A 57,671-nucleotide genomic window follows, 5' to 3' on the forward strand; every position below is an offset into this window, starting at 1 on the left:
TTAATGAAAGACGATAACTTTCTTGGAAATATTTGTAATGAAATTTACTCAAAAAATCAAAGAACGTTTATTTTATGAAAGCTAATAAGTCCCTCTCTAGTGATTATAAACAGAATTGTTAAGGTCTTGTTTGTTTTCTCTTTTTAAGGAACATTATATAAAACACAAACTTTTCCTATTAGGGGGTGACTTAAGTCACCCCCTAATAGGAAAAGTTCGATAAGGGATTGATAATTATATTAAACCCTTTAAAATCACTCAATTAGTCTTTAAAACGAAAAGGGTTACAACTAAGTTGCAACCCTTTTTCTATTGTAAAATATCAGTTAATTACTTAACTTCAACTTCAGCACCAGCTTCTTCTAAAGATTTTTTCAAACCTTCAGCTTCGTCTTTAGATACACCTTCTTTAACAGCTTTTGGAGCTCCGTCAACTAAATCTTTAGCTTCTTTCAAGCCAAGACCTGTTAAGTCTTTCACCAATTTAACTACTGCTAATTTGCTAGCACCAGCAGATTTCAAGATAACATCAAATGATGTTTGTTCAGCAGGAGCTTCAGCAGCGTCACCACCACCAGCGTTACCAGCTACAACTACTGCAGCAGCAGCAGCAGGCTCGATACCATACTCATCTTTCAAAATTGCTGCTAATTCATTAACTTCTTTTACAGTTAAGTTCACTAATTGCTCAGCGAATGCTTTTAAATCTGCCATTGTATTAAGATTTTTTATTGTTTACGATTTTATTAATTTACTATATGTTTTTGTACTTGGAAGCCTATTTCAATTTGAAAATAAGCTAATTTGGAAATTTGAAAATGATTTTAAGCAACTTATGTAAAATAAACGATGTTATTGTATGAATTAAAGTGCTGTATATCAGTATTTTAAAATCATCACTCATCACTCACAACTCATCACTTATGAATCATCGCCAAGTTTAAAAATTAACCTTCTCTTTCTGAAAGGGTTTTGATGATACCAGCTAATTTGCCACCGCTGCTTTGAAGAGCAGAAACAACATTTTTCGCAGGAGATTGTAACAATCCAACGATTTCGCCAATCATCTCTTGTTTAGACTTAACATTTTCAAGAGCAGCTAATTGATCTTCTCCGATGTATAAACCTCCTTCAATAGAAGCACCTTTGAATTTAATTTTATCTTTACCTGCTTCTTTTTTGAAGTCTTTGATCAATTTCGCTGGAGTCTTAGGATTTTCTGGTGAGAAAATGATTCCTGATAAACCTTTGAAAACTGTATCGTTAAATGAAGTATAGTCTACTCCAGTTGTTTCCAATGCTTTTGCAATAAGCGTGTTTTTAACGACACGGTACTCAAAACCACGTTGGAAACACATTCTTCTAAATGCGTTTACTTCTGCAACAGTTAAACCACCGGTATCTGTAATATAGAAGTAAGGAGTAGCTGCGAACTTTTCGCCCAACTCTTGGATAATTATACCTTTTTCTTCCTTTGTCATGATTACAAACCTTTAACTGTTCCTTGGTCAATTTTAACACCCGGAGACATTGTAGAAGACAAATTAACTGACTTCACGTATGTTCCTTTGGCTGAAGATGGCTTCAATTTCAACAAAGTGTTGATAAGTTCCTGAGCATTTTCAGCTAATTTCTCAGGAGTGAATGAAACCTTACCGATAGAAGTGTGGATGATACCAGTTTTGTCAACTTTGAAGTCGATTTTACCAGCTTTCACTTCTGTAACAGCTTGTCCAACGTTCAAGGTAACAGTACCTGATTTTGGATTTGGCATTAAGCCACGAGGTCCTAGAACACGACCTAAACGACCTAACTTAGCCATTACGGTTGGCATTGTGATAATTACATCAATGTCAGTCCAACCTTTTTCAATTTTTTGGATATATTCATCCAAACCAACAAAGTCAGCACCTGCCGCTTTTGCTTCTTCCTCTTTATCAGGTGTACAAAGTACAAGCACTCGTACTTCTTTTCCTGTTCCATGAGGCAAAGCAACCACGCCACGAACCATTTGGTCAGCTTTACGAGGGTCAACCCCCAAACGAACGTCGATATCTACTGAAGAGTCGAACTTCGTATATGAAATCTCTTTCAAAATTTCAGCAGCTTTCGTAAGTGAATACGATTGCGTTGCATCAAATTTTGATTGAGCTTCTTTTTGCTTTTTTGTTAACTTAGCCATTATTCTTTTCAATTTGAAAATTTGAAAATGAGCTAATTTGAAAATGACATTGAAATTAAAGTTGATTAAAATCAATCTTCAAATTTTCAAATTATCTAATCTTCAAATTAGAAAGGTTTTTCTCCTGTTACGTTCAAGCCCATTGAGCGAGCTGTACCTGCTACCATGCTCATTGCTGACTCGATGGTGAAACAGTTTAAATCAGGCATTTTTGTTTCTGCGATTGTACGTACTTGATCCCAAGATACTGAACCAACTTTTTTCAAGTTTGGCTGAGCAGAACCCAATTTTACTTTCGCTGCTTCCAACAACAAAATCGGTGCAGGAGGAGTCTTTACTACGAAATCAAAAGATTTATCTTTGTAGTAAGTAATCAAAACTGGAAGAATAACACCTGGTTTATCTTGTGTTCTAGCATTGAACTGCTTACAGAACTCCATGATATTCAAACCCTTAGAACCCAAGGCTGGACCAATTGGGGGTGATGGGTTAGCGGCACCACCTTTGCATTGCAACTTTACGTAGCCTGCTATTTCTTTTGCCATTATGGTAAAAATTTAAAATCGTTTGAGTTATTGAAAATTTTCTGCCAATAAGGGTGGAAGCTTCCTTACCTGAAAATCCTCGGGTGTTTCATGTCGATTATTTTGTAACTAAACAATCTGATTCACAGTCATTTGAAAGTACTTATAGACAATTTTACCTGACTGCGCTATGAAACGGACTGCAAAATTACGGCTTTCTTGTTAATATACAAATAGTTATGAAAGAATTTGAAGAGTTTTTTTTAATCAGAGGCTTTAATAGACAATATCGCTTAGAATAATTCGTAAAAAGAATAAGGACAATTAATTGATTAAAGATTATTCAAAGAATATCAATAAATTATGTTGATATTATTGAGCAAACAATATTTCTATTTAATGCTAGAATAATGCTATATGACATAACAATGTGCAAAGGAGGTGACTGCCCGAGGAAACACCTTTGCTACCGATATACTGCTGATATCGAAGGAAGACAGGATTTTTTCCCTAATCCTCCTTTCGATTTCGAGCAAAATACTTGTGAATTTTATTGGCAAGATGTTCAACGATTTGAACAAATTAAAGCGCGTGCCTATGATTTATGGCTTGATGAACGCCGTCCGAGGGGTAGAGCCCTCGACCATTGGTTAAAAGCTGAAAATGAATGCATTTATCAATGGAGTCAATGGGATAAATTGAGCTAAACGATTATTTACGGTACACACAACTCTTATTATCTGACTTTTTGTAGTACGATTTATAGTTGATTGCTTTTGGGTCTGTACAGCCTTTTAAGTTTAACAATTCAATATTACGGAAATCAATTGCATGGCTTTCGGCTTGCATCGCTATATAGCCTTCTTTTAGTGGTTGTCCATCTTTTTTAATCCACTCAGCACCATTATCAATTTTGGCTTGCTTCCAGTCATATTCAGGACTGACAAAACCTCCGCCAATATGTAGTTTTTCAAATGTCAAGACGGTATCGCCTTCAATAATATGGTGAATGAGTGAATCGCCAAATACAATGGCTTCAGCTTTTACCCATTGGTCACCATTATAGGTTTTTGAGTTTGAATCAGTACAATGGTCTGTTACAATTTTACCATTCATATATACTTCTGTCCCTGGCGTACACAGATTACCCGTATGACGCTCGCCTTTACCTAAGCCACCCAATAACTGTAATTCTAAAGACACAGGAAAGCTTTGACCTTTTGATAAACTCTTAGCTGATTGAGAATGCAACATTACCCCACTGTTTCTTACATTCCATGATGCCCCACCAGCCAATTGTTCGCCTTGAAAACGGTATTCAAAGCGAATGATATAATATGAATAAGGAGTTTTGTAATAAATATGTCCAAACTTATCGTCAAAGGTTTTGTATTGGTCATAAGCTACTCGCATCATGCCATCTTCTACACGAAATGTATTTTTATAATTTACATTGAGGTCTTCACCAGCAATCTTGATGTCCCATCCATCTAAGTTTTTTCCATTGAATAGTTTAATCCATTCTTGTTTATCAGCCTTTTTTTGAGCTAACATAGAAAATAAACAACCGTTTAATAAACAGATTAAAATAAGGTATTTTTTCATCGTTATTGATTTAAGATAGATTTTAAAATGAATTTAATCTTATAAGGTAATAATCGTCCAATTTACTCAAATGTTAACGATTGTTAATGAAAATAAATGGACTAAACTATTGAAAATATCCGCAATCTAACCGACATAAAATTAAAAACAATACTATTATGAAAGCAATGCATATTCAACCTAACACTTCGATAGAAGTTGGTTCTAAAAGTAAAATCAAATTAGCTACTATTATTTTAATGGCAAGCATTAGTCTTAACTCTTTTGTAGGTGTTGCTCAACATGGTGACAGAGGCAGAGGAGACGATAAAGGAAGAAATGAAAGACATGATAACGGAAGAGGAAATGACAGAGGACGAGGCGATAACCGTGGCAATGATAATCGTGGTAACGATAGATACGACAATAACCGTGGTAATGATAGATATGATAACAATCGTAAGGTAGTAATAAACAGACGACCAGTAGTGAACCAAACAACAGTTGTGTATAGAAACAATACTCCCAACTGGCGTTATGCATCTTTACCTAGAAGAAACACTGTAGTAAATGTAGCACCAAGTACGTCTATCTCTGTTTCTTTCGGCGGTATCAACTTCCGTTATGACAATGGTGTGTATTACAGACCTTATCAAAATACTTATGTGGTTGCTCCTGCTCCTATAGGTATCAGAGTAAAGTATTTACCACGTGAACACAGAGTATTCAATCTTTATAATCGCCCTTATCATTACTATAATGGTGCGTATTATGAATATCAAAACAATGATTATGTAGTTGTTCCTCCTCCAATCGGGGCATTAGTAGAAAGTATTCCTGATGGTTATGAGAAACTACAAATTAATGGCGACACATATTATATTGTTGACGGTATTCAATATAGAGCCGTTTTACAAAATGGAGAAATTTGGTATGAGGTGATAAAAATAATCAGTTAGGTGTTTAGGTTTTAGAAAGGTATCGAGCCATTGGTCGATACCTTTTTTATGAATAAGCTAAGCGATACAAGGAAGTAATAACCTGAATTCACAACCTTCGCCTAATTTGCTTTTTAGTAGGATAGTACCTTTATGACCTTCTACCATTTCTTTGACGTAATAAAGTCCTAGTCCAAAGCCCTTTACATTATGTACGTCGCCAGTATGTACCCTAAAAAACTTATTAAAAACTTGTTTCTGGTCTCTTTCTGAAATCCCGATACCATTATCTTTTACTGATACCATTAAATTATTACCAATATTTTCAGACGTGATAATGATTACTGGCGGACGTTCGCAATATTTAACGCCATTATCGATTAAGTTGTGAATAATATTGGTAAAATGCAGTCTATCAGCTTTGATTATGCTATGCGTAGCCTTTAAATCAATAATCAACTCTCCATTTTTTTCTTTAAACAATGGTTCACAGTTGATGGATAATTCGTTGATTAATTCATGAATATCTACTTCTTCAAAATTAAGCTTATCAATTTTCTGAGCGATGTTGGCGGTTTGTAAAACCGTATCGACATTCTTTTTTAAACGTGCGGCTTCTTTCCTGATAATAGCAGCATAGCTCAATAATCGTTCTGGAGTATTGACTATCTCTGGTTTCATCAGCACTTCGCTGGAAATAGAAATAGTAGATATTGGCGTTTTGAATTCATGCGTCATATTATTAATAAAGTCGTTCTGAATCTCAGAAAGTCTTTTTTGCTTAAAAATCAGCATTAAAGCATATACAAAAAAGGCCATTACTACCAGTAAAATAGCTGACGAAACAAACCAATTGTCTAAGTCGCTTAAAAGGAATAGTTTTTTATCAGGGAAATGAACCCCAAAATAATAATTATGAATATCTAAGTCAGGGAAATGATAAGAACTGGTAGAATCTGAACGGTCACAGTTTTCGGAATGACATACAAAAGAAGTATATCTGATATTATCCTTCAAGCAATCGTAAATACCAAATTCAAAATTGATGCGAATATCATTATGCGCAAACTCCTGTTTTAAAAACTCCTCCAAAATCATGTGATTAATGGTATCGTTTACTTGCACTGTATAATAGTTTGAAGTAACTCGCTCTACAGGGTCAATGATTTTGTTGTTAGGATTTTTGTTGAATGCTAATATTCTTTTGCAAACTACTCTCAAAGCGGCCGTAGTTCGTTGGTCAAAATCACGGTCTTGGATATTATAGGCTTGATTAAACCAATAATATTGCACAACAATTACTCCTCCTAAAAGAAGGATAGACAAAGCAACAAATATTCTGAGTGTTTTTGCATTCATGGGTAGTAGCCTTTAGGCAATGATTTAATGACTAAAAGACAAAAGATAGTAATCCTTTAGTCATTAAGTCTTTTAGTCATCAAATCCAATAATAAGTCTAATAACGACAACGTTTTTTGCTATAACATTAGTTTTTTACTTAACAATCATTAACAATCGAGCTACGAGTTGGAAACTCGTGTTACTGAGTTTTTTTTATAAATCCCCTAAGATACCCAATACCAAACTTGCCGAATTATAAGCCGCTACATATTCAAAGGTTTTCATATCTAAATGCGCCTTTGAATTAGCATTATCGCTAATACTTCTAATCACCAAACAAGGAATTTTTTGTTGAAAACATACTTGTGCCACTGCCGCACCCTCCATTTCTGTAGCATCAGCACCATATTTTATGCGTAATTCATCAACTTTCTGATTAGAATTTACAAAAACATCACCCGTAGCAATAATGCCTGTCATCACTTTGAGATTTCTGTTTCCGACAATCCTATAAGGTGTTTTTTTAGAAATGCCTTGTGCTTTTTTAAGCAGTGTTTCATCAGCAGGGAAATAAATAGGGTTCATTTCTACATAAGCAGGGTTTCGGGTAGGACGCAGAGTAAATCCTGTAGAATCGATTTTCCCATAGTCATGTTCGAAAGTAGATTTCGCAATGACGATATCACCCGGTAATAAGTCCGGATGAATACCCCCTGCAATACCCGTGAAAATCAACTGTGCAGGATTCCAGTTCATCAATAAAATACTGGTAGTCATAGCAGCATTTACTTTGCCTACACCCGTCAACGCAACTACTACAGAACGCCCACGAAGCTCGCCCGTTAGGAAACGAATACCTTTTAGGTTTACTTCTTTTTTGTTGCTCAGAGAATCTTCCAGCAATTTCACCTCTTGACTAAATGCCCCCAAAATAGCCGTTAATGGTTTCTGGGCCTGAATTTGTAAACTAAATAAAAGTAGGATAAGTATTTTTTTCATGTTGATTGAGTGATTGGTAATTAGTAATTGGTGATTAGGGTTGGGTTCGCAATTAGACTTTTAACTATGTATGGTAGATGTCTAATCACTAATAGCCAATTATTAATCACTTCAAGAAATAATTAAAGATAAAACAGCAAAACCATCAATCACCCAAAGAGCGGGCGATACTTCTTTAGGTTTGCCAGCAAATACCTTGATGATTGTCCAAGACAAAAATCCCCATATAATTCCTTGCGTGATGGAATAAGAAAAAGGAATTAAGACCAAAGCTAAAAATGCTGGAATAGCATCATCCATTTTAGCCCAATTGATTTTGGTAATAGGCTTCATCATAAATACGCCTACCACTATCAAGGCAGGAGCCGTAGCAATAGCGGGGATTACTGATAATAAAGGCGACAAAAACATAAAAGGCAAAAACAAAATACCCGCCGTAATAGCTGTTAAGCCCCTGCGTCCGCCTTGTTCTATTCCTACTGCCGATTCTATATAAGCTGTTCCGGGGCTTGTTCCTAAAATTCCTGCTAATAAAGTAGCCACAGCGTCTGTCAGCAACGATTGTTTAATATTACGTGGTTCACCATTTTCGTCGTACAGATAGGCAGCCTCTGCCAAGCCCACAAAAGTAGAAAGGCTATCGAACATATCAGTAAAAACAAAAGCAAAAATGATAGGGAATAAGGCAAATTTGAAAGAATGGATGATATCTAACTGAAAGATTAAGCTAAAATCTGGAGCAGCTATCAAGCCATTCCAATTGACTAAAGCCTTTTGTCCGAAATTAATGGCTGATGCATCACCCCATATTCTACCAATTGGAATAGCTAGTAAAGTAGTGATAACGATGCCTATGATAATGGCTCCCTTTACATCCCGTACTATCAAGATGGCTGTTAGTAATAATCCAATAAGAAAAGTTATAATGATAGGATTATGAAAACTAGCGATACTTACCAACGTAACAGGATTGGCAATGATAAAATGAGCATTTTCAAAACCAATGAGACTAATAAACAGCCCTATGCCTGCCGAAATAGCAAAACGAAGGGGTTTAGGAATGGCCTTTACGATATAGGTCCGCAAGTTGAAAATGGATAAAATCAGGAAGAAAACGCCCGCCCAAAATACAGCACCCAACGCTACTTGATAGGAAATTCCCATGCCCTTTACTGCCGTAAAAGTAAAAAAGGCATTCATACCCATACCTGGAGCCACAACGATAGGGTTTTTAGCATAAAGCCCCATCATCAAACTACAGAAAAATGAAAGCAAAACGGTAGCCGTTAATACCGCATCAAAAGGCATTCCTGCTTGAGAAAGAATGGATGGATTGACAATGATGATATACATGGTAGCCAAAAAGGAACTTATACCAGCAAGTATTTCAGTTTTTTTAGTTGTCGGAGACATAAAATAAGGTTTTTGTCTAAAAATAAGGATTGTTCATCAGAAAGACAATAAGAATAAACCTTCGGGCTTTATATTATACTTTTGTGGGAAGAATAATTTATAAACCATTTATCCAATGCAATACTTTTTAATATTTTTAGCTTTTCTATGCGGAGCCGTTTTCCCTACACAAGCAGGGTTGAATGCTAAAATGGCAAGATTGGTCGGCAATCCAGTACTAGCCGCCTTGTTGTCTTTTGCTACAGGATTGGTAGCCCTTACTGTATATGCTATTGTTACGCGTATTCCTTTGGCACAATTTAGTCAATTTAAAAATGCTCCTTGGTATGTTTGGTTTGCAGGAATTTTAGGGGCGTTTTATATCAGCACTGTTATCGTATTAATGCCACGTTTGGGTGTAGCTTTAACATTTGGTTTGATTGTAGCAGGACAAATGACGGTTTCGTTATTATTAGACCATTTCGGTTGGCTAGATGCACCTGTCAGAGAAATATCATTGGGCAGGGTTATTGGCGCATTTTGTTTGATAATTGGCGTAATCTTAATTCGTAAATTTTAGCGGTGTATTTAGATTTATAGATAAATAAATAGGCTATTTTTTAATACAAATATGTACTAAAAAATAGCCTAGAAATGTGATTTTGACTAAATGCTTAGAATTTCAGACTTACACCAGCCATTACATTAGTACCAGCTTGTGGATAATAGAAGTTTTCAGTGTAAGATACTCCTTCAAAAATGTAGCTATACGTATAGCCATTAGATTCATAAAGGGTATTGAATAGATTGTTTACCAAGAAACTAAAGCTTACTTCTCTTAATGTCTTTCCTTTGATAGTATAAATGGCACGAATATCGTTCGTGAAGTAGGCATTTAACTTACGGTTTTCATTAGAGGTATTATCCAAATATTGTTTTCCTACATATTTAGACAATAAGCCTAATTCCAAACCCTTCACAGGCGTATATAATATTTGTGAACCTACGATTACATTAGGTGAAAAAGCAATATTTGTTTTACTCAAAGTAGGTAAAAGCGTTTCTGATTCAGTATCGTAATTATAGATTGATTCTGTAAAGTTTTTGATTTTGTTCTCTGAGAAAGTAGCATTAGCATTGATTTTCAACGAGCTATTTAATTGTACGCCTCCTTCTATTTCTATCCCTAAACGATAGCTTTCTGGTACATTTACACGGATGGCACTACCTACATCATTTAGCTTACCAGTTAATACCAATTGGTTATTGTAGTTCATAAAATAACCGTTAACCGCAAAAGCCGTTTTTCCTGTTTGAGTTTTATAACCCAACTCAAAATCATTCAGTTTTTCTGATTTAGGTGTTTTGCCTACGTTATCCACAAAGTCTGAGCGACTAGGCTCTTTGTTGCCCACACTATAAGAAGCATACGCAGATGTGCTTGGAGACACTTGGTAACTTAAACCAAACTTAGGATTAAAGAATTGATAATCTACTTTTTGACCAATATTCAAAAGGTTATCATCTGTTCCTTTAATTTCGTAATTGATTGTTCTGACTTGTAAGTCTGCAAAAGCGTTTAGTTTCTCTGTAAATTGATAAAATGCTTTTGCATATACGTTGAAATCTACTTTTTTAGAATTTCCATTATAATAACGGTCGCCAATTTTTGACGTAGAAGCGTATTGAGCCCAGATAATTTCGCCATAATTTCTACCATCGTATTCATTCAAAGCCCCTCCAAAATTAGCTGTTAACTTTTTACTTCCTTGATAATCAAAAGAGAACGTAGTACCATAAAAGTCATTATCCAACCATTTACGACGAACTAAATCTGTCTTAGTAATCGTTGTTGCACCCAATACTACATTAGGCAAACCATATTTTGATAATTTATCTTGCTCTTTAAATTGCTCATAATATCCACGTCCATACGTATAGTGGAAATTCAAGTTGAAAGTCCAAGCATTTGATAAACTATGTGAAGAAAGCAATTGATAATGGTCTTGCTGATAGTTATCCGTTTGGTTTGGATACGTATATAAATTGAAAGTACGATTGGTTGCTAAAGTAGCTTCTGGAACACCTTCCCAAGCTTGATAAGTTTTTTCTTTACCAGAAAACACATTCAAACGAACAAAAGATTTTTTGCCAAAATAAGCACCAGAAAGGTAAAATGATTTTAAATCAGAAGAAGCACGGTCGATATAGCCATCTGACGTTACTTTTGACAAACGAGCATCAAAGGTGAATTTATCATTTATCAACCCTGAACCCACTAAAAGAGTATTTTTTAAAGTATTGAATGAGCCATAGGCGGAATTGATTTCAGCATAAGCCTGTTTTCTGAATTCGTTAGTAGAAACATTAATGGAAGCACCAAAAGCACCGGCGCCATTGGTTGAAGTACCTACACCACGTTGAATTTGGATAGAACTAACCGAGCTTGCCAAGTCAGGTGTATTAACCCAAAAAGTACCTTGCGATTCAGCATCATTCAATGGAATGCCATTGATGGTTACATTGATTCTTGTAGCATCAGTCCCTCTAATTCTTACACCAGTATAACCCACACCCGCACCTGCATCGGAGGTAGAAACCAGCGAAGGTGTAAAGTTTAGTAACTGAGGAATATCTTGTCCAAGGTTCTGTTTCTGAATATCTTCTTTAGAAACATCTGTGAATGCAATAGCAGATTTGGCATTCGCACGGGTAGCACTTACTACCACTTCATCTGCCACAAAAGTAGATTTATGCAAAACAAAATCGAAAGTAGCATCTTTTTGTAAATCAATGATTTGTACATTTTTCTCGTAGCCAACAAAGCTAATTTTTAATGTATAAGTACCTTTTTTTACATTTTTGAGGATAAATAATCCTTGAGCATTGCTTTGTGTACCCCTTACGGCATTTACTAACGTAATATTTGCACCAGCCAAAGGTTTATTGCCATCAGCATCGACAATCTTACCAGAAATAGTATACTGAGCATACGATTGAGTAGAGAGGAAAAATATTAAAGCAATCAATGTTGAATAGCTTATAATATCATTTTTTTGATTTACCAAAAGGCGAATCATAGCAACGAACTGGTTGAGAACACCTGTTTGAGCAAACAGATTTCTCGGAATAGTCGTTAAGTTTTTCATCTTTGAAAATATTAACAACAGGCAAAGGAGTCAAATCCCGTTAGATTTAACAATGTGAAACCCTATGTAATTGATTGATTTTAAATCTGTTCACGTAATCTAAACGCAAAACCAAATTTACAAAATCCCTTCGACGGAATTACCCGCATCAGGTTCAGTGGGTATAATCTCAGCCCGTTATATTAAGGCACCCCTTTTTGTGATTGTAGAACAAAGGTATAATGAAAATTGATAAATTGTACTTTTAGAGGATATATAATTTTTGATTTTGAGACTTTAGGATTTTGGACTTTAGGATTTTTAGACTTTAAGACTTGAGGACAACGTATTTTTTACCCGCAGATTTTGGAGATTATATTCGCTGATTTACGCAGATAATATTTTGTCAGCGCAAATCAGCGGTTTTAAATCTGTTATATCAGCGGGTAAAACTTTATGACAATTCACCACTCAAAACTCTTAACTCATCACTCCAATCATCTTGGTACTTCGATTTTTTGAAGAATTTGAGCAATGATGTCTTCTGGTGTTGAGCCTTCCATCTCTTTTTCTGGAGTAAGAATAATTCTGTGACGAAGTACCGCAGGGGTAAGCTCCTGAACATCTTCTGGCGTTACGAAATCCCTGCCTCTGATAGCTGCCAAGGCTTTTGAGGCATTTAATAAGGCCACTGATGCCCGTGGTGAAGCGCCCAAATAAATGAATTTTGAATTACGGGTTTCATGAATAATCTTGGCGATATATTCTAAAATTTTAATGTCAACAATAGATTGTCGTACTTTTTCTCGTAAAGCTGTTAATTGAGCAGGCGTCAAAATGCTATCAATCAATTCAACAGGATTGCTGGATGCTGCACTGGAACGAGTATGATTACCTTGGAGAATCTGTACTTCTTCCTGATAAGATGGATAATTGATGATGATTTTAAAAAGAAAACGGTCTAATTGTGCTTCAGGTAAACGGTAAGTTCCTTCTTGCTCAATAGGGTTTTGTGTCGCCATTACTAGGAACGGAAAAGACATCGGATAAGTAGTGCCCGAGTTCGTAATTTGTCGTTCTTCCATTACCTCAAACAAGGCCGCCTGAGTTTTAGCAGGCGAGCGGTTTATTTCATCAATCAAGATAATGTTTGAAAAAATAGGGCCTTTTTTGAAATCAAATTCGGCTGTTTTAGGATTAAAAATAGCTGTTCCTAATACATCTGAAGGCATCATATCAGGCGTAAATTGAATACGACTAAAATCTGTTGAGATGGTTTTGGCCAACAATTTAGCAGTAAGTGTTTTCGCTACGCCAGGAACGCCTTCTAACAAAACATGACCATCTGCAAAGATGGCAGTTAACAATAAATCGATGGTGTTCTGCTGACCGATGATAATTTTCCCGATTTCTGCTCTGATATTGGCTACTGCTTCTTGTAAATCGCTAAGGTCTATTCTTGATTCAAATTCCATATATAGTTGTGAATTAGTGATTGATTTTAGTTGTGAGTTAGTGAATTGTGAATTAGTGAGTTGTGATTTAGTGATTGATTTTAGTTTTGAGTTAGTGAATTTTGAGTTAGTGAATGAGTGATTGTTTTTAATTTTTATTAAGTGATTTGTTCATGGTTTGACTATTAGATTAAAGAGTTATCATTACTTTAATTTACTAACTCACAATTCACAACTAAAGTAACTCACTCATTCACAACTAAAACCAATCACTCAATCACAAATCACTCATTCACTCAATATTCTACGTGTTCTTATAAAATGCTTCAATGTGTTTATTAAAGTCAACTAAATCTTTTTCTTGAACATGTTCGCTGCTTTGCATGGTTGCTACATAATCGAAAAGCTCGTTAATTTCGCCAATGGGTAAATTAGTCTTACGACTTAAATCGTCTTTAAACTCCTGATCTAAAATTGTAGTTTTCAAATGAAATTTATTTCTGATATAGGCCAATAAATAAGCTATTTTCTTATCAGAAATAGCCTTATGGTCTTTTTGATTATAATACAACGCTCCAATGGTTTCTACAAAACTTAATGAGGTATTTTTAGGGATTTCGATGATAGGAATAATTCGTTGACGGCGTTTGCCTTCAAAAATTAAATAAATCAATAACGAAACCAATGTAATATAATAAGCCCATTTTAGTGCGGGCTGGCTAGCAATAAATTTGAATGGAGAACTATCAATATCATCTTCACCTTTAGCATATTTTGATTTTAAAATACTTCTACTGTTTTTGCCAAAACCCATAATGTTTACATATTCATCCCAGTAAACTTGGCGTTCGGGTAAATAGGATAAAGCCTTAAATGCGTAGTCTGCATTATTGGCTTTTAACAGATAAAAATTAGAAAAAGCTTTAGGCACAGTACTTAAATAGAATGAGCCTTTCCCAAAAGGAATTTTAATGAAATTCGCCTCTCCAGTGTGATTTTTACCTAAGATGATAGCATTCGTAGTGACAAGTTTGGTTAAACTATCTTTCTTGTAACTCAACTCAAAATAAGCACTCACAGATTGGTGATGATAACGATAGGCTTCGGGAGCTTTAAGCTGAGGATTCACCAAATTGATAGTAACAGAATCTTTGGTAAATGTTGGGTTATAATTTGTTTCAAAATGTAATGTATCGTTTAACCCATAAAAATCCTCAGCAGCAATAAAGGCATTATTACCTTGATGTACATATTCTAACAGTTTTTTACGGTTGATAGAATCTACCCTAAAATACTGATATACATAAATATAATTGCTCTTTGTATTGTTTATAGTAGCCGCTCCCTTTGCATAAATAGGCACTCTACCATCAGAAATCTTTTGATTTCTGAATACTTCTGGTAGTAATTTATACAATAATTCGCAACCGTAAGGGATTTTATCTTTACTCGAATACGTCTGAGTCCAATCGATAGGTTTTGGCGTGTAGATTTCTACCAAAACGAATCCTAGTACAGTTAAAGAAAGAATTAAGAGGTAAAAACGATGTTTTTTCATACGTACTATTCTGTATCGCTACCATCGTCAGTGATAGTGGTCAGACTAATAATTTTATCGTTTTGAACCATTATTTCCAAGAAAGAATCAGTTGTGCCAAACCTTACACTGACGGTAGTTATCCAGTCTTCCACAGAGTTATCCACATCCCTAAGCTTATATGATTTCGGAAAACGTTTTTTTACTTTAGCCATATTGTCCCCTACTTTCAAATCAGCCAAATTGTCAATTTTAAATTTAGATGTTTTTAATTCAAACCCACTTACTGTTTCGTCCATTACAAAAAATACATCTTTACCGTAGAAGTATTCTTCAAAATGATTAGATAGTTGTGCATCTTGAGTTTCTTCTTTTTTTACTGAATCTGGCGACCCTAGTTTATCTAAAATTACGCCATAATTAGCCCCTAACTTAATACCTGCCACACTCATTGTATAATAATCTAGGGTGTCATAATCGTCGTCGTCATCATACATTTTTTTAGAATGTGATGAAGGCTTGAATGACGACAAAGCTATTAATACCAACACGGATAAGAGCGTAATTGAACTGAAATATTTCATGTTTTTATGAACGATTTAGATACTTAATTGTATTAAATAATTTGATTACTAAATTTTAAAAAATCCTCTCGAATTTCAACAAAATGTTCTTCATCAATCGGAAAATCTCCATACCAAGTATACTCAAATTGACGTGTTACCTGATTGAAGCTAGTCTTTAATGTTGATGATTGTAATTCATAAACGTAAGATTGATTGGTTTTATTGATTTGCCAATGAATCAATCCTGCATCACTCAGTTCTTTCAAAGCCTTTAAATAATATAGTCGTACAGCAAGGCGATAATTTTTCTGTGAGACTGCCTCAGAAATGGCTTCGTTAAAATTTATTTGATGAATATTTTCTTCGATGGTTTCGTATGGAATATCATATTTAGATTTCTTTTTAAAAAGCCCATCAAAATTAACACCAATGAGTTTTAAAATGATAAAAACTACAACCGATGCTACAAAGAAATAGGCAACTCCTTTCCAAAAATTAGGATTACCCACACCAGAAAAATTTTTTGAAAACCATTCAAATAATTGGCGTAACAAACGACTCCACCAATTTTCTACATAGTTTACTTGCTCAGTACCATATTGGTAGTCTTTTAGTTTTCTGAAAGCATTTATTTGGCTTTCTTGTGGCTTTCTGACGATTACTTTGGAAGAATCAACGACGACAGCCAGACTGTGAAAGGAAGTATACGCTGAAAGCAATATTAAATTTATAAAAATGTGATAATACAATCTAATATTCTTCATCTTCATTTTCAAAAGTTTTCTTCTGACCAATGGCCGAAATCTGTGATTTTAGCGATGTGCCATCTTTGCGTTCTACTAAATTAAAATATTGAAAAGTAAGTGCCACATACGTTAAAGATGAAATCAGTACTCTACCAATGGTAGCAATAATACTTGTAATAATTAAGGGAATATTTTCTGAGGCTCCACCACCAATTTTCAATACTTTCATGATAGTAACAATGACAGAGGGTGCCGAAAATACTAAAGAAAGAAAATAATTGATAATGGCAAAAACCATTATTAAACCAAACGTCGACCACCATTTTTGCTGAATCAAATAATTGGCTCTACCAAAAGCATCCCAAACGCTGATATCTTCAAATGCTACGATTGAAGTATTTAGGATAAAAATAATTCCTAAGTAGATAATAGTGAGCAATGCTAATAAACCAGCCAGAAACATGGCTAAATTAGCAGAAATGCCAGAACCAGCTCCTGAAACAATGAGGCTAATAAAAAAACCAAATACTAATAATACAACTGCCAATGCCAGTGTTACACTTAGAATACTTGATAGAATGGTGAGGTATAATGATTTTACGCGTGCCCAAACCATTTCTATGGTGATTGTCTTGGGGTCATCTGAATGGATGTACTCAATAATAAAAGCATATACAGTACTAGCGACCATAACGCTTGCAAAAAATAAAAAAACCAGTGAAAGGAAATAGTTTGCAGAAAACAGATAAGCTGTATTTCTACCCATTATTTCTCCAAATAGCTCTGCTGGAGAACTATTTTTAGTATCCTGACCGATGTTTCCAACTTCTAGGGCAGCTATTTGAACTAACCCACCAAAAATACCTCCAATAAGCACTAATGGCCCCGTCAGGTATAGTAAAGACAAAAATAAGGTTTTGAAATTGGCAGTAATAAAATTAAAAGTTGCGTTTATTTTATCACTAAAATCTCGTTCCTGTTCAAAGATTATTTTGGGTGTTTTTTTCATTTCTAAATCGATTTAATTGTATAGGGTAAACTACAAAATACCAGATAATAAACAAAGCAGAAGGCAAAATAATCATCAAACTTGGTATCAGCGAAAGATGTTTTCGGGTAAGAAAGCTTTCGATAAATCCTGCTACGATAAACAATGGCACTAAGCCAATAATAATTTTTAAGCCCTGTTTAGCCCCTTTTTTGAAGGATGCAAGTCGGGTAAAAGTTTTGGGAAAAAGAAGACTATTACCCATGACTAATCCCGCACAACCTGCAATAACAATAGAGGAAATTTCGAGTGTACCATGAAGCCAAATAGTTAATAAAGATGTTTCTAAAAAACCATGTTGATAACAGAAATACTGGAATACGCCCACCATAATGCCATTAAAAACTAAAAAATAACCAGTACCTATCGAGAAGAAAATACCCATCACAAAAGTGATAAACGATACTCTGATATTATTGATGGTAATCATAAAAAACATCGTGATTTCATCCTCATTTCCATAAATAGCCAAAGGATCTCCTTTCTCGATATTTTCTAAAGTCATTTCAACATAGCTATCCCCCAAAATTAGCCTAGCAAAAGAATCATCATAAGCAGCCGAAACAGCCCCTAGCAGTGCTGAAATACCGAAAATAATAAAAGAAAAAAGTAATTGTCGTTGAGAATTATAAAACAAAGTAGGTAATTCTACTTTCCAAAAAGTGATAAAACGGTTTGCCTTTTCTCGTTTATTTGAATAAATTTTACTAAAAAGGGTAGATGTTAATCCATTAAGGTATTGAGTAGTTGGCGAATCTGGATAGAAAGTGCGCGCATACGAAAGGTCGTCAGTCAACTCTACAAACCTTTCAGAAAGGATGTCAGGGTTTACATTGACTGAGTCTTCCTCAAATTCCTGCCATTTATCAAGGTTATGCTTTTTAAATAGGGCTTCCCGCATGGGTTTATAAATAAAATTTATTTGAAATACTTCTCTCTGCTAACTTTCTGAAAGTTACAAAACTTTCTGAATGTTGCCATGCTACAAACTTTTTTGCATCAAAAACTTTTCTTATTTTAGGCAAATATATCATATACCTTAGCCCTACAAATTTAAAAATGAGTAAAATACGAATTCAAACCACTCAGAATGTTACTTTAGATTTCATACCTGCTAGCCTTGGCGACCGCATTGTGGCTCATATCATCGACTGGCTTATCTTCATCGCTTGGGGCATTGTATGTATATTATTGTTTTCAGGGTTAAGTATGTCGTTTGATAATAATGATATTTTAGGCGTTGTGTTTATGGTTTTATTCTTATGGTTACCTCTTATGTTTTATGATTTGCTTTTCGAAGTATTTATGAATGGGCAAAGCATAGGCAAAAGAGCGATGAAAATTAGGGTTATCAACCTTGATGGCACTCAACCAACCTTAGGCGCTTATTTGATGCGTTGGCTATTTAGATTAGTTGATACTGTTCTTTTTGGCTCTATCGTGGCGCTTATTACCGCTGCGGCGAATGGCAAAGGACAAAGAATCGGTGATATAGCCGCAGGAACTGCGGTTGTGAAATTAAAACAAGCCGTTAGTTTAAAACAACTTCGTCAGGAAAGCTTTAAGGAGAACTATCAGGTAATGTTTCCTCAGGCTAGTCTTTTATCTGACAATGATATTACAACGTTGAGAGCAGTATTAAGAAAAGGAGAGCACAATCAGGAATTGATAGAAGAAGCTACTGAAAAAGTAAAAGAAGTGATGGCTGTGGAGTCTGATTTAGACGACTTTCAGTTTCTGAAAAAAGTACTTGAAGACCATACGTATCTGACTACTATTGAGGACTAGCCTTTATCCATCTTTCACTTCTGATAAATGCTGCTTTCGCTAAAAATACTTTTCTATAACCCAAGGGACTTTGATTGGTAATTTGTTTGAACTGTTTATTAAAGTGAGAGATGTTTCCGAAGCCACTTTCAAAACATACTTCTGCTACTTGTTTTTCGGTATTGGCTAATAAATTACAGGCATGTTTTATCCGATATTCAGTTACTAAATCAAGGAATGTTTTTTTAGTGATTTTCTTGAAATACCTACAAAACGCCGTTTCGGTCATGCTGGCTAAATGTGCGGCAGTTTCTAAATGGAGCTCTTGGGTATAGTTTTCAATCACATAAGCATAAATTTTATTGATTCTGTCTAAGTCAACTGCCGACATTTCAAATTGTTTAGGCTCACTTTCAATCAGCTTTAAATCATTAGAAATGGCTATGGTATTCAATAAATCTAGCAGACCAAGCATTCTTTGAAAAGGAGGGACATTCAATAGAAAAACCATTTCCTTCGCAATGCGGTCTCTTGTTTTTCCTGTAATCTGAATACCTTGTTTGGCTTTTTCTAGCAATATTCTGATGGGTTCTGTCTCTTGGTTTTTAAAAAACATATCGCCCCACACTTCCTCCTTAAACTGTACTACTATTGCCTGTGAAGAGCCTTCTATGCCAATACCTTCGTTTTTCCAACAATGAGGAATATTTGGACCCAGTAAAATCAAGTCACCCGCCTGAAAATCAGCTACATTTGTTCCTACAAAGCGTTTTCCTTCACTTTTTTCAATCAGCGTCAGTTCAAATTCTGGATGAAAATGAAAAGGAGCATCAAAATAAGAATAACTAATTTGTTTAAAAAAAATCGAGCTGTTCGATGAATCTCTCAACTGTTCTAAAGACGCCTTCATTTATTGTAATTTTATCGAATTGATTGAAAACCAAAGTTTTAAGGTAAAAATGCACATATTTTACTAAAAAACCATAAAAAATCAATCAAATTGATAAATGATTAATGCTTCGGACATCCACAGTCTTTTTTCTTGAACAAACCCCAAAGAAAACCTTTTTTACGACGGCGTTTTGTTTTAAAAGCAGCGTCTGACTTGCTTTCCGAAATACTTGTTTTTACAGCATTGCTAGCAAAGGCTTCACTCTCAACTTGTACACAAGACAGGAGAACGGTAAAAAGAATTAATTTTTTCATAAATTCTTTATGATTTAATGGAGTTTAAACTTACTATATTTCAACGAAAAAGCCATAACAATCTGTATGTTGCTATGGCTTTTTACTATTTCAACCGTAAATTTAATATTGCGGTACTAAAAATAGAGGATTAAAAAATCTGATATTTTAAGGATGGGATATTTACCCGCAGATTTTCAGAGATTTTAAACTGCAGATTAACGCTGAAATATAGCCAAATCTAAAACGCTCATAGCTCATAGCTCACTGCTCATAGCCTTATTTCAACTTCCCTTTCAAATAATTAATCGCTAGTGAATAAGCTTCTTCTGAGGCTTCTCTATCAAATTTAGGATTTGACGGATTTGCAAAAGCGTGTTCTGCATCAAAAGATTTTACTTTGATAGATTTGCCAGCAGTAGCCATATCTTTTTCAAATTGCTCTACTACAGCTTTTGAAATCCATTGCTCTCTTCCTGCAAAAAGACCAAGTACATCACATTGCAATGTTTTTAATTTTTCTACATTTTTTTCAGGCATGCCATAATACATTACACAGCCCACAGCTTGCTTACCTTCGATGATAGCAGATTGTAGAGATAAGCCACCACCAAAACACCATCCTATTGAAGCAATTTTAGCTTTTGGTCCTACATAGGCTAAAGCACCTTTCATGATAGATTGTAAACGCGCAGGGTCAGCACCTGCCATCAAAGCACCTGCATCTTTAGGGTCAGTCGCTATTTTGCCATCGTACATATCAATTGCAATAACGGTTACATCTTTCAAATCGCCATAAAACACTTCAGCTTGTTTTTTGATATAATCGTTCAAACCCCACCACTCTTGATAGACAAATAAATACTTGTTTGAAGGTTTAACAGATTTAATTAAATAAGCATTAGCCGTTTTGCCATCTGGCGTTTTGAATTCAATCATTTTACCACCAACCGTACTTACGTGCGTATAAGGAAGTGGCGAAAGGTGAGCGGCCTGAAACTCTTTTGTAGATGCCATTAATTGCATGTCATCTTTAGCCAAGGAGCAACAACTCTGAGAGAAACCCATATAGGTTAGCATCGATAATGCCAATGTAAAGAATAGTTTTTTCATTGAAATAGATACCTCCAATCCCCGACGGAGTATTTGTTTTGGTTTAACCAGTTCATCATTGGGGGAAATCAATCATGAACAATTACAATATCTAATTAACGGATAAAAAGAGAAGATGGTTTAGGCTTAATGATAATTTTAAATGAGAGAAAGTCTATCTTCTGAACAATTACCTCATTTCCCCATTTATCTTCAATTTTGTATTAGGTAATAATTTTCTAATTCTTTGCTCTTCTTCTGAGGATATTTGTCCTTTTAGCTCAAGGTTATCAATAGTGATTTTGGCTAATTCATCAGGGATGTGCACTTTATTCAAAAATGATAAATGTAAATAGTCTATTTTCTGTAATGAATAAATATCATTCGGAATAGTTTCGATATTACTGATTGATAAATCGTCGATGTCTTTTTGATATCTAAACTCAGATTTCTTTGGGTCGAAAGTGTTTTTATTATTGATAGCCCAAGCAATTTCGGGCTTTAACGTATAATCATCTTTGTTTTGAGATAATCCTACAAAACCAGCCCAAAACTCCATTTTATAACTCTTTTTGTGTTGAACATCTTCTAATACAAAAGGTACTTTTACCAATTCAGATGCCAAATCGTTGATTTTTGCAATTGGCTTTAACTCTCGTTTTTTACCTTCTTTGGTATAAGGGAAAAACTTAACAATCCATCCGTCGATGGTTGTAGGCGAGCCATACTTTTTTTCAGTATGGGCTTTTACCATATTCATCCAGAAGTCTTTTTTGAAATTCCCTTTTTTAGTTTCAATGATTTGCTTTAATACAGGTTCTAGTTCTGATGTCCACCAAGTCAGATTGTATTTAGCGATATATTTCGTCTTATCAAGCACTTTTTGCCAATCTTCAACTGTTCCTTCAATGGTAATTTTTGGGATACCACAACCTATCAAGACTACTTTATAATTAAAGTAGTCTTTAACGGTTTCCATCACTGTAATTTCACTAACAATTCTAGTTGTTGGGGTAGTAGTAGTAAAGTCTGCTGTGAGTACACTGGTTAGTTTGTTGCCAGTATAATCATTAATTTGACTAGTGAATTGTGGAAAAACAGCTTCCCAGTTACTATTAGGATTTCCGATTTGAATATCGTTTGAAATAATATTAAGATTTTTTTTGTTCTTAAAAGCTACAATATCTTTTCTGAATGTCTCTGAATTGTTAGAGATGTGTCTGGCAAAACCTTGACTAATCAGTAACCACATAATATCTGGTGAAATCACAAAAGGTCTATGCTCTTTATAAGCCGTTAAAATCCCTGTCAAGAATGGATGTTCTCCAAAGGTAACTATACTATCTGGAAGCTGTGAATTCTTTTCAATGTCTGCTTTTAGAAATTTAAAAACATCTTTTGAAGAGGTTTGGTACAGAAATTTCTCAGGTTTGGTAAGCGTTTCAATCTCAAAAGTATTCTGTGTTTGGCAAAACGACGTGAAGCTAGCTAACGCTAAGACGGTGGTGATTAGTTTTTTCATGTTAAATGATATAGATACAAGTTAGAATAAGCTAAAATTATATAGAGGAGGGTACTAATAATAAATAATATCTAAAGTATTGCTTTTATTTTTAAATACAAAACTCAGTAACTATTGTATAAAAATATAGAGGAAGAAGTGCAATGTTGAGATATGACTACCCTGGAACAGCAGGGATTTCAACCTTCATATTACCTGTTCCTTTACTGAAAGTAATGTTGAATAAAATGAGGCACTCAATGGTAGCATCAGAATTGGCTTCGATGTGGTCTATGATAATTATTGTTTTTGATAAATCAGCGTATAGGGTATTGATTAAACTTTCATTTATTTCTATAAACATACTCATAGATATATCTGAAAAAAACTTATAATCGGTAATAAAACCATATTTATTAATACATTCTTGTATTATACTTATTCCAGTATTGCGATTTTCGTTGCAGATTCCTGTCCAATAATACTTCTTCATAGAATTAATGGGATATAATTATTAAAAATGTTAGACTCAAACTTATTAAAAGTGATATAATAGATAAATATACTTATTAAAGCATTTTATGCTGAAGTATATTGGGTGTATGAGGTGTTGTTTATAGGTGTTAATCATCTGAAAAGATATGCATTAATACTTATAATGAGCGTAATTTAGGTCTTCTCAAAAGCCGCTTATAGGGGCAATTTTCTTAATCTTTTACCTGTCAAATCAAATACCACGGTTCGAGGGTTCATTGGCAGGTCACTTATTCAATAAGGATGTTCTGTTCCTTCATGAAACATTATTTCGATCAATAGAGTGTGTAAATACTGAATCAAAAAAAGGGCGACGAAAGTCACCCTTTTAGTACTAATAATATCTAACAATCTCTTAGTTAGTTTTCAACAATTCCACTTCAAATATCAAAGTAGCTCCTCCTGGAATATCTCTGCCCGCTCCGCGTTCGCCATAGGCTAAATGATGAGGTAAAAAGAATTTATATTTACTGCCAGTAGGCATTAATTGTAAACCTTCTGTCCAGCCTGTAATTACTTGGTTTAAGCCAAAGCTGATAGGCTCATTACGCAAAACACTGCTATCAAATACTTTCCCATCGATAGTAGTTCCATGATAATGCGTCAATACTTTACTTCTTGGACCACTTGGTTTTGGGCCATCACCTTGTACTAATATTTCGTATTGTAAACCACTTTCAGTTTCAATAACTTCTGGTCTTTTTCTATTTTCTGCCAAAAATACTTGTCCTTTGGCAATTTCGTTCGCTAAGATTTCACTCATGTGTGCTTGTCGAGTATCTGAAAAACTCATTGTTTTTGATTATTTAATGTATATTAATTTTTGTATTAAAACGTTTTTAGAATCCTATTTGGTTCAAATTTAATGTTGATTGAGTGAATTGTGAATGAGTGATTATATTTCTTCAATCTTTGCAGGAAAAATTTACCCGCTGATTTCGGAGATTTAATCCGCTGATTTTCGCCGATACTTTTCGGATAATATCTCCACTATCTGCGGAATTTTTCTGCGATAATCTGCGGGTAAAAGTAAATACTATCAAAGATTCCCCAAACTCACAGCTTTATTCCACCACTGCAATGCCACCACCCGAATAACTTCTATATTCGCCACGATACATAGCATCGGCTGAAACTGGCCCCATTTGGAATTTACCTTTTGAAACCGCTCTTACCAAATAATAGAAAGTTTGTGGTTTGTCAGCTACGGTAGTAAAGAAATTAATTCTATCATCTCTAATGTCAAAATGCTCTGGCGTACTTTGGTCTTTTATCCAAGTCAACTCTCGGTCGGCATTCAATCTTGGGTTTTCAATTTCCAACCCTGCTGGTAACATATCCGTCACTACAACGTTATCCACATTTAGTCCATTCATTGTGGATAACGTAATTTTAACCACAATCAACTGATTTTGTTTGAACTTTGCTTCACCCAAAGGCTGTCCCGAACGACTATAAAATTGCTTTCTAACCTTCAATACATTGTCAATCTCCTCATATTTTCCTGACGCACTTAATCCTTCAGCTTGGGCAAAGTAATACAAACTACCTTTGCCTTGGGTACGAATAATAGATTGATTAGCGATATTTTTTATCAACAAATCCTTACTAGCAAAATTACCAACTATTTTTCCATTACTCGTCAACGAAGCTGTAATGTTACTAGCATTGGCTTTTTTGGCTAATTTGCCCAAAGCTAAAAAGGCAAAAGATTGCTCTTGCGTAGTTAGCCAACGTTCTTGCTTTAATACCATTGAGAGCTGTCTTGCCAATGTCGGAATTTGAATATTATTCGGGTCAGTATCAATCAATGTATTTAAAACCAAGGCCTGATTACGAATTGGTGAGCTAAAACTTCCGCCAGATTGTTTTTCTGTTTGTTCAAAAACGTAACTTTTTGGTAGAATAGTCGAATAACTTCTCACATCGCCTATCAAACTATAAGCGGAGGCCAATAAGTACTTTTCATCGATAGTTAACACATTTGGATTAGCCTTATAATAGTTCATCACGGAACGATTAGGTTTACCCGCCAAAGCCAACACATACAAACTGTAAATCGTTTCTCGGCTAGCAATTACTTTTGAAGTATAGCCACTACCCTGATAAATATGTTCAGTATCGGTTTTCTTGGTGTTTGATTGATTGTTTAGGTATTCAATCAGTTTGCCTAACGTAGCATTATTTACCTCAAAATCATTCTTTTGTGCCTCTAATAAGAAGTGCATCGCAAAGGCAGAACCCCACCAAGACTCACGGTCGCCACCTTGCCAGTACGACATACCACCGCTAGGCAACTGCATGGTTTCTAGTTTTCTGATAGCCGCTTCTACATTATAGCGAGGATTCAACTGATTATCCCCTGTTTTTAAATAAGGTTTTTTACCCGATTGAATCTGTTTAACTAAATCCGCAAAATACAATTGTGGGAAAGCCGAAGCCGTTGTTTGTTCTACGCAACCAAAAGGGTAATCCAACAGGTTTTGAAACTGATTAGTAAACTGTACCATTGGCGATTTGCTAAGCGTAATTTCGGTACTTAGACTGTTTGGTAAATAGTCATTATCTAAGCTTACCGTAGCCGTTCCTCCACCATTAACAACACCCGAAGTAGCAGTTTTCATCAAAGAAGTAGTAGGACGAATGGTTAAATCTATTTTCTCTGTAAACTTTTCTTTCAAGCCGTTTACTGTAACATTTACCACTGCATTGCCCGTCATTGCTCCAGCTTTCACCGTGAAATATGCCCTACCTTCTCTTTCAGCAGGAATCACCAAAGTTTGCACCTTGCTTCCTACAACACTTAAACCACCTGACAATGTAACACTAGCACTTACTGAAGCATTTTGTTTAGTAGTATTGGTGACATTTACGGGTACTTGGATTTCATCATTAGGCGAAACAAATCTTGGCAAAGCTGTGCTTACTACCAGTGGGTCGGCTACTTTCATGTTTTTGGTAGCAGAACCGAACGCTTCGTCTTTATAGCCAATCGCCATAATTCGCAAATCGCCAGAGAACTGTGGAATATCAAATTCAAAAGTAGTTTCTCCGCTAAAGCCAGTTTTCACAATGCCCGACCATATCGCTACCAATTTTACCCTACCATTAATTAATGGATTTACTCTTTTTTCTAAATCATACCCATCACCACCGACAGATGAGCTTCCTGCAATCGATAATTCTGGAAAAAGGAAAGGATACAAATCAAAGCTATTTACTTCCAAAGCCTGTTTTTGATAAAAATGGTTATATGGGTCTGGTGTTTTAAAGTTCTTCAACTGCAAAATACCTTCGTCTACTACCGCAATCGTTACCTCCGTATTGGCTTTGGTTTTAATGGTTACTTTCTGTTTGGTTTTAGAACGAGATTTTTCCACAGCTACAATCTCAATCGGTAATTGATTGTCGGTATCTTCTACCATTACAGGAGCATAACCATGTGCTACCGTGAGAGGTAGGTTAGAATTATCTAACGGACGAATCAGCGTAGCGGAAACATATACGTTAGGTAAATGTTCTTTGCGAATAGTAAAACTTAATTCAGCCGATTTTTTATCGGTTTCAATCACAAAGTTTTCTAACACGTGATTTCGTTCAACCGTAACAATCAATTTACCCGCAAAAGGTGTTTTAAAAAGTACCTTAGCTTGGTCGCCGACATTATACTTCTCTTTGTCGAACTCCATCACAACCTGTCCTTCGTTATTTACTTCAAAAGAACTGTTTTCGGTAGAGCCAAATCCGTAAGCATAGAAGCTTTGAGCTGTCCAAGATTTTGCGCCTTCGCTATGTACCCTTACTTCGTATTCTCCCGAAACAGGCGGGGCATAAGCAATGCTTGTTTTGCCATTGTCAAATGACAAAGCTCTTGAATATACCACCTTTGTCTGCTTTTTAGACGAGTATTTCAAGGTATTATCGGCATTTTTCTGAATAACAGTTTGGTATTCAAAACGCACAATTTCTATTTTACCTTTTGCTGTAGTAGGTTTTCCGTCTTTGTTCAAAGCTACTAACGGAATTTGTACAGGAACATTGGTGCTTACATAGGTGTCGGGCATTCCAATGCCATAGAAAACAGCTTGTGTAAAGACATCTAATTTCTTCAAGCGATTTACGGGGCGACCTGTTTCATCAAAAACAGTTACAAATGTTTTAGACTCCAATACACCCATATTGCTATAAGTAACAGGAATTTGAAAGTTTTCGTTAGCCATACCCCTAGCGTCGGTCACACCTTCACGAGTTATGTCCTCGAAATTAGTATTGTCTTGAATATCGAATACATAATCTTTAAAGGCTTTTGCCTCAAAGCGTTTTCTTTTCAGCTTAAACTGCATTTCATAATTTCTATCCGAAGCAGGCGGGCCAAATAAATTCAACGCAGTAGCTGAAATTTGGATGGTTTCACCATTACGATAAAATTCCTTGGCAGACTTCACATCCACTTTGATTCTATCAGGCATAAATTCCTCAATAGAAATATTGCGGGAAGCCAATAATACATCATTGGCATTCATTACTTCTAGCACATAAGTACCCGTAATGGCGGAGGTGCTAGTTGGTATGGATAACTCAACCGCTCCCTGACTATTTGTTTGTTTTTTAAAGGTTTTATATTCTCGACCATTAGGAAGGAGTAACCTGATTTTTACAGGAATTTCTCCCACAGATTCCCAATTTTGTTTACGAATAATGGTATTCATATTGATGGTTTCCCCCGGGCGATAAATATCACGGTCGCCATATACAAAGGCCTCAAAGCCAGAAACGTTATCACGTTTGCCTTCTACATCAAAACGAGAGGTCTCTACTTCCGAACCATCCATTAATAAATAATTAAAATCGTCTGCGGTATGGGCAGAAATCATCGCTACTTTAAAACCTGAAGCCTTTAAATCCTTAAAAGTAACAATGCCTTTTGAGTCCGTTTTTGCGGTTTGAATCGTTTGATTATTGCTCGAAATCAATTTGATTTCTACATCACGCATGGGCTCAGCCGTTTTGATAGCATTGGCAAATACTACCACTTCATTTTCAGAAGTTTTCATGATTAAACCAATGTCCGAAATACTGACAAGCTTAGTAGCATTGTTATAATACTCATCGTTAGAATTAAGATTTACTAAGTAAATCCCCTTGATATTATTTTGCTCAGGCAAGGATAAATTCAACGCACTGACACCTTTTACTTTGGCAAGATTAGAGGTCTCTATGGTCTTGTTAACAATTACATCAGAATATTGACCTGATTCATCCATGTCGTACATATATGACCCTGCTTTATATTCGCCTGTTTCTTCGTTATAATCCTGATAGTTTTGGTAACGACCATACTTCATAAAATGCAAAATGTTATTTTCATAAACCTTTGCTATCCTTACATTTACTTTGGGGGTATTTACGATGTTTACGGCTATATTTTTATTTCCTTTTGAGGATAAATAAATGGCTTTTGAATTGGTAAAGCCTATTGAAGCAGGCATTTTACCGAAGTACAAATCTTTAGTATATTCATCCGACAGGCTAGCACCAAGGATACCTTTGATAGTTTGTTTAATGGTCAGTACATAATTATCACTTTCATTAAAATCACCACGGATGATAAACCCATTTTCTATTGTTTCAACCTTGGTACTTAGGGTTGGATTATTCTTTTGTGGGGCTTTTACAGTAGTTTGCGTTTCGATAGGGTTACCCGTAGAGTCGTACTCAATAACGGCTTCCTCCACTGCTACTTGTTGTTTTTCACCGCCATCAGTTTCGATAGAATACATCTCTTGCAGATGCTCCGCAGATACACTTTGGTTAGTGATTACTTTTACATAACCTTGGTTATTCTCAAAACCATGTTGAATATCGATGATTTCTAATGTTTTTAAGTCTGGCAAAGTAGTTTCCAACGTCAACTCCTCCGACGTTTCAAAGGTAGAATTTGGCATTGAAAGCCCTTTGTCAATCGTCACTTTAAAAGACTTTCCGCTGGCTTCTGCTTGATTTTTTAATTTTACTAAAACACTTGCAATAGCTCCAGACTGGGTAATTTGAAAATCTTGATTTTTATCATTCTCATCCGTCACCGTCAATGATTTTGCTAATTCTTGGGGATTAACAGGATAGTTGAAATTAACTTTCAACATCGCAGTTGGCAGACCATCCTCTCTTGATTTTGTCCAAAACGACTCTACATTTTCTATTTTTAAATAAGGCGTATGAAACTTTATTTTATCTGCATCTAGCCCTAAATCTTTCTCAGCTTTGGCTAAAATACCTTTGCTCACCACAGCCGAATAATCGGTTGCAGCTTCAAAACCTACAGCAGGCGAAAATACCAATTCGTTAGTGGCAGTCCACTTAAATTTCCCTTCCACTTTTGGTGAAAACTCAATCAGTGGTTCAGAAGACCAAGTATTTAAATCAGCTTCTTTGACTAAATCTTTACTAAATGTAAAAACAAGGTTTTGGGTAAGTTGTACTTCATCTTCAAAATTCATGCTCTGGATAGTGACATCCCCAAATTTTGAACAAGATAATAAGGAAAAAAAGCTAAGAAAAAGGAAGTAGATGCCCGATTTTGGGCGATAAAAAGAGGTTTTCATAGAGCGTCGAGCCGATTTAGAAAATCGTAAAACAGAATTAAATGGGTTTGTGAAAATCTGAGAGAAGTTCAGCAAAGTTTAATTGATTATCAATTTTTTACCAATAAATCTTCATTGAAAATTAGTAAACGGCTGAATGCTGTGGATAATTATATCTTTATCATTATATGTTTTGAATAGATGGTCTTAAATGTTTGGATTGAGATTGAGTTGGATATGAGAAATTCAAATTAAAAACTTTGAAAGAATCTTTTTAATTGTCATTTTTGATAAAGGAATGATTATTTAACAAACTATTGGTGATAACATAAAATATAGGTTTAACCCTTAAAATAGCTTTACTATGTATACAGCCATCAATGGAGTTTTTGAAAATGGGCAGTTAACCTTACAAGAAGCCCCTCCAACCAAAAAGAGAACAAAAGTTTTAGTAATGTTTTTGGAAGAAATAGAAACAACTAAAGGTGAAGAAGTAATTAAGAAAAAGGGTATTAAACTTGGTAGCTTAGCAAGCAAAGGCTATTCTATTCCAGATGATTTTAATGCGCCACTGGACGATTTAAAAGATTATATGTAATGGAACAATATTTGTAATATCGGTAGAAAATTTAAATAAATGCTAAACACAGTTTCGTAGGAATGGAATATAAAGTTGATACGGAACTTGAGAATCAATCGCTATTTTATGTGCTACCGATATGTAATCACTACAGGATGGGTTAGTATGGTATTTTATTGAAAACTTCTTCTGATAATTGATAATAGTAAAAGCGTTTATCATCAACAGAAGGAGTTCTAATTATAGCCTCTTTTACATGATAAAGTGTGATAAGCTTCTGATTAAATTGCTTGATAAATTCGTTTCTGATTTTTCTTTGATTTTCGGGTAATTTATCCTCTATAACTAATAATTCATTCATTAGGTTACTGTCAACACCATTCGTAGTAAAATGTTCTTTTAGTACTTTTAAAACTATTTTTTCTTGTTCAGTGAAGTTACTTATATTTTTATCTATTGGTTGAGTCATTGAAAAATTCACAGTCTTTCTCTTTTTCCACATCCCAAAACTTATCAATAGTACCAGCATAGAAACAAAAACAAATATCCAAAAGCCATCAAAGTTTCTATAAAGTTTTCCATCTGCAATTGACTCTTTTTCTAAAGTATTAATAGCAATTTTATGTCGAACATTTGCCATTTTGGCAAGGTTACTTTCATTGAAGAAATAAAGTGTGTCATGCCAACTATACATTGAAAATGGGTCTTCTTCTACTGTTTTAGCAATTTGTGACCCCAATATTTTTTGATGGTCTTGCCATAATAAAACCCTATTTTCAACGGGATTAATCAACAATAATTTTAGCATCGCATCTTCTTTGTATTCTAGCAAGAAATATTTACCCGTCCATATAATAGGTGTTTTGTCATTCGGAATAAGTAATTCTGAAATTTTCGGATGGGTAACTTTACCTAAAGTTATCCACTCTTTTTTGCTGAAAGAATATTGAAAAGCTTCTTTCTCATATTCACTTCTTCCATGATTTTTTGAATCTCTGTGTAGGCTATTATAAGCAGAAAAGAAATAGTCTTGATTTGCGATATAGGCATTTAAACCATGATTGATAGCTACTGGAGCAGGATTTTCGGGATATAAGCTTTCCCATTCGGCACTGGCTTTTTTAAAATAGGTTTGAATATTATTGGTTTGCCAAAAGCCATAACCTCCAAAGCTATATAGGCTATCTTTTCGTAGAAAACGAGTACTCAAACAATTATATCCTCGGAAAAATGTATTGTCTAGCCTTTTTAAGGATAAATATTTGAAATCAAAATGATACACTTGATTGGTACAATCAATCAAAAGATAACGTTCTGTCTTTTTGTCAGGAATTTCAATACTGATAACCCTTGCATTAGTAGGGAAGTCGTTTATGTTAATGCCTGTAAATGTAATTTCAGCAATGTCTTGCCACTGTCCTATCGCTTTTTCCTGTTGTAAAAGCTTCTTTTCAATATCAATTCTATATAGCCGACCATCGGGATAATCTGCCCAAACCAAAAATATACACCAAGAATTTATTGACAATAAACATCCAAAAACAATTAGGGTAAAACGATATAGAAAAGTTTTGGACATGGCATAAACAGGTTGAAGACTACCAAAAATACGTGAATAACGCAATTCACACAATAAATTTTGATAATGCCTAAAATTATAAATTGGTTTGGGAAGTTTTTTCATATTTATAAATAAAACAACTATGTTAAGTATAAAAAAGAAAACAGGTAATTCTGTAAGGTTTTACGAAGCCAAAACAAATCCCCTTAAATTGGAAGATGGGCAAGTGCTTTTTATTCAAGTGAGCTATGTGATTATTTTACTACGAGAAGATGAAACATTTCAATTAATTTTAGTTTATAAGAGTATAATTTCTGCAATCCTTCCCTTTTTGCTTCCACTTGACGATTCGTTAACTTTATTTCAATCTAAAACATCTGATGTAATGAATGAACTAATTAAAAATGAACTACAGATTGAAAATGACTTTTTAATGGAGTTCAGACTGGAGCAAATAAAAAAGTATGATTGGTTGTTGAAAAACGATTCTTTACTAGAAGAAATTTGTACAAAAATACAAAGTGGTAAGTTTAGAAACATAATAAAACAATATAGAAGGATTCATCCATTTATATTGAAAGAACAGTGATACTAAAACCTCATATATTGTAATTTACAAACCACCACAATTTGTTATATTACTTATTTCACACCTTTGGGCTTTGAAAATAAATTTAGGCTGACTGGCTATTAGAACAGCCATTCATAAATATAATAATTAACAATCAAGACATGAATATATATAGTCGGTTAACAGAAGAAGAAAAAAGAATTTACAATTCATACAAAAATGATGACCTTTCCTTTAAATTAAATGAACAATTACGATTTGGGGATATAATAAATTATATGGATGAGGTTAAACTTTTAGACAGTATTATTGATAAAAGCGAATTTAATAATGATTGTCTGTTATTTAGGGCTACTGTAGAAAGAGATGTTATTCCCTTTATTAATGAGGGAATATATGTAAATCCAGAATATTTATCTACTTCAACAAAAGCAAGTGGAATCAAAAGCTTTTTCAATGAAAGTATTGGAGCCGTTTTTTTAATGATATACTGCTCAAAAGGAATTAAATTTACTGATTTGGAAGCAAATGAAGAAAATAGTAAAGGAGAGCACGAGATTTTATTAGGTAGGCAAAATGAATTTAAAGTTTATGAAGATTCATATATTACTGACAAAAAAGTAATAAAAGAAATTGCTGGATGGAAAGGACATGATATTGATAAAATCAGGAAAATAGTGATTAGTACATATGATTATAAATTTGGTAAGTCACCATTAATATCTTTTCCATAAATGGTTTCATAGCCAACCCACAAAACCAATTATATATTATCATTGGAAAAATAAATATATAATAATAAAGTGTTTTAGCTTTGATATGGATATTAGAATAAAGAAAAGTATAAGCTTTGTCCCCCAATAAATTTTAGTTGAGTTGAAAACTCGACCTACTTGATAGTCATAAAAAAAGAGACTATTCCCTAAAGAATAATCTCTTGTAATCAAGTTAAATATTTTAAAGGTTAAAAATTAGTTTACTTTCCAAGTTGGAACTTTAGCTTTTTTGGCAATTCTGTATGAATATCCTAAGCTGATTGAATAATCTGCAAAAGCTGCATCTCCTTGTACATGAACATATTTTGTAGGATCAGTGATTTTAGAATTTTGTAAATTCTGATCAGCAATATCCGCGGCACTTTGAATACGATTTTTGATAAAGTTGTAAGGAACAAACAAGCTAAAAGTATGCTGACCTTTGCGGTAAGTAACACCTGGCTCAACTGCAACTACATATCCCGGACGACGATAGGCTACCTGTCCACCAAAGACATCGTAAGCAGGAATACCTTCAAATCTACCAGCTAAAGAGAATGCAAAGTTTTGGTTTTTACCAACTGCTGCCATAAAACCAGCACGAGCAAAATATTGGTCTGGTGAAGCATATACGTTATAGCCTTCTAAACCAGCTTTTGGAGCAGATTTGAATGTACCATTTGATTCTTGTGGACTGAATAAATAATAAGCATTCGCAAAACCATAGATATTTCTGTGAATTTGTCTGAACCCTTGGAATTCAAGAGAAAATCCTACTCCTCCATCCCCAGGTTGGATTGCTTGGTCCATTACTGCACTCTTTTTGGTGCCATCAGTTTGCAAAGCGTCATCAGTGGCAGTATAACTTCCTGTAGCTAGTTTAATACCAGCACCAATCATGATATTTCCTTTATGAGCATTTTCTGGTTTGATTAACCAATAGTTTGCACCGAAACGGATGTCAGCCAAACCACCTGCACTTACGCTGTAGCGAGTCAATTTTTTACTTGCCGCATCAGCTGTCAACGTTAAAGTCTGCGAACGTTCAGAGTTTACAAAAGGAATAGTAGCGTTTAATTGTAATCTGCTAGAAAGTCCATAAGAAACGTTGAAGTCAACAGCATGTTGATAGATATTAACTGCGTTGCCTAATGTTTGGCGTTGAGGTTGTTCTTCTGTACCAACAAAGTGACGCCAAGAGTGGAAATAACGATAGTTTGCCCCTACTTGAAATTCACCTTTTGAAAGATTATAAGAGGATGATGCCGACATGGCAGTGATACCACCCATTTGGCGGACAGCTACACAACCTTGAGCATTAGCTTGTTCGTGAATGAGCAAAGTTGAACTAGCAATAGCTAGAGAAAGTAAAGTTTTTTTCATAGTGTTTGTTTTTTGGATAAAATAGAAGAATGTTATTATTCAGTTGTGAATTAGTGAATTGTCTGTTTCAAAAGAATCAATATGATGAATAAGCGTATATTGTATAAGTTATTCATCCACAATTCACTAACTCACAACTCATCATTAATTTCCGCCGTCTGTTTTTCCACGGGCTACAGCATAGTCACCAATTTTCTTTCCGCAAGCCAAGCCTACCTCGCTATCGAAACGATAGTGAATAGCGCCATAAATTCTTGATTCTGATGCTTCTTTTGCCATTGCCTCTAAACTGCTTTGTTGATTAGGGAATATATAAGAAAGCACCGTAGCTGCTGCTGCCGAGAAGGTGGCATGACCTGAAGTAAAACTAGGGAAGTTGGGTGTTCCTGTCGCTGTTTTTATACTTGGGTCAACTTGGTTTGGTCTTGGATAGAAATAATAATATTTAGTATCCCAGCAACAAACACCTGCATCATGAATAGCAGTATTCATTAAAGCCAAAGTCCTAGCCATTCTGATTTCGGAAAAACTAGCATCTCTTAATAAGTCCAGTGCTATTTGATTCCAGTGTCCTGGAGGTGTCGAAGTTCCTAATCCATCAGCCCAGAATTGTACAATAGACCATTGTTTGCGGGTAATGTTTTCTGAGTAATATTTTACTTCTGCTAAATCTTTCTTGAAAGCGTCAGAATCTAATGCTGGAGGAGCAGCAGGACGAATAGCATCTCGAGTAGCTTTATCGAAATTCCAAGTTTTTACTTCCCCAAATTTCATTAACATACCCGGACGAGCAGGAATATCTAAGCTTTTCCAAGCCGTTTTAAGTCCCCTTGCTACAGCTGCATCGGCTAACTGTGCTTGAATGGTTAAATTTCCACCAGCTGTTCCTGTGCCGTCTCCTTTGGCATAAGCAATAATTTTATCAGCCACAGCCTTACCTAAAATATCAGCGGCATCAATATCACTTTTTACATTTTTACCTGCCCAAATACCTACTTGACGGCCTTCTTCGTATTTATTGTCAATTAATTGGGTTGGATAACTACCTGGGAATAAAAACTTCAATACTCTACTTGAAGCTGCCGCAATAACTGCTTCTTCAGAAGGGTAATCAGGCAAATTATCAGCATCATTTTTTCTGTTATACTTAAACTTATAAGCCCAAGTTGCCACAAGAGCATCGTATTGAGCAACACTAATTAAAGCGTAAGCCCTAGATGCGTAAGGAGGATTGGCAAAAGGGAAGTAGGGCAACGTATCTGGCTTAGCAGAATTGGGTGCTGAATAAGTACCGTTGTCGTTTGGTTCTGGTGCTAAATTGTATCGAGCGATAAGTTCACGAGCGATTTCGTTCCAACGGCCTACTGAACCTACTTGCCAATAGGTTAAAGCACTTTTTTGGGCAGCCGTAAGATTAGCTGATATTTTTTGTGTTTCAGCTAATTCTGCCTTGTACTCAGCTGAACTAGTTTCTTGTGGAACTGGAATGGTGTAATCTGTTGGCTGACCAATATACATTTTCCAATTGCCTGCATTAGGCTCATTACTGGTTGGCACTAATGGTTTTAAGGAAGTTCGTTCAACTTCTTTTGAGCATGACAAAGCAATAAAGCTTATAAAAAATATGGATAAAATTCTTAATTTCATGATTTTAGGAGATAATTATCAAATCGTAATGATTAAAAATGAGCCTCTATTTAACTATTAGATAGACTATTTCTTTTTCTTGAAGTCTACAATATATTGTAGCTGTGCACCATACGAAGCTTCTACTTTTCCTACATTTCGTCCTGCGACAACATGTGAGAAATGACCATTTACTGAAAAGTGTTTGATTGGCGTATGCCAAGTAACAAAAAGACCAATACGTGTCCAGTCCATTTTATTGGCTGGTAAAGGCATGTCATAACGACGAATGTCTGTTCCCGTTGTTGCCCGAATATTGTCTATAAAAGCTTCTGCTAATACAGCCTTTTTGTTGATACCGACTCTTAGTGAAGTACTTACTTGGTCTGGTACAGCCATTTCGTGGCTATATTCAATCTCATTACCAGTATAATAATTAGTTCTATCAACATTCGTTTTACTTCTAGCAATGTATCCCCCTTGAGCCGTTATATGAAAGCCATAAGGTAATAATTGATGAATGATAAGACGAGCAGAAGCCGTTTTGGAATGAAGTCCAATAGAGAATGGTAAAAAGTCTGGCACATAATCTGTGACAGGTACAGAAGCACCGATTACGCCATAAAAACGTAGTTTTTTATAAGTATAAAACTTATATTTTGCTGCAATGCTTAAATCTTGTACTCCTTTCAAGCCGGTCATTGTACCTGCTGAAGCTTCGTTTTCGATGTAAGGTAATACGGCAAACACGTTTAGTTTTTCATTAATCCCATAGGCAGCCATAAAAGATGCTGAACGGGTAGTGAGGGTGCCAATATTTTGGTTATCACGCAGTCTGTCGCCTTCCCAGTATTTATTCCAGGATTCTTTGTCGTAATTAAGCACCAAGCATAGCTCTTTTTTAGCCATCATTAGGCCATCCTGAGTAGTTTGTGAGAAACTGATTTTAGGAGAAAAAAGCAAGTAGCAAAGACAAGTAAGCGTTAGTAAATGTTTCTTCATTTGTAATGATTAGATTCTTTAAAATTGGAAGTCATTCCAAAATTATGGAATAGTATAGTTAATTCCAAGTAAATAGAAAAATATTGATTCTTTATAGAAAATAAATATTTGTATCAAAAAAGTATAAATAAAAATAAGCTTATTACTAGTATTGTATAGTACAGTTCATTTTTTAAGGTAATTAATAGGATTAAAAAGATTTTTGACAAAAAATAGAAGGAGTGGAAATTTTATTTTTCCATAATTATGGAAAAATGGGGTGTTAAGAGGTAAGATAGTTGTGTTAGAGAATACTCAATTGAAGTTTTTTAAAGAAGGGTAGAACTATTTTCCACATGTAATAAAGTTTGTACGATAAAGCATACTAATATTGTTGCGTATCAGGATGGAATGTCTTCCAACTATGCCAAAACTCCTGATAAGCATTAACTTTAGTAAGAGGGCTTCCTTGTCCTTTGTCTAAATATTCTCCTTTTAAATTAAAATGTGCTTTGTCAAGTATCAATGTGTCGTTCTTTACCGTAAATTTTGGACTATTTGCTGGTACCTTAAATGCAAAGAAGCTCTTGTCGTCTTTAGCTAACACCAATACGATAGGTTGTTGTGCGATAGTAGTTTGGATAATCCGTTCCTTCTTTAAACGATTCCAATCAAAAGCTTTACTTTCATTGGCTACTTGAATGCCCACTACCCATGATTTGTTTTTCCATGATAATGAATCAGTACCAGTAAGTTTTTTTCTTGATTTCCCAGATTCATATTTGGCTGTACTATCATACTCTTCTTTATAGCGCAAATCGGGTTGCATGATTTTGCTATTTGGATACATTTTTAGCCAAGTATCTAATGACACTTGTTGAGCAGCTAGTTCGGGTAACATTGTGCCTTTTAGCGGCCCAGTAATGGCTTCACCATTGGCTTGACGCCACCAACTTTTGGTCGTTTTGTCTTCAAACATGGCATTGAAATGATCCATGCCCACTAATCTGAATGTTTCTGGTTTTCCATTAACGGTAGGCTCAAAAACTCGTCCAGTTCTACAAACAGAGCAATAAGTAACCATGATAGGTTTGCCACCAAGCGTATCACGCACTTGGTGATGGTATGTAATCAATGAGATAGGATAAGCTTTGGCCTCGCCATTCAATGCTACACCGATAATTACCCTATCTGTTTTAATTTTATTTTCATTGACAGATTTCATACTCAGGTGCTCAGTCTGTGCAAACATCGCATCGGCAGCCATTTTGAAATTAAAGGCATAGCATACTCCAGCGGCTATTAAAATACTGGCGATAGGCAACCATTTTGAAGATTTAAATGCTGATGCAATACTAATACTTATCATTAGTCCAAAGCATATTCTGAATATCCATCGCCATGAATATAAAAAATAAGCGATATCGATGCTTCGCATTTGCTGACTACCCGGCATTGGCATAATGAAATAGACATTCAATATTTCAAAAATAATAAGACCTAAAATGCCTAAATAGAAGAGCTTTTTCATTACAATTTGTGTCTATGAGGGTTAGTGTTTTATCTTGAATATGTTTGATAAGCCATTTAAGTAAAAACTCTACGTATCAAGTTGATATGTAGAGTTTGAAATATTAACCATTTATAAATACTTAGTATCTTGAATTAGATTGAGTTTTGTAAAACTTTACACGTCAAAAAACGTGTAAAGTTTGTAATATGCCCAATTCTAATATGTGAATGTCTTTAGTTTAGAGAAAAACAAAAAAGTAAATTATTTTATAATTATTTTGACTTTATTGATACGACAAATATAAGGAGTATTTTTAATAAATTCCAAATAAGTGGAAAAATTTTCCACTCAATTAAATATTTTTTAATATTTATGTCTATTATTAGGCTTTTTGAGCTTTTTTAAAGCTTTACAATGTAGTAAAATGTTTAAATTCAATCATTTGATAGCGTTACATCGATTATGTTTTTGAAAGTCACTAAAAAATCAAACCCCTAAAATTTCCATTTTAATGGAAATTTTAGGGGTTTGATAATAATTGAGTACTTCTAGCTAGGAGAAGAATTGGCATACCCAGTTTCCTCTGCTATTTTTTTAGCCCTTGCCTGATACATCTCTGGAGCATTTGGTGCAAAAGTACCTAAGCCATCCACATAACGATTAAACATGCAAAAAGCCGCACTTATTAAAACAGTATCATGAATCTCAATATCCGTAGCACCCAACTCACGAGCTGTTTCAACTTGGGCGAGGCTCACATGTTTACCACCTTGCTGAACACTTTTAGCAATACTTAGTAATGCCTTTAATTTATCCGAGATAGGAGCAGTAAGATAATCAGCTTTTACTTTGTCAACCAATGTATTATCAGTGGCGTAATACTGGGCTACTGCTCCATGAATATTCTGACAGAAAAAGCAATCGTTTAATGATGATACAAAAGTGGCAATTAGTTCTCGTTCTCCTTTGGTCAATCCTTCATCTGTTCTGAGTAAGGTTTCTGCCAAGGCATTTAGGGGACTAGCAGTGAAGGGTCTGAAAGCCATTAAGCCACGTATTCCCGGTAATTCTTCGGTTAAGGTAATATGTGCCATATCTTAAGATTTTGTAGGTAAAACATATCCTAAAGTTCCCATGCGCTCGCCCATTTGCGCATAAACTGTTGAATCAGTAGGGGTAAGCGTAGCTAGTCCATCTACATAGCGATTAAACATACAAAAAGTGGCTGCGATTAAAACTGTATCATGAATGTCTCGGTCATTTGCTCCCGCTGAACGTGCCAACTGTATATCTTCTTCACTGACGGTTCTAGCATCAGCTTGTACTTTTCCTGCTATTGTTAACAATGCTTTTATTTTATCCGAAATTGGTGCATTTTGATAGTCTTCCAATACCAAATCGACCGTATTTGCTTCGTCTTGATATAAATATCTTGCTGCTGCGGCATGACTACATGAACAAAAAGTACAGGTATTTTTATTAGAAACATACGTAGCAATCAATTCTCTTTCTGCTGGGCTTAATGGAGAGTCTTCTCGCAATAAGATTTGTGCTAATTGATAGAGGGGTTTCCCTGTATCGGGACGATACATTACTAGACTTCTAATACCCGGAACATTTTCTGGAAGCTGAATATGTGGCATAACGTGATTAATAATTGGATAAATTATGAGTTAGATTTTACAATAGTTAATGATGCTCCATCACAAAAGATTTATGCTTTAGTCTCTTTACTAAAATATACTACAGTTAAAGCAATGAGGAAAGTAATCGAAAAAGCGAGGAGGGCATTTCCAATGCCACCAAAGGCTGTTACTAAACTTCCTACAAAAAATACGGCTGTAGCAGTGAAAAACCTGCCAATATTAAAACAGAAACCTGTAGCGGTGGCACGAATTGTTGTTGAAAAAAGAGCAGGAATATAACTTGATAATGAACCTTGGCTTATCCCAAAGAATAAAGAAAGCAAAGCCGTTTCAAGATAAATAATGGGAGAAAAGTGGGCATTTGTTGTAAACAACAGTAAGCAAGCCAAAAAACACCCCGAGAAAGTAAGTATCAGGGTATTGCTAGAGCCCAATTTTTTGATTAACAATCCAGAAATCATCCCGCCGACAATACCACCAATGCCCAAAAGCATCATGATGAGACCACGTTCCTTTTGCCCGTCTGAAGAAGTGCCGATTAATAAACTTTGAACCCATGTAGGCAACCAAGAGAAAATAGCCCATAGCCCAATTAAGACCGCACCAAAAATCAATGAGCCGATGAGTAACTTAGGACCATTGGTTTCAGAGAAAATACTTTCTTTATGTTGGTTTTTGTTGCTCTCTTCTGATTGCCAAGAGGAAGATTCTGGTAAGAAAGATATAATGATAAAAGACAGTGAAATAGGAATAATACCTAACCAAAAGGATTGACGCCAGTTATTAAAAACCACATTCAAGCCTCCTGTAAGTACGATACCAATGGGAAAAGAGACCGCTAAAATCCCTAATGCTACTGGACGAGTATCAGCATCCCAAATTTCTGAAATATAGACAGTAGTAAGCAACAACACACCGCCTACTCCTAAGCCTGTAAAGAAACGATATACCAAAAGACTTTCCCAATTGCCTACAAAAACAGTCATTAAAGTAAACAATCCATAAATGCCTGCTGAAAAACCTAAGGTTTTGATTCGACCTACTTTATCACTAACAACGCCTAATGTTAAGCCTCCGAACATCCAGCCAAATATAAACGAGGCATTTAAATAAGCGCCTATTTTCCCTAATTCATCTGCCGTAGGCGTTTTACCTAATAATTCTGGAATGGCAACAGGTAAATTAACAGATATTAATGTTGCTACTGTGCCACCCAAGAGGTAACAAAGCATACAAAGCCCAAAGGCTAAAGTGTTACGTGACTGTGTTTTAGGGTTAGTTATTGCAATTGCCATCTGAATAGTTAAAAGGGTTTTGTTAATACTACCATTAAAGGTTCATCGTTTTTGAATCACAAACAGGAATGGTATTATACTGATTTGAGAAAGGCGTTTTCTTAAGATTAATTTTCGTAATAACATTACTGCCTTCTTTTATCTGAATAAACTGGTTGGGTTTAATATTTTTAAAAACCTGTTTCTTGCCAGTACTAGCCCAAGTGATTTCTACTTCATCTATTAGGTCACTTTGTCCAATACCAATATCTCTTCTCAGGGGTGATGCACCAAAACTTCCACCCGAATTGACATCTCTGTGAATGACTCTTTTTACGCCTTTTTCTCTAAAGCTAATTTTTAGGCGTGTACCTATTGCCGAGCGATTGGTTTCCTCACCTTCTAATCGGATATTAATCCAGCGGTTATTATTTTGACCGGGATTGAGATAAAGAGAATTATTATAAGAATCGCCGACATAAGCACCCCCTACTTCAATAAAAATATCACTGTCGCCATCATTGTCAAAGTCTGTAAAAGCCACTCCGTGTCCTTTTTGAAGATTGCCCACTCTGCCACTTACAGTTACATCTGCAAATGTGCCATCACCCATATTTCTAAAAAGACGATTAGGAACCAGCGATTTATAATCAGGGTTTCCCGTTCCTAAATACATATCTAGGTAGCCGTCATTATCAATGTCTCCGAAGTTTGCGCCCATTGCGAAAACAGATTTATTTAAACCTGCTTGCTTAAACACATTAGTAAATGTGCCATCATGATTGTTGTGGTATAAATACATTTTACTGGCTTGGTTCGGCATCCCCAAGGCTTCCGTTGCCGCTGAATAGGCAAGAGATTTATCAAATTGATAGCCACAAACAAAGATGTCTTGCCAACCGTCATTGTCATAATCCCAAAACCACGTCGGGAAGGTACTTACATGTACATCTGCTAATCCTGCTTTTTCAGTGACATTTTCAAACTGAGGAATATTATTGTTTATTCCTTTGTTTCTGAGCAATGTTCTTTTCCCTTGAATGCCAGAAAGAACGATATCTTGTAAACCGTCATTATCATAGTCGGCAGCACTAACGCCTTTTATAAAATCTGTAATCAGGCAATTTGCCTGAGAAGCGACTTCTGTAAAAGTGCCATTTTTATTACTGATAAATAATTCACAAGGATTGTATTCCTCAAGTCCGCCGTGTTCATTACCAATGAATAAATCTAACCAACCATCATTATTGAAATCTCTCCATACGCCTGTTTGTGTAGGGTGTTCTGAAAAAAGACCACTTTGAACAGTAACGTCGGTAAAAGTATTATCACCATTATTTCTAAGTAATGAATTGGCTTGTTTACCAAATTTTCCCATCCAAGCACCTCTAAACACGAAAATATCAACAAAACCATCGTTGTTGTAGTCAGCCTGAATCATATTCAAACCACCTTTAAAACGCCCTAGATCTGAAATAACTGAGCAATCAGTAAAACTACCTTTAGTATCATTTCTAAAGTAGTGCATCGCACCTGTTAGTCCCCAGTCAGATGTAATAATATCTAAGTATCCGTCATTATTAAAGTCATCCACTATCACCCCTCCAGCCATATTTCGCTTATTAAGGCCTATATTAGGTGCAACATCTGTGAATGGTTTAATCTCATAGCCCGAATTGTCTTTATCAAGATTTGGAATAAGCCACTGGCTAGGAACCTGTGCGGGATATTCACCAAGAGTCATATAAGCAATATTTAATAACCATCTCGATTCATAATCTTCTGGATTTTGTTGAAGTAGTTTTTCATATATTTCAATGGCTTTTTGTGAACCTGTTTTGTTCTGATGTACTCCGTTGTCCTTAATAGGCATAATACAAGACTCTGCTGAATGATTGGTAATACAGTTTTGACGTTCGCCCATTCTTAAATATGAAATAGCATAGCTTTTCATCACATCAGCGAAATGTCTGTGTTCAGCGTCTGTTTTTTCCAATATTTGTTCAAAAGCTTTTATGGCTTCTTCCTCCTTTCCAAGTTTTAGAAAACCATTTGCTCTAAAAAAATTTGCACGCATTCTCATACCTATATCAGTACTTTTTCTTGAGACAGAATCAAAAAAGGCAAATTCAGCCTCAGGGCAAAATGAGTTTTCACCTACATAAAATTTATCATAGGTAGCCGCTAAATGTTTTACCATTTGGTCATTTGAATTTGAAACCAACCCACAGGATTGTCCAATGAATAAAGCCAGACATAGGCAAGAGTATTTTAAAAATTTAGAGTTCATAATTTTAACAAGGTTTTTAATAGTTATAATTGTAAATAGGATTTAGAGGAAGAGAGAATCTGTAAGCTATCTAAATAGTTCATCAAATGTCAGTGAAACATAGTATAAACCACCTACTGCGGGCGAACCGTAAGCTTGTACGATATAGTTATTCGTCAAATTGTTCGCGCCTAATTTTACGGTAGTTTTTAAGGCAGGTACACGATAATTCACTTGTGCGTCTATCAAGCTATAAGCAGGAACATTCCCAGGACGGTTTTCATTAAATGTGCCGTACCAGTCAAATGATTCTTGCCAGTGCCATGCTACACTGAACCCTAGGCGGTCAGTGATTTTTGAATTGCTAAGGGTTAAGTTAGTCTTCCAACGAGGCGTATTGAAGGCTGGAATATTATTAGGGTTGGCATCCATAATGTTGAAGTCAGACCAAGTAGTGTTGAAGCCAACACGATAATTGTCTGGTAAAAAGTAAGTTAATCCCAAAGAAACGCCTTGTGAACTTACTTTGTCAGCGGCATTGGTATAAAGTTGGAAAGCCTGAGTTTTTCCTCCTAAAATATCTTGTGCCGCTGCTGAATTAATCGTTCCGTCTGAATTTAAAACATTACTACTTGGGCGAATAACTACTTGGTTAATCAAGAAATCAGTAAACGTACTTCTGTAATAGTTTACATCAATTAAGAATTTCTGAGCCAATAATCCTTTGTAACCTATTTCAAAACTCTGTGTTTGTTCAGGTTTGATATATGGTACATTTGATTTTACAAGCTTGCTTTTATTGTTTTCAACGGCCGTTGGGAAAGCAACACCTTTCTGTAAATCGCTAGAGAAGCCACTCGCAAAAGCACCTACCGAAGCGGCCGTGAATGAGTTTTCATAAGCATTTAAGCCCGCACTGTTAGCTGGCGCACCTCCTAAGATAATGATTGGGCCAACGTTTAGTTTAATAAATTGGTCTGGTACAGTTGGGTTTCTAAAACCTGTTTGATACGATGCTCTAAAATTATGATTTGTTGATGGAGAAAACACCGCAGAAGCACGTGGTGTAAAACTGCCATTAAAGTTTTCGTTTTTATCATAACGACCCGATAATGTTAGTTTCAATTGGTCTTCTAAAATTGATTTAGAAGCCTGTGCAAAAACGCCATATTCTTTTACACTCACTTTATTGATTTTATCATCAAATAAAGTACCGTTGGTTTCCATATCATACACCCTATAGCTTCCGCCTACTAATAAGTTAACAACTTTCAAGGTTTGGCTTAAATCATATTGAGCATCTATGTGGTAGAGTTTACTATTGCTTAATACACCCGCACCGCCTAAGCCAGCAGTAGCGATGTATTTACTTTTTTGTTGTTCAAAGTCACTAGAACCTGGTATAAAACGTCCTTGGTCGGCAAAAGCTCTGGCAGCACTGTGGTCTTGAGCACCCACACTCGTTACTTTTCCTGTATAGGCAGCAGTATAGCGTTCAAACCAAGTAGCATCAGCTTTATCTGGCGTTACTACATTTCCATTTAAGTCTCTTACCCAAGTACGGTTAATAAGCTGACCTAAAGAACGAGTATTATAAGAGTTGTTAGATTGTTCGGCGGTAGAATAGCCTCTGATAAAAAAGTTAGTTCCTCTTAGCTCTACTCTATTTTGAATTAACTTAAAATCGTTTAAAGCAAAACGGCTACTACCTGTATAATTGGCAGTTCCTTGGCTATAATTTACTTGATAGATGGCTTCTAAGCTTTCAGAGATTTTATAGTGCAAAGCCGCATTCAGTTTAGTAGAATAGACACCATAATTGGCTAAGTCTTTTTCTTCGTAACCAGTACGAGAAACACGTCCGATTCCTGTAATGGTTTGAGCTACTTCGTCTCCATAAATATTCAAGGCATTTCTTCCTGGGTTACTATCACCACGTTGAGCAGCAGGCGTATTAGGGTCAATGTCTGTATAATTGTTAGCATACCAATCCGTTCCTTTCAAGTAAGATGTATTTAATTTAAACGCAAAGCGGTTGTTGAATGCTTTGGCATAACGAAGGGCAAAATCAGTAAATGGTTTTGCTCCAGAAGCATTGTCAGAAACATGATTAATACCCACTTTTGTTTGAACAGATAGACCTTCGTAGGTAAAAGGATTTTTAGAAGTAGTCATTAATAAACCATTGAAAGCCACTGGGCCATACAAAGCAGAGGCTGCACCCGGTATTAATTCTACACCTTCGATGTCTAAATCCGAAGAACCAAAAAGATTACCTACGGCAAAACCTAAGCCTGGTGACTGATTATCGACGCCATCAATCAATTGTAAGAAACGACTATTCCCTGTTGAGTTGAAGCCACGTGTATTTATTTGTTTGTAAGTAAGACCACTCGTAACCATATCCAATGATTTTACATTCACCAAAGCATCATAAAAACTTACTGAGGGGCTTTGCTGAATAGCCTTTGAATCTATCTTTTCAATACTAATTGGTGATTTCAGGATATTTTCTTCTATTCTCGAGGCAGAAATAACTACTTGTTGTAAAAGCTCATCGCCAGCTTTAAGAGAAACAGTAATAGGGTTATTGTCTGTTACATCAATAGTTTGGCGTTCAAAGCCAATCATGGTGAATACTAGCGTAAACGGAGGTTTTGTGGAGGTTTTTAAGCTAAAAAAACCTTGGTTATTACTAATAGTACCAGTGTTTTTGCCTTTGATGGTAACACTTGCCCCAACCAAAGGCTTTTTAGTTTCAGCATCTGTGATAGTACCAGTAAAATTTTGTGCAATTACAGCGATTGAATTAAGTAATATAATAGTCAGCGTAAAGATTTTTTTCATGGATAATAAGTTTTAGTATGAGATAATTAGTGGGTATTCATTAGAAAATTTGGAGAAGTCATTACTATGAATGTGCCTCTTTTTTCAATTGTTCATAGATGGCAGGTACTCTGTTATAACCGTTAGTAGTAATACGTTGCCCTAATCTTTCGTAAAAAGCAGGTTCTGCGGGCGTTACACTTGCCAAGCCATCCACATATTTGTTGTAAAGACAGAACAAGGCGGCTATCAACACTGTATCATGAATTTCACGATCAGTAGCTCCTACATTTTTAGCACGCAGGATGCTCTCAGCACTAACATTTTTTCCATTTTGCTGAACCAGTGCCGCTATTGCTAATAAAGCCTTCATTTTTCCAGAAACTGGAGCCGATTCAAAATCTTGTTTTACCATTTCACACGTTTCAGATTCTCCTAAAAGTATATTGGCTGCCGAAGTATGTGCACTTGTACAAAACTTACATTGGTTTTTAGAAGAGACCAGTGTCGCAATTAACTCACGTTCACCTTCTGTAAGCGTTGATTCTCCACGCAATAAAATTTGTGTAAGCTCACGAATTGGTTGAGCAGTATCTTGGCGATATTCTAGTAGACCAGTAATGCCTGGCAAGTGGCTTTCTAAAGGGATATAAGGCATGATAATTAGGAATTTATTTTCTTTTCAGTAAAGTATTTGTGAGCGTATATCGTGTAATATTAAATTGTATATATCACAGAAATATTTGAATAAATTTATTATTCCAAATTTATGGAATAATAACAAATAAATCCAAATATTTGGAATAATTAATTTTAGATATGAGCAGATTGTGGAGAAGTAAGAGAAGAACAAGACATTTTATTGAATAATGATAGAATTTGTGAATAAATTGTAGGCATTATGGTCAAAAATGACGATTTTTGATTTTCCATAAAAAGGGAAAATATGGAAATAAAAGAGATGATTTATTAATTGGGTCGGCTAATAAACCGATAGCGAGGGATAGTAAAGAAGGATAGTGAAGACTAAAAAAAAGCCAGAAAACAATTGATTTTCTGGCAGGGTATAAAAGCATTATATGATATTTGCAGACTAATTAAATAGTTTGCGGGTCATTCAAAGAAGGACTATTTAAGTGTTCTATAACTTGATTTTTTAGTTGTTGAACAAACTTGCCAGTATCTTCTAAAGATTCTTCCTGACCTGATAGTTTCTTGACTAAATTCAGTAAATGCGTTTGAGTTTGTAACATCACAGAAAGGGTAATCTGATTATCAGCAATTTGTTTTTGATTACGAATAATGCTTACTTGATTGTTAACGATAATTTCTTGGTTTTTGATAATCGTAGATTGATTTTGAATCACCAAATCGTGATTATCCGCATTACGCTTTTGATTCTCAATCATAATATCATGATTCCCAACGATGCGTTCTTGCATATCTTTTAAGAAATTATGCTCGGCTATTAATTTTTGAAGTATTTCCTCTATATTTTGCATAATGATACTCTTGAATGAGAATTTTTATGATTGAAAAATGCGTTTACCTTTGTTTCCCGTAAAATTAAAGATTTTTATTGATGCAAACCGACAAACTGAAAAAAATCAAATTGCCTTGGCTTTACTTATCATTCTTGATAGTGGTATTGAGTGTTTGGATGTATTACATGGTAACGACCAATAGCTTTTACATTTATTTAAAACATGGATATGCAGTACTCACAATGATTTTTGGTTCATTCATTGCAGGGTCTAGCCCTGAAGGCAGTGCTGCCATTGCCTATCCCATTTTTACATTATTGCTTAAAATTCCCCCAGCCATTGCCCGAAATTTTGCTTTCGCTATTCAAAGTATAGGAATGACATCAGCAAGTTTACTGATTTTAAATTTAAAAATAAAAGTTGAGTGGAATTATATTAAATATGTAACATTCGGAGGTGTTTTCGGATTAATTTTTGGTACATATTATATCGTTCCGCTTATTTCGCCCCCTTTGGCAAAACTATTTTTTGTGTCCTTATGGCTTAGCTTTGGCTTGGTTTTATGGCATGAAAACACCAAACCCAAGCGTGAAGTATTTGATGCTATCCAGTCTTTTCAACGTTCAGATATGGTGAGATTGCTATTTTTTGGATTAGTAGGAGGAATGATTTCATCAATCTTTGGTACAGGTATCAATATCTTCTCTTTCTGTTTGATGACGATTTATTATCGGATTGATGAGAAAGTAGCTGTACCATCGTCTGTTATTATCATGACGTTGGAAACACTGTTAGGCTTTTTCTTACACGCAGGTGTGATTAATGATTTTCAACCAGAGGCTTTTGAAATGTGGCTAGCTTGTATTCCTTTTGTCGCTTTTTTTGCTCCACTAGGCGCATTTGTTATCAGCAAAGTACCTCGAAAAGCCGTAGCGACTTTCTTGTATATCATCCTGATTGTTCAATTTGTTGGGGCTATGTGGGTAATTAAACCTAGTGTTTTGCAGTTAATTATGTGTCTGATTACACTGTTAGCAGGGTTAAGTACTTTTGTGTATTTGGCTAAAATGAAGAATAATAGGATGTTGGAGGAGTAGAAATTTGTCTTTACATATAAGTTAAGTAAAATTATTCATCACTAACGTGTGACTTAAGTCCTATTGATTACTCACAATACATAAGTGATTGACAATCATATTCTTATCCCTAGCGAGGGACTTAAGTCCCTCGCTAGGGATAAGAGCTTCACGTAGTCAGGCTATGAAATGAGGCGACCAAAGTTCGGTTTGAAAGGCGATTTAAACCAATTTTATCAATAATCACATCTTCATTTTAACTTTTTAAAAGATGTGGGTAATTGATAGTACTTAAGTCACCCGCTAGTGATAAAGTTTAGAACTTAATAACCTACAAAATCCTCAACTTAGCAAAGCTCAATAATAGTGTTTTCTCACCAATTGTTCCTTCAAACTGAATCACCGCCTTGCGGTCGGTTCCATTAACATCTATCTTTTTTACTTTCCCGAAACCAAATTTTAAATGTTCTACTCGGTCGCCTTCTACCAAGGCTTTCGTATCGCTAGGTACAAAATCTTGTGAAGGCACATAGCTATTGCCAACAACTGGGCGAGGTGCTGGTTTGGCTATTAAATTGGCAGTAGACGTTGGCTTATTAGGCGTGCTAAAGTCAGGAGCCTTTTGCTCACGATTGGTCATTCTAACAAATCCTTGTGGTGCTGGTCTTTCTTCGGCACGACGAATATTTTTAGCAAACTGTAAAAAACTTGGATCAATTTCATCAAGGAAACGACTTGGTTCACATGGTTTCAAGCGTCCGTATTGATAGCGACTTTCAGCATAAGACATCATCAGTTTTTTCTCAGCACGAGTAATCGCTACATAGAATAATCTACGCTCTTCTTCCAAATCTGCTCTGCTTTGCAACATCATTTGGCTAGGGAAAAGGTCTTCTTCCATACCTACTACATACACATGATTGAACTCCAACCCTTTTGCTCCGTGGATAGTCATCAACGTTACTCTATCATTATCACCATCAGGGTCGTCGCTATCGGCAGTGATTAATAAAGAAACCGTTTGCAAGAAGCTAGAAAGCGATTTGTCTTCCTCCTCCACTTCGTTATCGTCCACAAATTCTTTGATAGAGTTCAATAATTCCTGCACGTTTTCATAGCGTGAAAGTCCCTCTACTGTTTTATCTTCATGCAATTCACGCAATAATCCTGATGCTTTGGCAATGTGCGAAGCTACTTCATAAGCATCTTTTTTATCAGCTTCCACCATGATTTTAAAAGACTTTATCAAGTCAGCAAAACCTTCGATGGTATCCGCAAATCGTCCTGCTTGGAATTGCTTGATATTTGAAACTACTTCCCAGACAGAAATCTGGTTTTCAGAAGCAGTTACTGCAATTTTAGCAATGGTAGTATCACCAATACCTCTTTTGGGTAAATTGATAATCCTTTTAAAAGCCTCTTCGTCTCTTTGATTGACCACAAAACGGAAGTAAGCTAATAGGTCTTTTACCTCACGGCGTTGGTAGAAAGACAAACCGCCAATAATTCTATACTTAATATTCAACTTCCGTAGCGCCTCTTCAAAAGATCTAGACTGTGCGTTGGTTCTATATAAAATGGCAAAATCTGTATTGCGTAATCCATGTGCCATTTTTGATTCAAAAAGGTGGGTTGCAATCAAACGCCCTTCTTCATTATCCGAGCTGGCTTTAATCAGTTCAATCAAAGAACCTTCCTCATTTTCAGTAAATACCTTTTTCTTTAACTGATTTTTGTTTTTGGCAATGATGGAATTGGCAGCCTCTACAATATTTTTAGTAGAACGATAATTCTGTTCAAGCTTGATAGTAGCCATATTTGGATAATCTTTCTCCAAATTCAAGATATTATCAATACTTGCACCACGGAAAGCATATATCGACTGGGCATCGTCACCTACTACACACAAATTTTTCGATAGTTCAGATAATTTCTTGACAATCAAATACTGTGAAATATTGGTATCTTGAAACTCATCTACCATGATGTATTTGAATTTGCGTTGATATTTATCCAATACCGCAGGGTGGTCACGGAAAAGAATATTCGTATTGTACAGCAAATCATCAAAGTCCATCGCATTAGCCTGAAAACAGCGTAAAGCGTATATTTTATACAATTTGCCCATTTCTGGTAATTTAGCTGCCGCATCATCCGCAGCAATCACAGGATTGTTCAAATATTCATCTGGCCCAATCAAGCGGTTTTTTGCTCCTGAAATACGGTTGAAAATTACATTGGCTTTATACACTTTATCGTCGAGACCACGCTCTTTTACGATAGCTCTAATTAACGATTTAGAATCGTCGGTATCATAAATAGAGAAGTCGGACGTATATCCTAAATGTTTTCCATCAAAACGAAGAATCTTGGCAAATACAGAGTGAAAAGTGCCCATCCAAAGATTTTTGCCATCGCTCCCTACAGCATTTTCGATACGCTGTCGCATTTCACCGGCAGCTTTATTGGTAAAAGTCAGTAGTAAAATTTGGAATGGGTCAACGCCTTTTTCGATTAAATATGCTGTACGATAAGTCAGTACTCTAGTTTTACCAGAGCCTGCACCAGCGATAATCATCAAAGGACCGTCTATATGTTGTACCGCTTCACGTTGCGGTTCGTTTAAACCTTTTAAGTAATCCATATAAATTTTTTAACTCAAATTGAATTGACCCCAAAATTACGAAAAAATAAGGGAGGGGTTAGTAAGAAGTTTGCTTTGTTTTGGAAATGTTGATTTCGGGTGTATTTTTACTCACAGATTTTTATTTAAAAAGAGAATAACATAGACCAATTTATTATATCACATCTCTTCTGCATAAATCTGCTGAAGGGATCAGCATAAATCAGCGGGGAAATAGAAATAATATTATGAACGAAACCAGACAAATAAGAGACATAGAAAAGGAATTTATCATTGCCCTTTTAGCCAAATTGAATCTCACGACTGATGATTACCCAATAGACAATGAAGTATTTGAATATGAAGGTGGGAAAATGGGAAGTATCAGTATTGGTAACAAAAATCCTGATGATTATGATGGAGATTTAATACAGGTAGAATATAATGATATTGATGGTGTACCTGTATTGATAACCCTTACCAAAAATAAATATAATCAATTATTAGATTTAGATTTCTGGAAAGAAGATTTCTCAGCATTGATTATCTATCCAAAAATTGAGGAGGTGATTGTTCGGCAAATGTAGGGTCGTATAGTATACAACCTTTGGACGAACGTTGTACAGAATGAGGTAATATACGATATCGGACACCACATGGGACGAATGCAATTCGTCCCTACGTTTTTATAAATATAAAATATGGCTAAAATGAATTTTTGTCCACAATGTGGAAAAGACTTGATTACAAAGTTTAAAGATGATAGAGAAAGAGTCCTTTGTCCAGATGAAAAAGATTGTGGTTTTGTACATTGGAATAACCCAACACCCGTAGTAGCGGCCATCGTAGAACATGAAGGAGATATTATTTTAGCCAGAAATGTTGCGTGGCCCGAAGGTTGGTTCGCCCTGATTACAGGTTTTCTAGAAGCAGGAGAAACACCCGAAGAAGGTATTTTAAGAGAAGTAAAGGAAGAATTAGGCCTTGATGCTGAAATAGTAGAATTTGTCGGACTCTATGAATTTCATAGGATGAACCAACTAATTATAGCCTATCATGTAAGAGCAACAGGAGTAATACAACTGAGCGAAGAACTATTAGAATTTCAACGAAAAAAAGACCATGAAATCCTGCCTTGGGCAGCAGGTACGGGAAAAGCGGTAAAAGACTGGCAAGCCAAAAGAGGTATTTTTAATGAAGTAATAGAGTTTAAAAGATAAAGAGTCAGGCTATGCACTAAACCCGTGATTAATAGCCTGACTCTTTTTCCAATCCAGATAACCTTTTATGGCTAAGGCAGATAAAAGCAAATACAGCACGCCTGTACCATAAAGACCTTTATAGCAATACATTCCTGTGTAAAAAAAGTCGGCACTAATCCATAAAATCCAGTTTTCTATATATTTTCGGGCCATCATCCATTGTGCAATTAGGCTGATGGCAGTAAGCGAAGAGTCAATATAAGGCAAACTAGCATCAGAATATCTACCATGCATATAGCCAGAAGCGACCGTGAAAGCAACGAAAATAATAGTACAAGCTAACCAGAACTTTGAAGGCATTGTAGTAACAGCCAATTCAGTTTTTTCTTTGCCACCAAATAACCATTGATACCAACCATAAATACTTAGGATAATAAATACTACCTGCAACTCCATATCTGAATAGAGTTTGAATTGCCAATATATTACGCCATAAATGCCAGAAGAAACAATAGCCCAAAACCATCCCCAAATATTCTGACGAGTATTCAACCAAACACAAATCAATGTGGTAAGAATCCCTAAGTCCTCTAGCCAGTTTTGTTGAATATATTCTTGTATAGTTGATACCATAGTTTTTATAGTTGTGAGCTATGAGCTTTGAGCTTTGAGTTTAAATAATTGTAATTCCCCAAAGCTCATAGCTCAAGGCTTAAAGCTGATAGCTACACCGTTTTCAATTTCTTTGCTTGCTCTTTCATTACTTTCTTTTCAAGGTCTTCATAGTATTTACAGAAGCCTTTCAAGGCACATTCCCCACATTTTGGATTACGGGCTACACAGATATACCGACCATGAAGAATTAACCAGTGGTGTGCGACAGGTACAGATGCTACAGGAATATATTTCATTAATTCTTTTTCAACAGCCAATGGAGTGGTGGCTGTTTTGGCAACTAACCCAATACGATGCGAAACCCTGAATACGTGTGTATCAACAGCCATAGCAGGCTGGTTATAAATAACAGATACAATAACATTGGCAGTTTTGCGACCAACCCCCGGTAAAGTTTGTAATTCCTCAATTGAGTTAGGAACCTCAGAATGGTAAACAGAAACCAATCTTTGTGCCATGCCTATTAAATGCTTGGCTTTGTTATTGGGATATGAAATAGAACGGATATAGCTAAATACTTCATCAAATTCAGCCTTAGATAATGATTCTGCATCAGGGAAGCGTTCAAACAAAGCAGGTGTTACCATATTTACACGTTTGTCAGTACACTGAGCCGACAGTGATACCGCCACTAATAGTTCATAAGGTGTGCGATAATGCAATTCCGTTTCTGCAATCGGAAAGTTTTCGGTGAAATAAGCAATAAGCTTTTGATAACGTTCTTTCTTGAGCATCAGTATTGTTATAATCTAAAAGAAGCCTTCGGTTTGGGCAAAGGCTTCTTTGGGTAAAAATATCAGATTCAGTATTTAATGAATATCAACTTAGCTTGCTAGCATTTCAGCATCACGTTGTTTGTTTACTCGTGCCGATACAACAATACTTACTTCATACAAACATAGTAATGGGAAAGTTACCAATAGCTGAGAAATCATATCTGGCGAAGGCGTAATTACCGCCGCAACAATTAGAATAACAACCACAGCATGACGACGATACTCTCTCATAAATGATGGGGTAAGAATACCCACACGTGAAAGCACATAGGTAATCATTGGTAACTGGAATGTTAGTCCACAAGCCAAAGTCATCATTGAAAGTAAAGAGATATAATCGCTGATATCGAATTGGTTTTGGATAGACTCGTCTAGTTTAAAGCTTGCCAAAAAGTTGATTGCCATTGGCGAAACCACAAAATAACCAAAAGCTACGCCCATGAAAAACAACAACGATACCCAGAAAACAGCTCCACGTGCAGCCTTAGCTTCTGTGATTTTTAAGCCGGGTTTTACAAAACGCCAAATTTCCCAGAAAAAATAAGGAAAAGAAAACAATAAGCCTACAAGGATTGATTGCGTAAGCGCCATCATAAACTGTCCTGATACTTCTCTGCTTTGCAAAATAAAGTTTGCTTGGGTAAAACACAAACCTTCTACACCTGTAGCATCTGCTAACTTACAAAGCATTCGGTTGGTCCAGAACTCAGACTTTGAAGGTCCCATAATAATTTTTCCAAAAATTTCTTTTTGAAAAATCCATGCTACAATTGTAAATACCAAAATAGACGCTACCGAACGTAATATGTGCCAACGGAGTTCTTCAAGGTGGTCAAGGAATGTCATTTCATCACCTTCTTTTTCGTCTGATTCTTTGTCAAATTCTTGGTCTAAAGCCATTTTTTGAATATTAATTTGCTATTTTAATAAAGGCAATACGTTTAAATATTCCCCTTTTTTTGTTCTGTTTCTACCATTCATCTTTGATAAACAAGTGATGGTATTTTTGCTTCACTGCAAAAGTACATCAAAAACGCAAAAAACCCTGATAACCTTTACGATTGTCTGTTTATTATAGGGCAGATAGATTTTTCAAAAAACATTTATTAGCCACTTGCAGGCAGGCATAAAAAAATCTCCAAAGCCTTATCCTAGGTTTTGGAGATTTTAAAATATGGTTGAATAACAATCAAATAGTAGTCATGGGTATAATTTCTACTTTCTGATTTTGTAAAATACTCAATGGGAAAACAGTATTACTTTCGCCTGTTTGTAGTGTAATGGAAGTATTATCAATGGCAACAATTTGCCCTCTTACGCCATCGAGGATAATAGTTTGCCCTTCTTTGAATTTATTTTTACTATAAAAATTCGACAAAATATTGGCAAGCACATCTTTTGAAGCCAATCCATACCCAACAGCAAAAGATAATATGATGCCACCAATGATTAGGTTGAAGCTAGATTCCAACAAACTGGTCTCAATACCCGCTTGTTTCAACGCAGCAATCAATGCCACGACCAAAAAGAAAAAGAAAACAATATTACCTAACAGTTTACCCGATTCTATTCTCAATGACTTACAAACATTTATCACAGAATTCTTGAGTGCATCAGCAATCATAACACCTGCTAAAAGCATAAGGGCCGAAGCAATTAGCTTAGGAATAAGATTGACCAATGAAGAAACCATGTCAGTCAACACCTTCATCTCTAGGGTTTCTGTCGCTGCTGTAAGAAACACTAGCATAATGAAATAGTAAAGTGTTTTTGAGACAAAGGCACTTAGTCTTATTAATCCAAAACGTTTGATAATATCTATTTCATTCAGTTTGTCTCCTAATTTATCAAACCCAGTTTTTTCAAGTCCTTTTTGTAGAACATTGGTAGTTATTTTAGCGATAACCACACCCACAATCAACAAAATGAGTGCACCAATTACCTTGGGAGTAAATAGGAATAATTGTTCTAAAAGTTTTTGGAAAGTCTGAAAGAGGATGTCTTGAATGTTAGGCATAATGGTAAATATTTACAATAAGAAAGAAATGGTTAAATCTCAGATTGTTCTTGTTCAGTATTTATATCGATTGATTTTGTTAAAGTGTTGATGAAATTCCCAACAAATAACTCAACCAGTACAGAAGTCACTCTTATTGTCTCTATTTCGGCTACCAGCGCAGCCTTTACATGAGCAGGAACCTTTTTTTCGGAGTCGATATTTTTTAATGGATTGTTATTCATGATGAAAAAAAACATGGATAGCTTTGGTGATGATTATTCCCCAGAAAAATAAACTTTCTAGGTAAGCCTTTTTTAACTTATCCTTTGCTCTTAATAAACGCATCTTCACAGCACTTTCAGAAATATCCAAAGTATTAGAAATCTCTTTGATACTCATTTCGTCTTGATACTTCATCATTAAGATAGATTTATCCTCTGCAACAATCTGTTGAAGAGCTTTCCGAAGGCGATGGTCTTCCATTTCAGCTAGTTCAGCCTCTTCGTCATTGTCAATCAAATCAAAATTTTCATCAATCAGATGTTCATTATAGCGTTTTGAAATTCTTAATTGGTCTATACAGTAGTTATAAGTAATAGAATATAGCCAAGTTGAAAATTTAGCTGTTTCTTTATAGCAACCAATATTTAAAACAAGTTTCATGAAAATATCATGTGTAAAATCTTCTGCTTTGGCTTCATCTTTTACAAAAGATAAACATTTGCGATAGATTTTATCAGCATAACGGTCAT

General features: G+C 35.4%; 51 protein-coding genes and 1 riboswitch (1 of these 52 running past the window's edge). Of the genes, 10 read left to right on the forward strand and 41 right to left on the reverse strand.

Going from position 1 to position 57,671, the window contains the following annotated elements:
• Nucleotides 1-330 precede the first annotated feature (330 nt).
• The 4 genes from rplL to rplK form a co-directional block, all read right to left on the reverse strand.
• A complete protein-coding gene (gene rplL, locus J2Y60_RS05875; protein ID WP_184129288.1) occupies nucleotides 331-714 on the reverse strand; it encodes a 50S ribosomal protein L7/L12 in 384 nt (127 codons plus the stop codon).
• A 233-nt stretch (nucleotides 715-947) separates the two neighbouring features.
• Complete coding sequence (rplJ, locus tag J2Y60_RS05880) at nucleotides 948-1,481, reverse strand: 50S ribosomal protein L10 (protein WP_309914703.1); 534 nt, start codon at nucleotides 1,479-1,481, stop codon at nucleotides 948-950.
• Nucleotides 1,482-1,483: 2 nt separating this feature from the next.
• Complete coding sequence (gene rplA / locus J2Y60_RS05885; RefSeq protein WP_309914707.1) at nucleotides 1,484-2,182, reverse strand: 50S ribosomal protein L1; 699 nt, start codon at nucleotides 2,180-2,182, stop codon at nucleotides 1,484-1,486.
• Nucleotides 2,183-2,289: 107 nt separating this feature from the next.
• Nucleotides 2,290-2,727: a 50S ribosomal protein L11 gene (gene rplK / locus J2Y60_RS05890; RefSeq protein WP_309914709.1), complete on the reverse strand. Its 438-nt coding sequence runs from the start codon at nucleotides 2,725-2,727 to the stop codon at nucleotides 2,290-2,292.
• 389 nt (nucleotides 2,728-3,116) lie between these two features.
• Here rplK and J2Y60_RS05895 point away from each other — a divergent pair, with 389 nt between their 5' ends.
• Nucleotides 3,117-3,413: a DUF2934 domain-containing protein gene (locus tag J2Y60_RS05895; protein ID WP_309994567.1), complete on the forward strand. Its 297-nt coding sequence runs from the start codon at nucleotides 3,117-3,119 to the stop codon at nucleotides 3,411-3,413.
• Between the two features lie 4 nt (nucleotides 3,414-3,417).
• Here J2Y60_RS05895 and J2Y60_RS05900 read toward each other — a convergent pair whose 3' ends face one another.
• Entirely contained in the window at nucleotides 3,418-4,311 is an 894-nt protein-coding gene (locus J2Y60_RS05900) for a DUF1080 domain-containing protein (RefSeq protein ID WP_309914714.1), read from the reverse strand.
• A gap of 158 nt (nucleotides 4,312-4,469) precedes the next feature.
• Here J2Y60_RS05900 and J2Y60_RS05905 point away from each other — a divergent pair, with 158 nt between their 5' ends.
• A complete protein-coding gene (locus tag J2Y60_RS05905) occupies nucleotides 4,470-5,249 on the forward strand; it encodes a DUF6515 family protein (RefSeq protein ID WP_309914717.1) in 780 nt (259 codons plus the stop codon).
• 57 nt (nucleotides 5,250-5,306) lie between these two features.
• Here J2Y60_RS05905 and J2Y60_RS05910 read toward each other — a convergent pair whose 3' ends face one another.
• The 3 genes from J2Y60_RS05910 to J2Y60_RS05920 form a co-directional block, all read right to left on the reverse strand.
• Complete coding sequence (locus tag J2Y60_RS05910; RefSeq protein ID WP_309914720.1) at nucleotides 5,307-6,587, reverse strand: HAMP domain-containing sensor histidine kinase; 1,281 nt, start codon at nucleotides 6,585-6,587, stop codon at nucleotides 5,307-5,309.
• Nucleotides 6,588-6,782: 195 nt separating this feature from the next.
• Nucleotides 6,783-7,568 carry a 5'-methylthioadenosine/adenosylhomocysteine nucleosidase gene (locus tag J2Y60_RS05915; RefSeq protein WP_309914722.1) on the reverse strand — a complete coding sequence of 262 codons (786 nt, stop codon included), beginning with the start codon at nucleotides 7,566-7,568 and terminating at the stop codon, nucleotides 6,783-6,785.
• 111 nt (nucleotides 7,569-7,679) lie between these two features.
• Complete coding sequence (locus J2Y60_RS05920) at nucleotides 7,680-8,981, reverse strand: NCS2 family permease (protein WP_309914725.1); 1,302 nt, start codon at nucleotides 8,979-8,981, stop codon at nucleotides 7,680-7,682.
• A 115-nt stretch (nucleotides 8,982-9,096) separates the two neighbouring features.
• Here J2Y60_RS05920 and J2Y60_RS05925 point away from each other — a divergent pair, with 115 nt between their 5' ends.
• A complete protein-coding gene (locus J2Y60_RS05925) occupies nucleotides 9,097-9,540 on the forward strand; it encodes a DMT family transporter (RefSeq protein ID WP_309914730.1) in 444 nt (147 codons plus the stop codon).
• Between the two features lie 94 nt (nucleotides 9,541-9,634).
• On the opposite strand, the gene J2Y60_RS05930 is transcribed toward J2Y60_RS05925, so the two are convergent.
• The 7 genes from J2Y60_RS05930 to J2Y60_RS05960 all read right to left on the reverse strand — a co-directional run bounded on the left by J2Y60_RS05930 (nucleotide 9,635) and on the right by J2Y60_RS05960 (nucleotide 18,340).
• Nucleotides 9,635-12,040: a TonB-dependent receptor gene (locus J2Y60_RS05930; RefSeq protein ID WP_409014214.1), complete on the reverse strand. Its 2,406-nt coding sequence runs from the start codon at nucleotides 12,038-12,040 to the stop codon at nucleotides 9,635-9,637.
• 177 nt (nucleotides 12,041-12,217) lie between these two features.
• A riboswitch (TPP riboswitch) is annotated at nucleotides 12,218-12,314 on the reverse strand.
• Nucleotides 12,315-12,585: 271 nt separating this feature from the next.
• Nucleotides 12,586-13,563, reverse strand: a complete 978-nt coding sequence (locus J2Y60_RS05935) for a MoxR family ATPase (protein WP_309914736.1) — start codon at nucleotides 13,561-13,563, stop codon at nucleotides 12,586-12,588.
• A gap of 283 nt (nucleotides 13,564-13,846) precedes the next feature.
• Nucleotides 13,847-15,100: a DUF4350 domain-containing protein gene (locus J2Y60_RS05940; protein WP_309914738.1), complete on the reverse strand. Its 1,254-nt coding sequence runs from the start codon at nucleotides 15,098-15,100 to the stop codon at nucleotides 13,847-13,849.
• Between the two features lie 5 nt (nucleotides 15,101-15,105).
• Complete coding sequence (locus J2Y60_RS05945; protein WP_309914739.1) at nucleotides 15,106-15,663, reverse strand: hypothetical protein; 558 nt, start codon at nucleotides 15,661-15,663, stop codon at nucleotides 15,106-15,108.
• A gap of 32 nt (nucleotides 15,664-15,695) precedes the next feature.
• Nucleotides 15,696-16,409 carry a DUF4129 domain-containing protein gene (locus J2Y60_RS05950; RefSeq protein WP_309914741.1) on the reverse strand — a complete coding sequence of 238 codons (714 nt, stop codon included), beginning with the start codon at nucleotides 16,407-16,409 and terminating at the stop codon, nucleotides 15,696-15,698.
• On the reverse strand, nucleotides 16,396-17,400 hold the full coding sequence (locus J2Y60_RS05955) for a hypothetical protein (RefSeq protein WP_309914744.1): 1,005 nt from the start codon (nucleotides 17,398-17,400) through the stop codon (nucleotides 16,396-16,398). The genes J2Y60_RS05950 and J2Y60_RS05955 overlap by 14 nt, the downstream gene beginning before the upstream one ends.
• Nucleotides 17,372-18,340, reverse strand: coding sequence for a stage II sporulation protein M (locus J2Y60_RS05960; RefSeq protein ID WP_309914747.1), 969 nt, complete (start codon nucleotides 18,338-18,340; stop codon nucleotides 17,372-17,374). The genes J2Y60_RS05955 and J2Y60_RS05960 overlap by 29 nt, the downstream gene beginning before the upstream one ends.
• Before the next feature lie 158 nt (nucleotides 18,341-18,498).
• On the opposite strand from J2Y60_RS05960, the gene J2Y60_RS05965 reads away from it, so the two are divergent.
• On the forward strand, nucleotides 18,499-19,227 hold the full coding sequence (locus tag J2Y60_RS05965; protein WP_309914749.1) for an RDD family protein: 729 nt from the start codon (nucleotides 18,499-18,501) through the stop codon (nucleotides 19,225-19,227).
• Here J2Y60_RS05965 and J2Y60_RS05970 read toward each other — a convergent pair.
• The 7 genes from J2Y60_RS05970 to J2Y60_RS06000 form a co-directional block, all read right to left on the reverse strand.
• Complete coding sequence (locus tag J2Y60_RS05970) at nucleotides 19,214-20,116, reverse strand: AraC family transcriptional regulator (RefSeq protein WP_309914752.1); 903 nt, start codon at nucleotides 20,114-20,116, stop codon at nucleotides 19,214-19,216. The genes J2Y60_RS05965 and J2Y60_RS05970 overlap by 14 nt on opposite strands.
• A 101-nt stretch (nucleotides 20,117-20,217) precedes the next feature.
• The gene (locus J2Y60_RS05975) at nucleotides 20,218-20,412 is read right to left on the reverse strand and encodes a hypothetical protein (protein ID WP_309914755.1); all 195 of its coding nucleotides are present in this window, start codon (nucleotides 20,410-20,412) and stop codon (nucleotides 20,218-20,220) included.
• Nucleotides 20,413-20,670: 258 nt separating this feature from the next.
• Complete coding sequence (locus tag J2Y60_RS05980; protein ID WP_309914758.1) at nucleotides 20,671-21,504, reverse strand: dienelactone hydrolase family protein; 834 nt, start codon at nucleotides 21,502-21,504, stop codon at nucleotides 20,671-20,673.
• 169 nt (nucleotides 21,505-21,673) lie between these two features.
• Nucleotides 21,674-23,005, reverse strand: a complete 1,332-nt coding sequence (locus tag J2Y60_RS05985; protein ID WP_309914762.1) for a DUF4419 domain-containing protein — start codon at nucleotides 23,003-23,005, stop codon at nucleotides 21,674-21,676.
• 157 nt (nucleotides 23,006-23,162) lie between these two features.
• Nucleotides 23,163-23,477, reverse strand: a complete 315-nt coding sequence (locus J2Y60_RS05990; protein WP_309914765.1) for a hypothetical protein — start codon at nucleotides 23,475-23,477, stop codon at nucleotides 23,163-23,165.
• Between the two features lie 396 nt (nucleotides 23,478-23,873).
• Nucleotides 23,874-24,311, reverse strand: a complete 438-nt coding sequence (locus J2Y60_RS05995; RefSeq protein ID WP_309914768.1) for an FKBP-type peptidyl-prolyl cis-trans isomerase — start codon at nucleotides 24,309-24,311, stop codon at nucleotides 23,874-23,876.
• Between the two features lie 271 nt (nucleotides 24,312-24,582).
• Nucleotides 24,583-30,120, reverse strand: a complete 5,538-nt coding sequence (locus tag J2Y60_RS06000; RefSeq protein WP_309914771.1) for an alpha-2-macroglobulin — start codon at nucleotides 30,118-30,120, stop codon at nucleotides 24,583-24,585.
• A gap of 343 nt (nucleotides 30,121-30,463) precedes the next feature.
• Between J2Y60_RS06000 and J2Y60_RS06005 the strand changes: the two genes are divergently transcribed.
• Complete coding sequence (locus tag J2Y60_RS06005; protein ID WP_309914774.1) at nucleotides 30,464-30,697, forward strand: hypothetical protein; 234 nt, start codon at nucleotides 30,464-30,466, stop codon at nucleotides 30,695-30,697.
• Nucleotides 30,698-30,839: 142 nt separating this feature from the next.
• On the opposite strand, the gene J2Y60_RS06010 is transcribed toward J2Y60_RS06005, so the two are convergent.
• Nucleotides 30,840-32,363, reverse strand: coding sequence for a hypothetical protein (locus J2Y60_RS06010; protein WP_309914777.1), 1,524 nt, complete (start codon nucleotides 32,361-32,363; stop codon nucleotides 30,840-30,842).
• Nucleotides 32,364-32,382: 19 nt separating this feature from the next.
• Here J2Y60_RS06010 and J2Y60_RS06015 point away from each other — a divergent pair, with 19 nt between their 5' ends.
• Nucleotides 32,383-32,829, forward strand: a complete 447-nt coding sequence (locus J2Y60_RS06015) for a hypothetical protein (RefSeq protein ID WP_309914780.1) — start codon at nucleotides 32,383-32,385, stop codon at nucleotides 32,827-32,829.
• A 143-nt stretch (nucleotides 32,830-32,972) separates the two neighbouring features.
• Nucleotides 32,973-33,545 carry an ADP-ribosyltransferase gene (locus tag J2Y60_RS06020; RefSeq protein ID WP_309914783.1) on the forward strand — a complete coding sequence of 191 codons (573 nt, stop codon included), beginning with the start codon at nucleotides 32,973-32,975 and terminating at the stop codon, nucleotides 33,543-33,545.
• Between the two features lie 237 nt (nucleotides 33,546-33,782).
• Here the strand turns inward: J2Y60_RS06020 and J2Y60_RS06025 are convergent, their stop codons facing one another.
• The 11 genes from J2Y60_RS06025 to J2Y60_RS06075 all read right to left on the reverse strand — a co-directional run bounded on the left by J2Y60_RS06025 (nucleotide 33,783) and on the right by J2Y60_RS06075 (nucleotide 48,586).
• A complete protein-coding gene (locus J2Y60_RS06025) occupies nucleotides 33,783-34,949 on the reverse strand; it encodes a hypothetical protein (RefSeq protein ID WP_309914786.1) in 1,167 nt (388 codons plus the stop codon).
• 144 nt (nucleotides 34,950-35,093) lie between these two features.
• Nucleotides 35,094-36,596 carry a phosphatase PAP2 family protein gene (locus tag J2Y60_RS06030; protein WP_309914788.1) on the reverse strand — a complete coding sequence of 501 codons (1,503 nt, stop codon included), beginning with the start codon at nucleotides 36,594-36,596 and terminating at the stop codon, nucleotides 35,094-35,096.
• Nucleotides 36,597-36,662: 66 nt separating this feature from the next.
• Nucleotides 36,663-37,577 carry a transporter gene (locus J2Y60_RS06035; protein ID WP_309914791.1) on the reverse strand — a complete coding sequence of 305 codons (915 nt, stop codon included), beginning with the start codon at nucleotides 37,575-37,577 and terminating at the stop codon, nucleotides 36,663-36,665.
• 364 nt (nucleotides 37,578-37,941) lie between these two features.
• Nucleotides 37,942-39,087: a DUF3179 domain-containing (seleno)protein gene (locus J2Y60_RS06040; protein ID WP_309914793.1), complete on the reverse strand. Its 1,146-nt coding sequence runs from the start codon at nucleotides 39,085-39,087 to the stop codon at nucleotides 37,942-37,944.
• Between the two features lie 530 nt (nucleotides 39,088-39,617).
• Nucleotides 39,618-40,163, reverse strand: coding sequence for a peroxidase-related enzyme (locus tag J2Y60_RS06045; protein WP_309914796.1), 546 nt, complete (start codon nucleotides 40,161-40,163; stop codon nucleotides 39,618-39,620).
• 3 nt (nucleotides 40,164-40,166) lie between these two features.
• Nucleotides 40,167-40,712: a peroxidase-related enzyme gene (locus J2Y60_RS06050; protein WP_309914798.1), complete on the reverse strand. Its 546-nt coding sequence runs from the start codon at nucleotides 40,710-40,712 to the stop codon at nucleotides 40,167-40,169.
• A 71-nt stretch (nucleotides 40,713-40,783) separates the two neighbouring features.
• Nucleotides 40,784-42,010: an MFS transporter gene (locus J2Y60_RS06055; protein ID WP_309914801.1), complete on the reverse strand. Its 1,227-nt coding sequence runs from the start codon at nucleotides 42,008-42,010 to the stop codon at nucleotides 40,784-40,786.
• Nucleotides 42,011-42,044: 34 nt separating this feature from the next.
• Nucleotides 42,045-44,279 (reverse strand): FG-GAP-like repeat-containing protein, encoded by a 2,235-nt coding sequence (locus J2Y60_RS06060; protein WP_309914804.1) that lies wholly within the window; start codon nucleotides 44,277-44,279, stop codon nucleotides 42,045-42,047.
• A 66-nt stretch (nucleotides 44,280-44,345) separates the two neighbouring features.
• Complete coding sequence (locus J2Y60_RS06065) at nucleotides 44,346-47,105, reverse strand: TonB-dependent receptor (RefSeq protein WP_309914808.1); 2,760 nt, start codon at nucleotides 47,103-47,105, stop codon at nucleotides 44,346-44,348.
• 64 nt (nucleotides 47,106-47,169) lie between these two features.
• Entirely contained in the window at nucleotides 47,170-47,742 is a 573-nt protein-coding gene (locus J2Y60_RS06070) for a peroxidase-related enzyme (RefSeq protein WP_309914811.1), read from the reverse strand.
• A gap of 439 nt (nucleotides 47,743-48,181) precedes the next feature.
• Complete coding sequence (locus J2Y60_RS06075) at nucleotides 48,182-48,586, reverse strand: hypothetical protein (RefSeq protein ID WP_309914814.1); 405 nt, start codon at nucleotides 48,584-48,586, stop codon at nucleotides 48,182-48,184.
• 80 nt (nucleotides 48,587-48,666) lie between these two features.
• Between J2Y60_RS06075 and J2Y60_RS06080 the strand changes: the two genes are divergently transcribed.
• Nucleotides 48,667-49,665, forward strand: a complete 999-nt coding sequence (locus J2Y60_RS06080) for a sulfite exporter TauE/SafE family protein (RefSeq protein WP_309914816.1) — start codon at nucleotides 48,667-48,669, stop codon at nucleotides 49,663-49,665.
• 310 nt (nucleotides 49,666-49,975) lie between these two features.
• Here the strand turns inward: J2Y60_RS06080 and J2Y60_RS06085 are convergent, their stop codons facing one another.
• Nucleotides 49,976-52,288 carry a UvrD-helicase domain-containing protein gene (locus J2Y60_RS06085; RefSeq protein ID WP_309914819.1) on the reverse strand — a complete coding sequence of 771 codons (2,313 nt, stop codon included), beginning with the start codon at nucleotides 52,286-52,288 and terminating at the stop codon, nucleotides 49,976-49,978.
• A 227-nt stretch (nucleotides 52,289-52,515) separates the two neighbouring features.
• On the opposite strand from J2Y60_RS06085, the gene J2Y60_RS06090 reads away from it, so the two are divergent.
• Nucleotides 52,516-52,854 (forward strand): DUF6984 family protein, encoded by a 339-nt coding sequence (locus J2Y60_RS06090; RefSeq protein ID WP_309914823.1) that lies wholly within the window; start codon nucleotides 52,516-52,518, stop codon nucleotides 52,852-52,854.
• A gap of 114 nt (nucleotides 52,855-52,968) precedes the next feature.
• Nucleotides 52,969-53,487, forward strand: a complete 519-nt coding sequence (locus J2Y60_RS06095; protein ID WP_309914826.1) for an NUDIX domain-containing protein — start codon at nucleotides 52,969-52,971, stop codon at nucleotides 53,485-53,487.
• A gap of 9 nt (nucleotides 53,488-53,496) precedes the next feature.
• Here the strand turns inward: J2Y60_RS06095 and pnuC are convergent, their stop codons facing one another.
• The 6 genes from pnuC to J2Y60_RS06125 all read right to left on the reverse strand — a co-directional run.
• Entirely contained in the window at nucleotides 53,497-54,102 is a 606-nt protein-coding gene (gene pnuC, locus J2Y60_RS06100; protein ID WP_309914829.1) for a nicotinamide riboside transporter PnuC, read from the reverse strand.
• A gap of 92 nt (nucleotides 54,103-54,194) precedes the next feature.
• Complete coding sequence (gene nth / locus J2Y60_RS06105) at nucleotides 54,195-54,878, reverse strand: endonuclease III (RefSeq protein WP_309914832.1); 684 nt, start codon at nucleotides 54,876-54,878, stop codon at nucleotides 54,195-54,197.
• A 90-nt stretch (nucleotides 54,879-54,968) separates the two neighbouring features.
• A complete protein-coding gene (tatC, locus tag J2Y60_RS06110) occupies nucleotides 54,969-55,820 on the reverse strand; it encodes a twin-arginine translocase subunit TatC (RefSeq protein WP_309914835.1) in 852 nt (283 codons plus the stop codon).
• Between the two features lie 289 nt (nucleotides 55,821-56,109).
• The gene (locus tag J2Y60_RS06115; RefSeq protein ID WP_309914838.1) at nucleotides 56,110-56,937 is read right to left on the reverse strand and encodes a mechanosensitive ion channel family protein; all 828 of its coding nucleotides are present in this window, start codon (nucleotides 56,935-56,937) and stop codon (nucleotides 56,110-56,112) included.
• Between the two features lie 32 nt (nucleotides 56,938-56,969).
• The gene (locus J2Y60_RS06120) at nucleotides 56,970-57,161 is read right to left on the reverse strand and encodes a hypothetical protein (protein ID WP_309914841.1); all 192 of its coding nucleotides are present in this window, start codon (nucleotides 57,159-57,161) and stop codon (nucleotides 56,970-56,972) included.
• On the reverse strand, nucleotides 57,154-57,671 hold the 3' portion of the coding sequence (locus J2Y60_RS06125; RefSeq protein ID WP_309914845.1) for a sigma-70 family RNA polymerase sigma factor. Its footprint extends 82 nt past the window's final position; only the last 518 of its 600 coding nucleotides appear in the window; its start codon lies off the right edge, out of view; its stop codon occupies nucleotides 57,154-57,156. Before J2Y60_RS06125 ends, J2Y60_RS06120 begins: the two co-directional genes overlap by 8 nt.

The sequence above is a fragment of the Arcicella sp. BE140 genome (assembly GCF_031456255.1).
Lineage (GTDB): Bacteria > Bacteroidota > Bacteroidia > Cytophagales > Spirosomataceae > Arcicella > Arcicella aquatica.

What these genes read in the sequence shown, in the direction of transcription:
- rplL (WP_184129288.1), bottom strand. Translation starts at nt 714, where the DNA reads ATGGCAGATTTAAAAGCATTCGCTGAGCAATTAGTGAACTTAACTGTA.
- rplJ (WP_309914703.1), bottom strand. Translation starts at nt 1,481, where the DNA reads ATGACAAAGGAAGAAAAAGGTATAATTATCCAAGAGTTGGGCGAAAAG.
- rplA (WP_309914707.1), bottom strand. Translation starts at nt 2,182, where the DNA reads ATGGCTAAGTTAACAAAAAAGCAAAAAGAAGCTCAATCAAAATTTGAT.
- rplK (WP_309914709.1), bottom strand. Translation starts at nt 2,727, where the DNA reads ATGGCAAAAGAAATAGCAGGCTACGTAAAGTTGCAATGCAAAGGTGGT.
- J2Y60_RS05895 (WP_309994567.1), top strand. Translation starts at nt 3,117, where the DNA reads ATGCTATATGACATAACAATGTGCAAAGGAGGTGACTGCCCGAGGAAA.
- J2Y60_RS05900 (WP_309914714.1), bottom strand. Translation starts at nt 4,311, where the DNA reads ATGAAAAAATACCTTATTTTAATCTGTTTATTAAACGGTTGTTTATTT.
- J2Y60_RS05905 (WP_309914717.1), top strand. Translation starts at nt 4,470, where the DNA reads ATGAAAGCAATGCATATTCAACCTAACACTTCGATAGAAGTTGGTTCT.
- J2Y60_RS05910 (WP_309914720.1), bottom strand. Translation starts at nt 6,587, where the DNA reads ATGAATGCAAAAACACTCAGAATATTTGTTGCTTTGTCTATCCTTCTT.
- J2Y60_RS05915 (WP_309914722.1), bottom strand. Translation starts at nt 7,568, where the DNA reads ATGAAAAAAATACTTATCCTACTTTTATTTAGTTTACAAATTCAGGCC.
- J2Y60_RS05920 (WP_309914725.1), bottom strand. Translation starts at nt 8,981, where the DNA reads ATGTCTCCGACAACTAAAAAAACTGAAATACTTGCTGGTATAAGTTCC.
- J2Y60_RS05925 (WP_309914730.1), top strand. Translation starts at nt 9,097, where the DNA reads ATGCAATACTTTTTAATATTTTTAGCTTTTCTATGCGGAGCCGTTTTC.
- J2Y60_RS05930 (WP_409014214.1), bottom strand. Translation starts at nt 12,040, where the DNA reads ATGATTCGCCTTTTGGTAAATCAAAAAAATGATATTATAAGCTATTCA.
- J2Y60_RS05935 (WP_309914736.1), bottom strand. Translation starts at nt 13,563, where the DNA reads ATGGAATTTGAATCAAGAATAGACCTTAGCGATTTACAAGAAGCAGTA.
- J2Y60_RS05940 (WP_309914738.1), bottom strand. Translation starts at nt 15,100, where the DNA reads ATGAAAAAACATCGTTTTTACCTCTTAATTCTTTCTTTAACTGTACTA.
- J2Y60_RS05945 (WP_309914739.1), bottom strand. Translation starts at nt 15,663, where the DNA reads ATGAAATATTTCAGTTCAATTACGCTCTTATCCGTGTTGGTATTAATA.
- J2Y60_RS05950 (WP_309914741.1), bottom strand. Translation starts at nt 16,409, where the DNA reads ATGAAGAATATTAGATTGTATTATCACATTTTTATAAATTTAATATTG.
- J2Y60_RS05955 (WP_309914744.1), bottom strand. Translation starts at nt 17,400, where the DNA reads ATGAAAAAAACACCCAAAATAATCTTTGAACAGGAACGAGATTTTAGT.
- J2Y60_RS05960 (WP_309914747.1), bottom strand. Translation starts at nt 18,340, where the DNA reads ATGCGGGAAGCCCTATTTAAAAAGCATAACCTTGATAAATGGCAGGAA.
- J2Y60_RS05965 (WP_309914749.1), top strand. Translation starts at nt 18,499, where the DNA reads ATGAGTAAAATACGAATTCAAACCACTCAGAATGTTACTTTAGATTTC.
- J2Y60_RS05970 (WP_309914752.1), bottom strand. Translation starts at nt 20,116, where the DNA reads ATGAAGGCGTCTTTAGAACAGTTGAGAGATTCATCGAACAGCTCGATT.
- J2Y60_RS05975 (WP_309914755.1), bottom strand. Translation starts at nt 20,412, where the DNA reads ATGAAAAAATTAATTCTTTTTACCGTTCTCCTGTCTTGTGTACAAGTT.
- J2Y60_RS05980 (WP_309914758.1), bottom strand. Translation starts at nt 21,504, where the DNA reads ATGAAAAAACTATTCTTTACATTGGCATTATCGATGCTAACCTATATG.
- J2Y60_RS05985 (WP_309914762.1), bottom strand. Translation starts at nt 23,005, where the DNA reads ATGAAAAAACTAATCACCACCGTCTTAGCGTTAGCTAGCTTCACGTCG.
- J2Y60_RS05990 (WP_309914765.1), bottom strand. Translation starts at nt 23,477, where the DNA reads ATGAAGAAGTATTATTGGACAGGAATCTGCAACGAAAATCGCAATACT.
- J2Y60_RS05995 (WP_309914768.1), bottom strand. Translation starts at nt 24,311, where the DNA reads ATGAGTTTTTCAGATACTCGACAAGCACACATGAGTGAAATCTTAGCG.
- J2Y60_RS06000 (WP_309914771.1), bottom strand. Translation starts at nt 30,120, where the DNA reads ATGAAAACCTCTTTTTATCGCCCAAAATCGGGCATCTACTTCCTTTTT.
- J2Y60_RS06005 (WP_309914774.1), top strand. Translation starts at nt 30,464, where the DNA reads ATGTATACAGCCATCAATGGAGTTTTTGAAAATGGGCAGTTAACCTTA.
- J2Y60_RS06010 (WP_309914777.1), bottom strand. Translation starts at nt 32,363, where the DNA reads ATGAAAAAACTTCCCAAACCAATTTATAATTTTAGGCATTATCAAAAT.
- J2Y60_RS06015 (WP_309914780.1), top strand. Translation starts at nt 32,383, where the DNA reads ATGTTAAGTATAAAAAAGAAAACAGGTAATTCTGTAAGGTTTTACGAA.
- J2Y60_RS06020 (WP_309914783.1), top strand. Translation starts at nt 32,973, where the DNA reads ATGAATATATATAGTCGGTTAACAGAAGAAGAAAAAAGAATTTACAAT.
- J2Y60_RS06025 (WP_309914786.1), bottom strand. Translation starts at nt 34,949, where the DNA reads ATGAAAAAAACTTTACTTTCTCTAGCTATTGCTAGTTCAACTTTGCTC.
- J2Y60_RS06030 (WP_309914788.1), bottom strand. Translation starts at nt 36,596, where the DNA reads ATGAAATTAAGAATTTTATCCATATTTTTTATAAGCTTTATTGCTTTG.
- J2Y60_RS06035 (WP_309914791.1), bottom strand. Translation starts at nt 37,577, where the DNA reads ATGAAGAAACATTTACTAACGCTTACTTGTCTTTGCTACTTGCTTTTT.
- J2Y60_RS06040 (WP_309914793.1), bottom strand. Translation starts at nt 39,087, where the DNA reads ATGAAAAAGCTCTTCTATTTAGGCATTTTAGGTCTTATTATTTTTGAA.
- J2Y60_RS06045 (WP_309914796.1), bottom strand. Translation starts at nt 40,163, where the DNA reads ATGGCACATATTACCTTAACCGAAGAATTACCGGGAATACGTGGCTTA.
- J2Y60_RS06050 (WP_309914798.1), bottom strand. Translation starts at nt 40,712, where the DNA reads ATGCCACATATTCAGCTTCCAGAAAATGTTCCGGGTATTAGAAGTCTA.
- J2Y60_RS06055 (WP_309914801.1), bottom strand. Translation starts at nt 42,010, where the DNA reads ATGGCAATTGCAATAACTAACCCTAAAACACAGTCACGTAACACTTTA.
- J2Y60_RS06060 (WP_309914804.1), bottom strand. Translation starts at nt 44,279, where the DNA reads ATGAACTCTAAATTTTTAAAATACTCTTGCCTATGTCTGGCTTTATTC.
- J2Y60_RS06065 (WP_309914808.1), bottom strand. Translation starts at nt 47,105, where the DNA reads ATGAAAAAAATCTTTACGCTGACTATTATATTACTTAATTCAATCGCT.
- J2Y60_RS06070 (WP_309914811.1), bottom strand. Translation starts at nt 47,742, where the DNA reads ATGCCTTATATCCCTTTAGAAAGCCACTTGCCAGGCATTACTGGTCTA.
- J2Y60_RS06075 (WP_309914814.1), bottom strand. Translation starts at nt 48,586, where the DNA reads ATGCAAAATATAGAGGAAATACTTCAAAAATTAATAGCCGAGCATAAT.
- J2Y60_RS06080 (WP_309914816.1), top strand. Translation starts at nt 48,667, where the DNA reads ATGCAAACCGACAAACTGAAAAAAATCAAATTGCCTTGGCTTTACTTA.
- J2Y60_RS06085 (WP_309914819.1), bottom strand. Translation starts at nt 52,288, where the DNA reads ATGGATTACTTAAAAGGTTTAAACGAACCGCAACGTGAAGCGGTACAA.
- J2Y60_RS06090 (WP_309914823.1), top strand. Translation starts at nt 52,516, where the DNA reads ATGAACGAAACCAGACAAATAAGAGACATAGAAAAGGAATTTATCATT.
- J2Y60_RS06095 (WP_309914826.1), top strand. Translation starts at nt 52,969, where the DNA reads ATGGCTAAAATGAATTTTTGTCCACAATGTGGAAAAGACTTGATTACA.
- pnuC (WP_309914829.1), bottom strand. Translation starts at nt 54,102, where the DNA reads ATGGTATCAACTATACAAGAATATATTCAACAAAACTGGCTAGAGGAC.
- nth (WP_309914832.1), bottom strand. Translation starts at nt 54,878, where the DNA reads ATGCTCAAGAAAGAACGTTATCAAAAGCTTATTGCTTATTTCACCGAA.
- tatC (WP_309914835.1), bottom strand. Translation starts at nt 55,820, where the DNA reads ATGGCTTTAGACCAAGAATTTGACAAAGAATCAGACGAAAAAGAAGGT.
- J2Y60_RS06115 (WP_309914838.1), bottom strand. Translation starts at nt 56,937, where the DNA reads ATGCCTAACATTCAAGACATCCTCTTTCAGACTTTCCAAAAACTTTTA.
- J2Y60_RS06120 (WP_309914841.1), bottom strand. Translation starts at nt 57,161, where the DNA reads ATGAATAACAATCCATTAAAAAATATCGACTCCGAAAAAAAGGTTCCT.